Origin of the sequence: Janthinobacterium sp. CG3 (genome assembly GCF_000344615.1) — a bacterium.
Lineage (GTDB): Bacteria > Pseudomonadota > Gammaproteobacteria > Burkholderiales > Burkholderiaceae_D > Janthinobacterium.
Window position 1 is genome coordinate 1 of record NZ_KB467826.1, and the last position, 56,047, is coordinate 56,047.

The following is a 56,047-nucleotide window of genomic DNA, read 5'->3' on the forward strand; positions in this document are numbered from 1 at the left end:
AATCAGGTAAACTGCGGCGCCCGAACTCATGACGAATCGATATGATCAATTTCAAAGGGATGCGCTTTCCTATCGATGTGATCCTGGTCTGCATCCGTTGGTATGCAGCCTACCCGCTGAGTTACCGGCACCTCGAGGGGATGATGGAAGAGCGCGGCGTGTCGGTCGACCATTCGTCGATCAACCGGTGGGCGATCCGTTTTCTGCCGCTCATCGAGAGGATGGCCCGCAAACACAAGCGCTCGGTCGATCGCAGCTGGCGAATGGATGAGACCTACATCAAGGTCAAGGGCGTCTGGAAATACCTCTACCGCGCCGTCGACAAGCAGGGCAAGACCGTTGACTTCCTGCTGACGGCCAAGCGCGATATGGCAGCGGCGAAGCGCTTCTTCGATAAGGCAATGGGAAGTAACGGCGATCCCGACAAGGTCGCGATGGACAAGAGCGGCGCCAACAAAGCGGCGATCGACGCGATCAACGCCGGTCGCGACGTCCCGATCGTGGTGCGCCAGGTTAAATACCTCAACAACATCGTCGAGCAGGATCATCGCGCAATCAAGCAGGTGACCAGGCCCATGCTCAACTTTAAATCGTTCCGGTCTGCCGGCTCGGTACTCGCTGGAATCGAGTTGATGCACATGATCCGCAAGGGTCAATTCGAGATCGATGGCGCGGATGCGATGTCGTTGGCCGAACAGTTTTTTACGTTGGCAGGACTGGTCCGTCCAGCTTGAGCGGCACAGTGCCGTTTCAGGAAAATTCCGTCGTTCGATCAACAACGCGACAGAACCTTCGTCCTGGGTTCGGGCGCCGCAGTTTACCTGATTACCCCGCCGATGTTCGCTAATGCGACAGAACCCGCCGCAACTGCCCTGGCCAGCCTGCTTCTGATTGAGCATATGCAAAAACGACGTCAGTTGTCAGAGCGATACAAATAATTCCACGCGGAACTTTTTCTTTGGCATATAATTTACTTGGGACTATTTTACAGATTGAGCAGTCAGGAAACGAGTGGCAAAGAGACAATGACCATCGCAAGCGTCAAGCCCAACAAACGCCTGACGAGGCCGGTTTCGCCGGCCAGCAATCGACAACTCCGGCTCGATCGATGCAAGTCCTTTATTGCCGTTGACGACCACCCACATCTCCGACCATAAGCGGGCTTCAAAAAAAGGGGTGGCACTACAGCCAGACGCTCGTGAATTCCCCTCGATGACCAGCATGTCCAAGAGTTGCGCGGTGATGAAAGCGTCACGCGTATCTCCAACATCCCCGCACTGTTGAACCGCTTCGCGCGGCGGGGAACGACTGTGTGTATGCCCTAAATTCGTCTGGGGGAAAGAGGTTCTACGGTCTCAGTTTATTTGTGCAACATCCATTTCGTCCGTTTAGCCGCATAATAGTGAGGTGAGTCATTAACTTATGAGGTCCTGATGTGAAAATGTGTCGGACTACTGATTGCACAATAAGACTAGGAAGAGGTGAGTCATGACTAAGAAAAATCTCGCTTCCGCCGCAATCGATGAGGCCGCTGGCACGGTGGATGTCATTACCGAGGGAAGGCGATCAGAGGTCCTGCTTACATCGGGGGCTTTGCAGAGCGCGATTTTCAACAGCGCCAATTTTTCCAGTATCGCCACGGACGCGAAGGGTGTGATCCAGATTTTCAACGTCGGCGCCGAACGGATGCTGGGCTACACAGCGGCCGACGTGATGAACAAGATCACGCCGGCCGAGATTTCCGATCCCCAGGAAGTGATCGCGCGCGCCAAGGCGCTGAGCGTCGAGCTTGCAACCCCGATTGCGCCGGGCTTCGAGGCATTGGTATTCAAAGCCTCGCGCGGGATCGAAGACATTTACGAGTTGACCTATATCCGCAAGGACGGCAGCCGCTTCCCGGCGGTAGTGTCGGTCACGGCGTTGCGCGACGCTCAAGACGCCATCATCGGCTATCTGCTGATCGGCACCGACAACACCGCGCGCAAGCGTGCGGAAGAGGCGCTGCTCAAGGCGGGAGCCCTGCAGAGCGCGATTTTCAACAGCGCCAACTTCTCCAGCATCGCTACGGACGCGAATGGGGTGATTCAGATCTTCAACGTCGGCGCCGAGCGCATGCTGGGCTACATCGCCGCCGAGGTGATGAACAAGATTACGCCGGCCGATATTTCCGATCCGCAGGAAGTGATCGCGCGCGCCAAAGCGCTCAGCGTCGAACTCGGAACCCCGATTGAGCCCGGCTTTGAGGCGTTGGTGTTCAAAGCCTCGCGCGGGATCGAGGATATCTACGAGCTAACCTATATCCGCAAGGATGGCAGCCGGTTCCCGGCGGTGGTGTCCGTCACGGCGCTGCGCGACGCTCAAGACGCCATCATTGGCTATCTGCTGATTGGCACCGAGATCAAGGCGGGGGCCTTGCAGAGCGCGATTTTCAATAGCGCCAACTTTTCCAGTATCGCCACCGACGCGAAGGGCGTCATTCAGATTTTCAACGTCGGTGCCGAGCGCATGCTGGGCTACACGGCCGCCGAAGTGATGAACAAGATCACGCCGGCCGATATTTCCGATCCGCAGGAAGTGATCGCGCGCGCCAAGACACTGAGCCTTGAGCTTGCAACCCCGATTGCGCCGGGGTTTGAGGCCTTGGTGTTCAAAGCCTCGCGCGGGATCGAAGACATCTACGAGCTGACCTACATCCGCAAGGACGGCAGCCGCTTCCCGGCGGTAGTCTCGGTCACGGCGTTGCGCGACGCTCAAGACGCCATCATCGGCTATCTGTTGATTGGCACCGACAACACCGCGCGCAAGCAGGCTGAAGCAGACAAGGACAAACTTCAAGAAGACAGCCGGATGAAGAGTAAGTTCCTCGCAAACATGTCGCACGAACTGCGCACGCCGCTCAACGGCATCATCGGCTTCGCGGAGTTCCTCTCTGACGGCAAGCCGGGCGCGCTTAATGCTAAGCAAAAGGAATATCTGCTTGATATTCTGAACAGCGGCAAGCACCTCCTCCAGCTCATCAACGACGTGCTCGACCTCGCCAAGGTCGAGGCCGGCAAGATGGAGTTGAACCCGGAGAGCTTCACGCTCGCACACGCCATTGGCGAAGTTTGCGCCGTGGCCAGGCCGATGGCACAGAATAAACGCATTCAGGTCAACGTCAAGGTCGCGCCTGAACTCGGCAGCGTCACGCTCGACCAGCAGAAGTTCAAGCAGGTACTCTACAACCTGATCTCGAACGGCATCAAGTTCAATGACGACGGCGGTGGCGTGGAGATTTCCGCCACGCTGCTCGACGCGCGCCGTTTCAAACTCTCGGTCAGGGACACCGGCATCGGCATCAAGCCAGAGGACATGAAGCGGCTCTTCCGCGAGTTCGAGCAGCTCGAATCCGGCACGTCGCGCCGCTACGAAGGCACGGGCCTAGGGCTGACTCTGACGCGCAAGATCGTGGAGTTGCAGGGCGGCAGCATCGGTGTCGAGAGCAAATTCGGCCAAGGCAGCATGTTCAGCGTGGTCCTGCCGCTCATCACCCAGGAAGGGAAGCCATGAGCACCGCGCGCATTCTCGTGGTGGACGACAATCCTACCAATCTGAAGCTCGCCTCCGAATTGCTGGAGTTTGAGGGCTACCACATCCTCAGAGCGGTGGACGCCGAGGAAGCGCAGTTGGTCATTCAACGAGCGCCGCCCGACTTGATTCTCATGGACATCGCCCTGCCGGGCATGGATGGCCTGACGCTCACACGCAAGTTGAAGGCTGATGAGAAGACCCGCCACATCATCATCGTGGCGCTAACGGCGTTCGCGATGAAGGGCGACGACGTGAAAGCCCACGCGGCCGGATGTGACGGCTACGTCACCAAGCCGATTGACACGCGCAAGCTGCCCGAACTGGTCGCTGGTTTTTTGCTGCGCATCAGTGGCGCCATTGCGGATAACGAAAGGAAAATCCTGGTCATTGAAGACCATCCCCCCCAACTGAAACTGGCCAATCGCGTTCTGAGCGCCGCCGGCAATAATGTCATAGACGCTGAAACCGCCGAAGAGGCTTCCATGGCCATAAGGAAAGACCGACCCGAGGTTATCCTGCTGGATTTGGCCCTGCCCGGCATGGACGGCTTTGCGCTGGTGCGCAAGCTCAAGGCCAACGCCGAAACGCGCGACATACCGGTCATCGCCGTCACCGCGTTCCCGGAAATGTTTTCCAAGGCCGACGCGCTGGCCGCCGGGTGCGACGCCTACCTCTTGAAACCGCTCAACACGCGCACGCTACCGGATGAAATCAACGCGGTGGTGACTGGAAACGGGATGACCCACGGTAATATCGCACTGAACCAACCATGAACCTCCTCATCGTTGACGACAATCCGACCAATCTCAAGCTGCTCCGCGCGATCCAGGAGGCGGAGAGCATCACCGTCTTCGATGCCGCCGACGGCATGGAGGCGCTTCAGGTTCTGGAGCGGGAGAAGATTGACGCCGTCATCTCGGACATCCTCATGCCGCGCATGGACGGCTACCGGCTGTGCTTCGAGGTGCGTCAGCACGAACGGCTGCAAAACCTGCCGTTCATTATGTACACCTCCAGCTACATCTCGCCCGACGACGAGAAATTGGCCCTTGATCTCGGCGCGGACAAGTTCTTCCGCAAACCAGCTTCGGCACAGGTCCTCGTGGAAGCGGTGCGCGAGGTGACGACCGAGGCGCGTTACCGGCAGCCCCGCCGCATTCATGCAACGCAGGAAATTGAAGTCCTCAAGGAATACAGCGAGCTGCTGGTGAGCAAGCTGGAGGAGAAGAACACGGAACTGCACGCGCAAGCGGAGGCGTTGCACAAAAGTGAAGCCCACTTGCGCGCCATCATCCAAACTGGGCCGGACTGTGTGAAGATGGTTTCGCGCGAGGGACAGTTGCTGGAAATGAACCCGGCCGGGCTGGCCATGCTGCAAGCCGGTTCGCTGGAGGAGGCCCAAAAACAACCACTCTTGGAATTTTTCGCGTCGGAATACCGTAACGCTCACCGTGTACTCCATCAGCGAGTCATGCGTGGCGAGGATGGCATGCTTGAATTCGAGGCCATCGGCCTGAAGGGAGCGCGCCGCTGGCTGGAGACCCACGCCACACCGCTGCGCGACGCGTCGGGCCAAGTGAAATCGTTGCTCGGCATCACCCGCGACATCACCGAACGCAAGCTGGCAGAGCAGGCATTGCGTGCTAGCGAAGAGCGCTTCAAAACCATGTTTGTACAGGCACCGCTGGGCATCGCCTTGATCGATTCGCTCACGGGACATATCTACCAAGCCAACGCGCGCTATGCTGAGATTGCCCGCAGGCCAATGGAAGAGATGGCGAATATTGATTGGTTACAAACCATTCACCCCGATGATGTGCAGGCCTGCCTGGTGAATATGGCTCTTTTGAACGCTGGAAAGATCAACCGATTCCAGATGGAAAAACGTCTTGTTCGCCCCGATGGCACAGTCGTTTGGATCGACATGACGATTAGCCCATTGAAGGTCGAAGATACAGCTCATCCACGCCACCTCTGCATGATTCAGGACATCACCGAGCGCAAGGCATCGGAATGCACGATCGTACGACTCAACCGCGTATATGCCATGCTGAGCGGCATCAATTCGCTCATCGTGCGCGTGAGTAATCGCGAGGAGCTGTTCCAGGAGGCTTGTCGGATCGCTGTCGAGGAAGGCGGGTTCCGCATGTCCCTGCTATGTATCGTGGATCGGAGCGCGATGACGATTGTTCCGGTCGCCTCGATGGGCAAGAATGAGAAACTCCTGACCACCATCAAGGGCGTGTTGTCATCGACTGAGCGTGTGTCGACTACGATGATTGCGAGGGCGATCGCGGAGAAAAAAGCCGTCGTGTCAAACGATTCGCAAAAGGACCCCAGGATTGTGTTTGGCAAAAAATACGCTGCATCCGGAGTCCGCTCGATGGCAATTTTGCCGCTGATTGTGTCGGATGAAGCGGTAGGCGTGCTCACGCTGTACGCCAGCGAGAGTGAATTCTTCCATGAAGAAGAGATGGAGCTGTTGACGCAACTCGCCAGCGACATCGCGTTCGCGATTGATCACATCGACAAGCAGGAGCGGCTCAATTACCTCGCCTACTACGATGCGCTCACCGGACTCGCGAACCGCACCCTATTTCTCGAGCGGGTGGCGCAGTACATGCGCAGCGCGGTCAGCGGCGGGCACAAGCTTGTCGTGTTCATGGTCGATCTGGAGCGGTTCAAGAACATCAACGACAGTCTCGGCTGGCCGTGCGGCGACGCGCTGTTGAGGCAGGTGGCCGAATGGCTGAGGAGCAATGCGGGGGACGCCAACCTGTTGGCGCGAGTGGGTGCGGACCATTTTGCTCTGGTGCTGCCGGAAGTCAGGCAGGATGGCGACTTGGCGCGGCTTGTCGAGAAAATGAGGAAAGCTTTTGTGAACCATCCGTTCCTCCTGAACGACGCCGTGCTCCGGATCTCCGCCAAGGTCGGTGTAGCAGTATTTCCGGATGACGGCACCGACGCCGAAACGTTGTTCAAGAACGCCGAGGCCGCGCTCAAAAAGGCCAAGACGAGTGGCGCGCGATACCTGTTTTACACGCAGAAAATGACGGACACGCTGGTCGGCAAACTCACTCTGGAAAATCAGTTGCGCCAGGCGATTGACAACGGAGAATTCGTGCTCCATTACCAGCCCAAGGTAAACCTCGTGAGCGGCAAGGTCACCAGCGCAGAGGCGCTGATTCGCTGGAACGATCCGCACACCGGCCTGGTGCCGCCGGGCCGGTTCATCCCGATCCTGGAAGAAATCGGATTGATCCATGAAGTGGGGCGCTGGGCGCTGCACCAGGCCATCAAAGACTACCTGCGCTGGCGTAGCGCGGGCTTGCCTGTCGTGCGCATCGCAGTGAATGTGTCAGCGCTGCAACTGCACAATCGAGGCTTCATCAGCGAGATCGAACAGGCCATCGCTATCGACACGCATGCGGCGGAGGGGCTGGAACTGGAGATCACCGAAAGCCTGATCATGGAAGACGTCGAGTACAATATCGCCGTCCTGCAGGCGATCCGCGCCATGGGCGTGAGCATAGCCATCGACGACTTCGGCACCGGCTTCTCCTCGCTCAGCTACCTCGCCAAACTACCGGTGGACACCCTGAAGATCGACCGCTCGTTCGTGATTGACATGACTGCCCGGCAGGAGGGACTGGCGCTGGTGTCCACCATCATCAGCCTGGCGCATTCGCTGAAGCTCAAGGTAGTGGCGGAGGGCGTCGAAACCGAGGAGCAATCACACCTGCTCCGCTTGCTGAGCTGCGACGAAATGCAGGGCTTCTTGTTCAGCAAACCGGTGCCGGCGGAAATCTTCGAAACAAGATTCCTCTCATCGTCTCCCGCCGGGTAATGCATAAGGATGAGAGTGCCGATCGCGGTTCGCCCGCGCACCAACCGCGGTATGCTTACGATGGCGCGATCCGCGACACTATCGTGCGCTTCGAGGCAACCGGCTCGCCGGTGATCACCAACGGCGAGCAGCGCAAGTACCATAATTTTTGGACCTATTGCGTGCATGGCCTGGCCAACATGGACGCCGCGGGATTTCAGATTCCTTTCTTGGCTGGCCATGTGCGGCGCATGCCACGCCTGACCGCCGGTCCGTTCCGCTACATGCGCTACTCCGGCAGCTACCTCGATGTCGCCATGGCGTACGCGACCGTGCCGGTCAAGCGGGCTATTATCTCGCCGTCCGCGCTGAGCCTGATGTATCCGGCCGAGGGCATCGCCGGCTACCCGCGCGAGCAGTTCATCGCAGACCTGCTGCTCGAGCACGAAACGGAGATCCGGCGCAGTCTCGCGCGCGAACCCTACAAGGTGCAGATCGACTTCACGGAAGGGCGCTGGCGGTCAAGATCGACCCATCCGGCATCCTGTTCAACAGTTTTATCGACCTCAACAACATGGCCTTGTCGCGCTTTTCGGCGCAGGAGCGCGCGCGCATCGATGCCGACGGACCCGGCAGCCATAGTGTCACTTTCAGAAGGCGACTGCTCGAATGTCAGGAGTCGACTGCATCGACTGAAGTGTGCCTTGCACGTACTCGCATGATGGACTGGCGAGTCGTACCGTAATCACGGGCGACCTTGGCCACTGACTCGCCAGCCCCGAGTCGTACCATCGCATCGGCTTGCTGAGCTATTGTCAACGCTGGCCGACGTCCTAACGTCTTTCCCTCAGCACGCGCACGTGCGAGTCCTGCCTGGGTCCGCTCTACTAGCAGATCACGCTCAAACTCAGCCACCGCACCGAGCACGCTCATGGTCATCTTGCCTGCAGCACTAGTTAGATCGACGCCGCCGAGCGCCAAGCAATGGACACGAACGGAATCGGCTGCAAGCTGCTCGACTGTGGCCCGAACATCCATGGCGTTGCGACCAAGCCGGTCTAATTTGGTCACGATTAGCACGTCGCTAGGCTCGAGACGGTCAAGCAAGCGAGCAAACTGCGGGCGCTTAGCGGCTGCGACGCTACCGCTAATGCTTTCGCGAACGATCCGACGTTTGTCTACGGCGAATCCAGCGGACTCGATTTCGAGGATCTGGTTGTCGGTGTTCTGATCGACGGTGCTCACTCGTGCATAAATGAAAGTTCGAGACATTTTGCTGACAAAATTAGTACGAAATGGGAGTACTAATTATATGGCATGTCCGATATTAATAGTAGCTATATTTCGTACAGTGATTCCCCTTATGTACGAAAACGATCGTTTTCGTACATAGATAGGTTCCTACGGTGATGGTGGTACTGCGGATTTTTGAGCAGAAACGATGCACGTATATTTGCGAATTTTGTTGCGATTTGGCAACCTTTAAGAGTTGGCGTTGTGCTAAAATTATCGTCTATGGAACTTATCGAACTTTCCCCTGCTGTGCTTGACTGGGCTGCGTCTCAAGCAGGGTCGCATGTAGGTGAAGTTGCCCAGAAAGTGTCGAAGCGAGCAGCAGAAAAAATAATTAGTGGCCAATTAACTTACCCCCAAGTTATAAAATACGCGAAGCTGACTGGAGTGCCGCTAGGCTTCCTCTTCGTAGATGAGCCGCCGGTTCCTCGCGCACCGCCAATAGCGGATTTTCGGACCGTCCAAGACTCGCAGCCGCTGAGCCGTGATTTTTTTGAGGTGTTTGATGATATCGAGTTCAAGCACGCATGGCTCAGGGAGCGCCTAATCAGCGAGGATGCTGATCCGCTGCCATTCGTCGGTAAATACATTGAGAAACTTCCCGCGCCCGAGGATCTTGCGGTAGAAATGCGTCAGACGATCGGGTTTAACGACGAAACTAGATTGCGCCTCAGAACACCAGATGAACTGTTTTCATTTCTCGCTGAGGCATGCGAAAAAATCGGCATTTTCGTTTTCAAAAATGGCATAGTCGGAAACAATACCAGCCGACCATTATCTGTCGTTGAGTTCAGGGGATTCGCGATAGCGGACCCGTACTGTCCTCTAGTGTTTATAAACGGTGCGGATGCGCAGGCAGCATGGGTCTTCACCCTTGCACATGAACTCGCCCACATCTGGCTTGGACACTCGGGCATTTCGGACGCAGGAGTTGCGGCAAAGAATGTGGAAGAGCGATACTGTAATGCTGTAGCAGGGGAATTTTTGGTACCAACCAAGCGTTTCAGGGAAGTGTGGAATGAGATCGAGGGTGCTTCAGACGATGTAAGGATGGATTTTGCGCGCCGGACTTTCAAGGTAAGCAAGGTGGTAATTGCACGACGGGCTTATGACCTTAACCTGATTAGCAAGGAAGTTTATTTTGCAATCTATCGTTTGGCCCGGAATGCTTCGAAAGACAAGAAAAGCACAGGTGGCGATTTTTTCAGAACACTAGCAGTGCGTAACAGCAAGAACTTCTCAGCGCAAGTGTCGGACCTGGCCATTGCTGGATCGATCACCCTCAGTCACGCGGGCCGTCTGCTAAATACCACTCCAAATAATGTAGTAAAACTGTACGAGAAGCGGAATGCGATATCTATTTGATTCGGACGTACTCATCGCCTCGGCACGGTTTCATTATCATCCAAATTACTGCGGGGCATTTTGGAGTTGGCTCGCGGCTGGGCACCAAGCGGGAATTTTTTTCAGTATTGACAAGGTAAAGGGCGAGCTTCTTGATGGCCCGCAGGATCCCTTGCACCACTGGGCGGGGTCACCAACCCTTTCAGGTTTTTTTCAACCTAGCCTATCCTCACTGCCAGTGTGGAAAAAACTAAGCATGGAAGCTAATGACCCAGCCCGCAATTTTAAGATGGCAGCGAGAACAAAATTTTTAAATGCCGACAAGGCTGATGCATGGTTAATCGCCCACGCAGCGCACAATAAAAATTTTACGATCATCACAAACGAAGTTTCCGCACCAAACTCAACAAAAGATATCAAGCTCCCGGATGCATCGGGGTGGGTTGCAGTTCCGACGACGAAAATCCATACCGTGTTGCATAAGTTTGCAAAAGCGAACTTCGAGTTCAAGCCGTAACTGTAGCGGCTCGCGTTTGAAAACGGCCATGCTCGCATTCGACGCGTTTTCCGGCTCGAATTAACTGCGAGTGACGATATGGCCGTGCTCACGCTATCTGCAAACGTGCTTGCAATCGACCGCGCCAGCTCGCATTCGACGACGACGTGCTCGCGCTAACTGCAAGTGAAGCCGACGGGTTGAAAGGCTGCTTACGCCCCAGTGCGGACACTCAAGACCGAAACAGCGGTATGCCGATAGAGGTCGAAGCCTTGTCTGCGGTGACTTAACTGTCGTGAATACAGGTGACGTAGGCCATGTGGTCGTCGGAAAGGGAGGCCGTTGCCGCGCTGGCAAGGTTGACCGAGAAGTGCGCATTCACGGCTTTGTCTGCAGTTGCGGCCCAGGTATCAGCTAGAGCCCAGAACTGGCCAGCGCGCTGCACGTCGAGCCGGGTGTCGGCTGCTAGGTCAAGAAGTTCCGACTGGCTCGGCAGCTTCCATCCCGACAGATCATTGATCTTGACGCTGCTGCAGAATTTGTCGGCATCTGCCCAGTTCAGCTGAAACGCCGTCGGCATCCAGGTGATCTTGTTCCGCAACAAAAACGAAGGAAATTTTGGAACCGCAATGCAGACGCCATGAATTGCTACTGCGCCAGACGGACATACCAATGCCGCCACCGTCAGCAACGCGCTGGTTGATGTCGGGTAATAGCTTTGGAATTTCCCCTGCTGGGCTGAAATCGTACTGGTGCCTGCGGCATGGACCGTCACCATATTGTCTTTGATTGTGGCAACGATCGGGTTGCTGCTGGTATAGAAAAAAGAGGCCGGGCTTTTCGAGGTAGGTTGCGTGATCGCGAATGGCGCATCGCCTTCGGTCTTGTTCAACGCCGGAAATTCGCCCAACTGTACTCCTTGGCCGCCACACCCGGTCAACAGAACCGATGCGCTAAAAATGCTGCAGAAAAGATTGCGGGTCGAGGTCATGGATTAATGATGGGCAATAATTTCCAGATTATAACTTCGTCCGTGGTGGCTATGGGAAATTTCGCGAAGGGTATGACGAAAGACGACGGGACGTTGTGTGAACGTCTGCTGCTGGCCGAAAGCCGCCTGTCGTGTCGTTCAATTGTACCGTACAGGTACACCCATGTGAGGCTCTACCATCGAGACGGTTTTCGCGTCTCACATGGGTTGATCCAACATATTCGACACACCGTCGCCCGGTCGTCTAGACCTTAACGAGACGAATTCCTTGGCCTTCCGGTAATTGCAGTTAGCGCGAGCACGTCGCCATGAAACGCGAGCCAGCTCCGACAAATGCAAGCTCGTTTGCAGAAAGCGTGAGCACGGGCCCGTTTTCACTTGCAGTTAATTCGAGCCGAAAACTGTGTCAAATGCGAGCATGACCGGTTTCAAACGCGAGCCGCTACACGTAACTGTAGTGGCTCGGATACCAGTGCAACTGGGCTTGCCGCTCATCGGCCAATCCTTTTCCACGTCCAGACGTTCCAAGCTCGGCGTTTGTCACAGGCGTCGTGGGCCAGAAAAAGGCCAGCGGCGACGACGGACGGTGCTTCCAGCGTGACCACCATGCCTGGTCCAGTCCCAGGCGGCATCCGGCAGTGTCAAGACTCCTTGCTCGGCTATGCGCTGTATTTCTGTTGCCACGCCCGCACCTCAATTCTGTGCATAGGAGTATTCAGCATAGACGATGATGGTGAAGGCGGCTACTGACAAAAGGAAGTTAGGGCTCGTGTGCACAGTCGCCGTCTGGGCCAGCAAAATGGTGCAGTCGCCTTCTGAAAAGGACAAATCCGATCAACTGCCAGCACTCTCGAAAACGACCGTTTGTGAGAAGCGCGACGTATGGACATCGAGCCTGCACGGCCGGCGAACTGGTCCCGTGACCAGTTCACGGGAGTCAGCTATCGCCAGTAGTGGCGTCAACCCCGAATGGTAATTTCGATGTCCGAGGGCTTTACGCCAAACGTAAGTGCAAGTCCCGCTTTCGCCTCAGGGATCGTGAGTCCATTCTTCGTTGTAGGCCCCTGTTGTCCGGTTTCCCCAGCGGACGGCATCGGGTGGAATTCAAGGTCGGCGATATCGAGACCGAAATGTTCCTTGAAATTCGTGTAGAAGACGGGATTTCGATATCCCGGCCAAGCGTCGGTGACATCCAATTCTGCATACTCGCTAAAGCCCAGGAACCAACGTTTCTCGTTGCCGGGGTCCTGTGAGCGTACCACCCGGTCCAGCTTGGCAACCAGGAACGCCGTGTGGTGATCGGCAGTTGGCTTTCCTAGATTGGTCGCTGGCGTACGGTTCTGGATGCACACTACATATAGGCACTGACCTGCACGCTTGGCATCGAGCACCCAAGCCTGGGAGCCACCCTCTTCTAAAAGTGTTTCCAAGCCGTTCGCGGTCAACACACACACAGCATCTTCTTGATGTTCCATATAGTTCCATTATAGTTTGTCCCTTCGGAGAACAAACTATAACATAGTTTCTCAATAGTTCTGAGATACTTTGCAATAACTATACGCTGGGTATTTTGGGGGCGAGTGCGGTCCAATGCAGATAGGCGCTTACCTGTTTGTGGCTGAGCGATTCAAGCGGTCGTTCGATCTGCTTGAAGTACATCATCTCAGCAAAGACCGTCTCGAGCTGGCTTGCATCCTTTGAGAGCATGAAGTCAATGGTCGGCTCGGCGGTCATGCAGGTATTGAGAGCCAGCTTGATTTCATCGAACGTTGGCATAGCTTTGCCTCCTGTGGTCAATCGATTGCCGCCTACGACACCAGGTCGGCATGCTCATCCATGAAATCAATCTCGTTCCAGGCCGCGCACCAGGCGGCCGGTAGGCCAGACACCGCAACCATGAATTCCACGCAGCGGTCGTCGCTGAGGACCGGCATGCCGTCGTTGAATTTCAGAAGGTGCGGGAACGTGACTCGATCCGCAGCCAGCTCGCCGGCCAGCTCATCCATCGTGTAGATGCCCGAGAAGCGTTTGTAGCGCTCCAAGGCCGCATCGAGCGCGCCAACCTGGTCCCTGGGGACGCCCTCCATTATTCGCTTCGCTTCAACAATATTCATCGCCCTGCTCCCTGATTGATTGGCGCACGCCTACTTGCGGCCGTAGGCAAGGTAAATCGGCCAGAACCACGCATAGAACATGCGCAGCCACACCCGCTGATGGAATTTCAAGGTGGCCGGTGCCGGCGTGATCTGGATGCGCATCGTAGTAATGAGTGTATGGCCGATGCACTGATACCCTACTCCGCACCAGAACACCCAGGGAAAGCGCATGCTGAGGCCAGCCCAGGCACACACCAGGACGAGATTGACCAGGCCGACCACTTGGGTCTTGCGGATCGACCCGAAGGCCGTCGCCTCGCGCTCCATTTCTTCGCCCGGCGCCATGATCGCCCGCTCTACCATTTCGATAGCCGTCAAGTCCTTGCGCTGCTCGATGATCGGCCAGAGCCACTTGATCACCTTGTACGCGGCAAACAGGCAGGCCCCGAAAAGTAGCAGTCCACGGAGAATGTCCACGTTCCCTCCTTTAGCGGCTAAAGTCCACGACACGAGTGAGTCTGCACCACCCATCCGTATTTATTCGCGTCGGCGTTTTTCATGAGCGACAAGTCGCACTCACGCGCCGGCATCGTCGCTTTGACAGTGGCCGATTTTCCCTGCGACTGCACCACTTTGGCCGCTATCCTCTCCGCAGGCACGTCGTACAGCGTCTTGAGAAGTTCGGCCGACGCCAACGTTGCGGCGTATTCGGTTCCGCTGCCGAACGCCTTTTCATACATTGCCTGGGCCTGTTCGATGGTCTTGGCTAGATGGGTATCGCCAGTCACCGGTATTTGCGCATGAACGGCAGTGGCGACAAGCACGGCGCTGAGGGTTATCAATTTAATCGAAGTCGATTTCATGGGTCGGTTCCTTCGTGGTTATGGATTGGGAGGGACATGAACCAGGTCAATTTCGACGCGCTGGTTTTCCAGACGGCCGGCCGGCGTGTTGTTGTCGGCGATAAAGTCGGCCGCCGAAGCGTAGTTGACCATGATTTTCAAAGGCGACACACCCTGCCGGATCAGATAGGAGCGCGCGGCCGTAGCTCTGGCGAGCGCCAAGGCCTCATCCCGGCCGGTCGGTGTGTTTGTGCTGGTTCGGCCGCGAATCGTGACCATGGCCGCATCCCTGGCGCTCAACAAGGTTTCGACGCTGGCCGGCGTAGGGCGAAAGCTCGTGCTTCCGTTGGCGAAGGATACGAACACGGTCGTTGACACTGGCGTCCCCAGGTATTCGCCCGACTGAGCCGAGGCGACTTGGCCCGCTGCAAGCAGGAGGGATACGGCGGCCAAATGAATTGATTTGTGCATGAAATTTCCAGTCAAAAGAATAGGTATCCCGCCTTGCTCATTGGGATTCGGATCAGCCAGAGCACGACCAGGTGCGCCGGGTAGTAGGAGTAGAAGACCCAGCGCAGCCTGGGAATGTTCAGACGGGTTCCAGAAGCGCCCAGAACGATCGGCACGGCCGCCAAGGCCCACGCGTTGCCGTTGACGTACCAGAGGCCGGCAAGGGCCGCTGCAGCCAGTCCTATCGCCATCCAGGACGGGCGCCTGCAGTAGAGCCACACGGCCAGGCCCAGCGCCAATGCCGACCACCAGAATTCGACCATGGCGCCGGCAGCGAGGAACACGCCGGCAGCGCATATCTGGCCGGCCAGGGTGCGCCGTTCGATCAGCATGACCATGCCGGCGATGGCCGCCAGCGTGAACATGATGTTCAGCGGCCACCAGCCGGCCACCAGGCCGCCGAGCGCGACGAAGACCGGCATCGTCACGCAGCCGACGACCAGGAGGCGCCAAACGGTCCGATGGTATGCACCGCGGACTACCGCGCCAGGTCTTGCGAGGTTGTACGCCAGGACGAAAACGAAGAGTGGCATGGCGATACGGCCGCAATCGAACAACCAGTCCTTGGTCCCGTTGAACAGGTATTTGTTGACGTGATCGCCAGTCATCAGAATCAGGGCAAGCCACTTGATGGCCTCCAGCGCGCCATCGGTTGCAGCTAGCACTGGCAGCGCCCTTTGGGCGCCAGCCGAATGCGTAGAAGTGCCTGGTATGTGCGCGGTCATCGCATATCCCCGGCCGGCGCGGGGTTGGCGCTCACGACCAGACGGCGCGGGACGTATGTGGCGGAAGACCATGCCGGCGTGCTGGCCGGCCTGCTGGCCGGTGCCGAGCTGGCCACCGTCGCTTGCGCGCTTCCAGGCAAGGCCAGGTCGTGTGTCTGGTATCGCTTATCCAGCCAGTCCGCCCACCTGGCGGCGCGTACCATCAGGTCGGCCCTGTACACCTGGTTGAACTCTGGTGTGCGCGAATGGTAATTCGCCGCCCTTGTCCAAAGGTCGCCTTTGTCGTTCTTGATGTGCTTGCGCAGCCGCCAGGCGGCCAGGTCGAACGGATAGCAGCCGGCAGCGGCGACGTGACCAGGCGCGATGCCGTACTGCGCCAGCTCGCGCAGATAATTCGTGTTGAACTGCAACGGCCCCACGTCGTGGCTGCCGTTGCTGCTGTTGCGAACCCACTGCCCTACCTTGCCGTTCTCTTTCTCAGCAACAGCCAGTACGATGTTCGCGGGTATCTCGTATTTGGCCGCTGCCGCGATGGAGCAGGCAATACGTTCTTGCATATGCGGTGGTAGGTCGATGGGCATTTTTGCGGTCCGTCTGTGGATTAGCTGTTAGCGCTCTTGGCACCTGATGTTGGGATCACGCGGATTGCAGGGGACTGGTTCCGGTACTTCCGGAGGATCTGGCTCCGGAGGATTGTTATTTACGACCTGGTCGACCGTGTTCGGATCGACCCGAGGGCAAAGCGACAGAAAATTCTTCCGTGCCCTGAGCGTGCTGCTGAAGCGGCGCAGGGAAATGCTGAAGTATTTCGTTATCGCAGCCGTGCATTCAGCCGGCCTGGTGGGCGACATCAGGCACATGATCGCCTCGCAGGCCAGCTTCGTGTCACCGGTCAGCGCCTCCTGCGCGTTGGCAGTGAACGGCATCGAAGCGGTAGCGGCGAGTACAGATGCCGCGACGAGTGTTTTTAATTTCATATGTACTCCTTCAAGAGGTTTTTGATTTACCGTCGCGGAATGCCGCGATTTCTTCTTCCGCCTCGGCCGACCTGGCTCCGGCAAGACTATTTCCTTCGAATGTGGCCGGAGCGGTGCCGGCCGTTTCAGCGGCCTGTCGGCGCGCATCAATGGCCGCCGCGATCTTGCCGCCAGTCGTGCCGGCAATACGCTCTTTTGCGGACTCCTTTATTTCCAATGCTCTTTCCTTGGCAACGTCATACGACCCTTGCGCCAAATTGGTAGCGGTGCCGGCAGCGATTCTGCCGGCCTTGGCCGCCATCGCCCCGGCCGCAGCAGCCAGCCTGCTTGCCTTGCCGCCAGCGGCTTTGTCTCCGGAACCGCTCCCCGCGCCCGAGCTTGATTTGGAGGACTCGGAATTGGCCGAGCTGCCCGTGTCGCTGCCACCCGATGCGGAACCGCCTTCCGAGCTGGCCAGGCTGGCCGCCCCGCCGTTTGCGCCCGCCGAACCACCATCAGTACCGATATCGGCGCCGCCCGAGCTGGACGCCTGACTGCTCGCCCCGCCATCCGCGCTCGCCGAACCACCGCCAGTACCGCTATCGGCGCCGCCCGAGCTGGCCGCCTGACTGTCCGCACCGGCCGCGCTGGTTGATTCTCCGCCGCCCGATCCGCTCCCGGAGCTGCCACTGCTCGATCCGCTCTCGCTGCTGCCCGAGTCGCCAGAGCCGGTCGAACCACCACCGCCCCCCGTCGAATCGCCCATGGCGGCACCGAGGGCGCTACCCCCACCGCTTCCGCTGCCACCTGAGTCACCCCCGGTACCACCAGCAGCAGCCATGAGTGCGCTCGAACCGCCCCCGCCTCCCGCAGCTTCGGCGGCACTGGCTTTGGAAAACGCCGACATCAACGCCGAGGCACCGCCAGCGCCACTTGCTGCGCCAGCAGCGACTGCCGCGCCGGCCGAGGCGACTGCTGCTGCCCCCATCGCGGCCGCAGCCACCGCTGCGCCGGCACCGAAGTTGGAACCGAGACTGCCAGTCGAGCCGCCTGCAAGTGCGCCGAGCTGAGGGGGAATTTTCGCAACCAAGAACAACATGCAGGCTGCGACAACTACCATCACACCCATTTCCTTCAACGACACACCTGAACTCATGGCTGTGTAGTATTCGTCTATGAATGACCGGCCAATGCCGATGATGAGCACCATTGCCATCAGTTGAATTGCAATGTTGAGAATCGACTTGTAGTAGCCGATTGCCATTTCCGAGGTCCATTTCGAGCCGCCAAAGCCGAGGATGAATACACCGGCATAGGCAAACAGATACCCGCTCACAAGCAGCAAAAGCATGTTGACGCCTATCAGCGCGAACATAAGCAAGATAGCGGCACCTAAGAGCATGCCGAACAAGCTGTCCATCGGCTTCCAGACAGTCGATTGATCTAGCACCTTGAAGAAGATGTCGAACCCCATATCGACAATGCCTGATGGCCCCAAATCGTTCGGCAATCCCGATGCCTGAGCGCCGATCATCCGTAACGATTTGATGATGGAAATCGCAAAGTCCGGACCATTCAACAGCAGCCACCAGAAGAAACCTGTGAAAATCGTGAACCGGATGAACTCGGCGAAAAGCTCGCCTATGTCCGCTTTGCGCAAGGCCATGAACCCGAATGTCCAAACCATACTGATCACGACCAGGAGCCAGAACAGCCAGGTCGCCCTGGTTATCATGATCGTTTTCCAAGTGGCCGCTGCCGTCTCGAACTTGATGAGAACGTTGTTTAAAACCCCCGTGCTATCAACTGCTGCGAAGGCTTGAACTGAAAAAAACGCCAGCCATATGAACAACAACCACGGAAGGGGTTTTATCGCGATGACTGGCTTATTCATGTCAGCTCCTTAAAACTCTCTGGTTTTTGGCGTTGGTTTGAACTCCGGGCCACCATGTCCGCACTTTTCCTTTAACTCGGCTTCAAGTTTTGGATCGTTGGTTTTTCCCATTTGCTCGCACGAGGTGCTTGGAGTAGGTGCAACCTCCACGCGCTGATTGCAGCCGCTAACGAGAGCCGCTGTCGTCACCACGACAAGTAGCGCTTTGCTTTTCAGATTCATAAGTGACAGCCCTTAAAATGTGCGGGAAACGGGGGTGGGCGTAAAAGTGCCCTTGCGGATGGATTCGGAAGCCGCCGCTTCCTTGGCCTCACGATCAGCCAGAACCTGGTCGCGGGTGGCGACTGCGTTCTGCTGCGCGATCAGCAAGGCCCTGATCTGCAGGAGCTGGTTAGCCTGGTTGCTCGCGAGCTGGTTGGCGTAACCGATGGCCTCTACCTGGCCCTCGGCGCCGCGAGCGGCCGACTGCAGGCGCTGCAATTGCGACGCATCGTCTTCCATCGCGTCCTGCTGCTTTTCGAGTCCCTTGAACAGCGCGTCAGTGGACTTCTTCTGCGCTTCGGACCCGAGGCGTTCCTGCGCCTTCATCGCGTCCCACTGCGCGGGCGTGCAACCACTTGGCGAAAAACACGGATTGGACCGGTAGCCGGCCGTGTCCTTGAACTTGCCGAGGTAGGCGTCGATGCTGCCCAGGTTCTGCTTGTAGTAGCTCAGCGTATCGATTGAGCCGCGCAATTGCCGCATCGTTGACTGCGCCGCGTCCCAAATCTCCGTCGATGGCTGCAGCGTGTTTTGCAGCATGTTCTGGTACTGCTGCAGTTGGGTCTGGTACTGCTGGATTTGCTTGGCGGTGTGACCGACGCTCTCGATCACATTCATGATGTTTTGACCCAGGTTGGCGCCGTCGATGACGGGCACGCCGGCATAGGCCGGTGTGATGACACCAGGGATCGAGGACACGGCCATCATCAAGGCGACTTTAGCGGCTAAAACTTTGCGGGTGAACGGTTTCATAGTTTCTCCTTGGAGTTAATAATCAAAAGCCTTGTAAGGCTTCGAGAAAGTCATGTCCTTCGTGACGATGACGTTAAAACGATACCCCGGCCGAATTTCCAGGGTTGGCGCTACATTGAGATTCTTCGATATAAGCTGGGCTGTCACATTGCCCAACTGCTGCCCCAGGGCCTCGCTCACGGCGCTGCTCGCGGTCGGGCGGTTGTTGGTCGGTGCCTGGTCAGGCTGACTCATCGCCACGCCGGCCGTAACTGCGGACATGAGGAAGGCCGAGCCGAACAGTCGGAAGTAGTGATTGTTCACCTTGTCCTTGAGGCCGGCATAACCGGCGCTGTCGCTACCCGGCATCGAGCCGATATCCATAGCTTTGCCGTCCGGGAACACGATCCGCTGCCATCCGATTAGAATGCGCGATTGGCCGAAAGCTACGTCGCTGGTGTAGCTGCCCACCAGGCGGGAGCCTTGCGGGATCAGCTTGTACTTACCAAGCGGCGTGTCGTACACATCCTGGCTAACCTGCGCCATGATCTGGCCTGGCAGCTCCGAGTTGATGCCGGAAATAAGCAGTCCGGGAATCACGAAGCCGGCCCGCAGCTCGTACGGCGAGCGCGGCGCTTCCGGCTCCGACTCCAGGCGCCAGCGGTCGCCCTGGCCCGATCCGGCGAACTGGCCCACGTCGTTGCGGCCTGCAGAGGTCTGGACAAGCTTTGGCGGCCCGCCGCCGAGGCCGCCGCCGCCCTGCCCTGCGCTTGCGCCAGCCGGCACGATCCCGGCCGCCTGCAATTGCTGCAGGCGAGCCTTGTACGCCGCTGTAGGGTCGTCGCGGGCGGCGGCGTCAAGCTGCTGGCGCACGGCTGCGATCCGCTGCAGGGCTTCCTCGCGGGTGGCGGGAGCGCTGCCGAGGGAGCCGAGCGCGGACGATCCCACCGATCCGAGGCTTGATCCCGCGCTGCGCGGCGGCGCGTACGCGACACCCGATTTCGCCCGGATCGCTTCCAGCAGCAATTGCTCTTTCATCTGGCGGATGCGCTCGGCTTGTTCATCGACCGGACTGCGCTGTTGCTGGGTCATCTGCTGCTGCGACGACGGCGGCTGCATCGACGCTGCGCCTGGCGGCGGCGTCGGCGGCAGATCGAGGTTGGCCGGGCGAGCGACGGCCACCGATCCAGGAGGCGCGTTCAGATCGGATACGACCAACGGCTTTGCCTTGGCTTGCACGATCCCGTCCTTCTGGTTGCCGGCAATCTCTTTGGCAAAATTGTTCGTGTCGCCCGCCTTCTTATGCTCGACGGCCTGCATCGGCTCATTCTGCTTCGCAGCCCGGTCCGAGGCGACGAGAATCATAATCAGCAGGAACACGCCCAGGCCGGCGCCCAGGAGATAAAGCGGCACATTGTTGACGCGTCGAACACCGCTGCGCTTGTTCGAGTGCTCGCCCGGCGAAGCATCCGGGGACATTTCATCTTCGGTGGTGGTGGTCATTGATTACTCCTTCCGTACCCAGGCGCCGGCAGGCGTCACCGCGCCGCCGGCCGACTGGTAGACCCTTGACAGGGTTTGGCTGTTGATCCGTACCGTGACGCGGTACAGGCCGGGATCGAGCGGCTGGTCGATGACGTAGGCAAGCGCCTGCTCCCCGGCCGCCAGCGCCGGGGCCTGCGCCCCTGGCTTGACCTCGGCCAGTGCATAGCCTTTGGCCCGCATGGTCTCCACCATGGCGATGCCGAAGGTGTCAGGCGTGGCATGCTGCAGGTTGAACCTGGTCTTCGCTGGCGGGTACAGCGCCGCAAGCTTCTTCACCACATCGTCGGCCATGGCCTTGTCGTCGGTCGCCACGGGCGCCTGGACGAAGTTGCCGTAAGGGGCCGGTGCCGGGGTGGATGCGCAGCCGGCCAGGCCGGCGATGAGCAGAACGAGTAGAGCGGACTTTTGCATGTCATTTCCCCTTCGTGATCGTCACGCGGTCCTGGCCGCGCCCGACGCCTGCAATCAGGATCGCCTTGTCGAACACGGTGTCCACGATGTAGCGGTCGCCATGCACGCGGTAGTTGATCTGTACTGTTTCGTCGTCGGTGAACAGGCCACCCTCCTTGCGCACCACCAGCAAGGTCGGCGCTTCGGTTTGGCTCATCGCGGCCGGCATCTGGATCACGGTCCGCACGCCGTCGTTGTAGACCCGAACCGGCTTCCAGGCCACCGCGCCGTCGATGACGTATTTGAAGCTCAATTCGCTCAGAACTTCCTTCGTTTGCGGAATGGTCTGTTCGGCCTTTTCACGGACCTCGCGGGTGCGGATCGCGTCCCACTTGGCCGCCGAATCCTCCGGATAGGTGAAGCCGACACGCGGCATGTACTGCGTCCGGTGCGAACGCAGTTTCATGTGGTAGGTGCGCCGATTGGTGGTGACGATCAGCGTCGTGTCCAGGGCCACGTCGAGCGGCTTGATGATGAGGTGCTGCACCTCGCCGGCACCGACGCCGCTGATGGCCGGTTCCACCGTGAAGCGCGGATCGCCCTGGTTCAGGTTGTTGACCTGTTCGCCCGGCTGCAGCTCCACATCGCACACCTGCAGGACAGCGCACACGATGTTGATCTGCTGGACGCCGAATACGAAGCGCACCACCCCGCCAGGGCCGGCAACCGGCTTCATGCCGGCAGCGTCGGCACCATTGGCCTGCCATTTTTGGGCGATGGCGATGGCGTTTTTTTCTTGGGCGGTCAGCGCCGGATTCTTCTTCGAGAAAAAGGCCTCGGCCGAGGTGTCGCCGGCCGGCTTGTCAGCGGCCAGCGCGAGAAGGGGCAGCGCGCCCAAGATCATTGCTACGAACTGTTTTTTCATGGAAGTGCCCCTTTAACGTTGTTTGGACCAGGAGAAGTCGCGGATATGGACCCCCAGCGGGTTGTCACGAATCTGCTGCTCCGTTGTTTCGGCTGTCGGTACGATGGTGTAGACCGTCACGAGCGCTCGCCAGCGCTGCGGCGTGCCCTTCATCCCGCCCTGACGGTCGCGGGTCGTTTCGACCCAATCAACCTGCCAGGTCTCGCCGGCCTGGAACAGCACCGTGTCGATTTCAACGCTGACGGTCTCGGTCTCGGCGCGCTTGAACGGGTTGCTCGCCTCGTTGCCATTGAGGTATTCATTCGCTTTCGCGGTCGCCGCGTCGTTCGCCGACAACATCGAATACACATGGAAGACGCCCTTGCGCTGCAGCGCGATATCGGGCGTGACCATACGGATGTTGGAAATCCAGGCGGCCACCGACGAGTGGACGACGGCCGGATCGGCCGGCGCTGCGCGCTGCGCTGGCGCCACCGCCGCCTGCTGGCCCAGCTTGTCCACCTGGACGACGTACGGGACGAACTTGGACTGGCTGCCGATGTACACATTGCCCCCTACCGCAGCGAGAGCCACCAGGAGGGCAAGCACGCCCAGGATTTGGGCCATCTGGCGGCTCGCCATGTTGGCGGCGCCGATGTGATTCCAGGTTCGTCGCGCATTCAGGTAAGGATTCGGATTTTCCCCCTGGCGTCGTCCTCCTTCAATGTCTTCGTCGCCCCGGCGCTCATCGCCGCCGCTTGGCTTCTTGTAGATCAGCCCCTTAATCATGTTCCCGATATTCATGCTGTACCCCCGTAGTTATTGAGTTTGAGGCCCTTTACGGCGAGCCATTCATGTATCCAGTTATCGCCGTGGACCGCTTCCAGCTCCTTGATCTTGGCAATCGACTTCTTGTCGGTCGAGCCGGCGAACGCCAGGGCCAGCGGTCCAAGGGCGGCCTCGTAGAGCCGGCGCCCTGCCTCGGAAACGACGTAGTATTGGCGCTTCGGCAGCGCCGTTGCGATGATGTCGATTTGCTTGGTATTGAGGCCGGTCTGCTTGTAGAGTGCGGTGGCGGCTTCGGCTTTGGCGTCTTTGTTTGGCAGGTAAATCCGTGTCGCGGTGGATTCGACAATGATGTCCATAATCCCGCTCTTGGCAGCTTCCGCCAGGCTTTGCGTGGACAGCAACACGACGCAGTTCAACTTTGCGAACGAGCGCAGCCATTCCTCAATCTTGTCCTTGAACGCGGGATGCGCGAGCATCAGCCAGGCTTCGTCAATGAGGATCATCGCCGGCTGGCCGACCAGGCTAACTTCGATGCGGCGGAACAGGTACAGCAGGACCGGCAAGGCGAATTTTTCGCCGAGCTTCATCAGCTTCTCAATCTCGAAGGTCGTGAACTTCGACAGGCTTAGGCCGTCTTCCTCGGCATCGAGAAGGTGGCCCATCAAGCCGGCCACCGTGTATTGCTCCAGCGCCGCACGAATCGACTTGTCCTGAATCGTGAGGACAAAATCGGTCAAGGTCTTGCCGCCGCTCTCCTTCATGTTGAAGATGGCCTCGCCGATTCCATTGCGCTGCTCAGGCGTGGTGATGAGGCCATTGAGGGCGCAGCAAGTGTCGATCCACCCCATCGCCCAGGCACGGTCGCTCTTGGTCTCCAGGTACTGCAGCGGGCAGAATGCAAGCGTGCTGTCGTCGGACCCGACCTCGTAGTGATCGCCGCCGACACCCTTGGTTGTCGGGTACGCGGACATGCCCTTGTCGAACCAGTAGATCGACATGCCCTCGTAGCGCAGCGCCTGCAAGGCGATCAGCGCCAGTTTGGTGGACTTGCCCATGCGGGTCGGCCCAAGCATCAGGGTATGGCCAAGGTCGAGCCAATGCAGATTGAGCCGGAACGGGGTGGCGCCGTGGGTGACGCAGCTCATCAAGGGCGGCGAGTTCGGCGGGTACATCGGGCATGGCGCGTAATTGAGCCCGGTCCAGATCGTGCTGGTTGGCAGGAGGTCGGCCAGGTTCATCGTGTGCAGAAGTGGCCGACGAACGTTTTCCACACCGTGACCTGGCAGGCTGCCCAGGTAGGCGTCCAGCGTGTTGATCGTTTCAACCCTCGCGCTGAATCCAATCCTGTTGATGGACTTCTCGATCATCGAGGCCGATGCCGCCAGTTTGTCGCGGTCCTCGTCCATGAGGACGACGACGCTGGTGTAGTAGCCTTGCGTAATCAGGCCGCTATTGGTCTCGGCGATGGCCGAGCCGGCGTCAGCCACCATCGACACGGCATCCTCATCGACCGCCCCGGAATTGGTATTGAAAACCTGGTCGAAGAAGCCCCGGATTTTCTGCTTCCACTTCTTGCGGTATTTCTCCAAATGGGCGACGGCCTCATGGTGGTCCATGAAGATGAAGCGGGACGACCAGCGGTACTCGCATGGCTGCTCGCCGAGCGCCGTCAGGATGCCGGGCGTCGATTCCAGCGGGAAGCCGTCGATGGCCACCACCTGGACGAACTTGCGGCCGATCTTCGGCACGACCCCGGACCACATTTCCTGCGCTCCTATGAGCGTGTCGAGGTACATCGGGTTGTTGGGCAGCTGGATCGGATGGTTCAGGCCGGTGACGCAGAACTGCAGCCAGCGCAGGAAGTCGTCATGCGTGACGGTCGTGCCGTCCTCCTGGACGATCTTCTGGCCGCGCAAGCGGGTGGTCTTGACGGCCTCCGACAAGCGCGCCTCGATGTTGGCGCAATCGCGCTTGAAGGCGTCGATCAGGCCCTGGGTGCGCGAGCGGTGGTTCTGCACGTCCGTTTCGTCATCGAACATCATTTCGATGAACTTCTTCTCGGCCAGCAGCGGCGGGAAGTACGTTACGGTCAGGACGAAAAAGCCCTCGTACATAGTGCCAAGCCCCTCGAACAGCCGGCGCCGCTCTTCGTCAATCGCCTTCGAGAGCGGATCGGGAAAGCTCGACGCCGATGCCGGCGAGTAGTTCGGTGCCGGCCGGCGCACGGCGTCAACATGGATCATCCAGCCGTTGCCCAACCCGGCCAGCGCCTTGTTGAGGCGAAACGAGATCATTTCGCGCTGGTCGTCGGTGCTGCTGGCGTTGTCCTCGCCCATGTACAGCCAGGAGGCCATGAACGAGCCATTTTTTCCGACGATAATGCCGTCATCGACCATGGCGGCGTAGTTCAGGAGGTCGGCAAAGCCGGCCTCCTTGGAGCGGTGCTTTTTCAGCTCCAACTGGTTGTTCGCGGCCTGGATGCGCTGGAAGAGCAGCAGCAGCATCACGGCCCCGAGGACCGCGATGGTGATGGTTATGGTGGTAATCATTTGTATTGTTTCCCTTGACTGGTGGGATTGATACGGAAGGGCGTGCTGCGGGCCGGGTAATACGACTTGTACTTGCGATGCCGTATGTAAACCTGGCGCATACGCGGGTCGGACTTGGCCATTTTCCGGAACATGTACAACGCCCCAAACCACAGCCCAAGTCCGACTACCGTCGCCCTGACCTCTTGTGCGCTAAATATCAGCGCAAATGCCATCAGCCCGGTAAACATCACCAGTTCACGATCCCCACCCATGAACAGGTTGTGTCGATTGCCGGCCCGACGAATGGGAATCGTGCGGAGTGCCATAACTATGCAACCCGGCCCGTTGCGGCCATTGCCAGGAACTGCACTTGTGTAGCCGCCGCATCGCCCAAGGCTGCAATTTCAGCGCCACGACCGAAGAAGGTGCTCATCATGTTTTGCGCGCCAACCAGGAAGGCCATGACCAGCACCAGGAACATCAAGGTACGGAAGAAGCCGTTCAGGTCGCCACCGAAGATCAGGACGCCGCCCGCGATCACGATGCCGATAATCGACAGCGAGAAAGCCACGGGGCCTGTCACCGAGTTACGCAGACTGGTGAGCCAGTCCTCGTACGGCAGCGCGCCGCCCGTGCCGGTAGAAGCCATGGCCTGCGGGAGCAGGAAGATGTAAGCGACGACAAGCGCGAAGGCGATGTAGAACATCGTGGAGCGGTTGAGGGTGCCTGGTTGCGGGTAGAGAGTAGCGGTCATGTGAAAAGCTCCTAGATGGTTTTGGTGATGTATTTGCCGTCGGCGTAGCCGGAAATCTCAAGGACTTCCTGTATTACGCGATGGCCGTCAGGGGTGCGGGCGATATGAACAACAACATGAACCGCATCGCCTATCAGCGGTTCAATCTTCGACGGCGCCGCTTCGTTACGACTGATAAGCGACGCCAAGCGATCAAGGCCAGAGCTGGCCGTATTGGAGTGCAGCGTTGCTGCGCCACCCTCGTGCCCGGTGTTCCAGGCATCGAGCAGGTCCAGGGCTTCGGCCCCGCGCACTTCGCCGACCAGGATGCGGTCCGGGCGCATGCGCAGAACGAGTTTCAGCAGTGCCGACATGGGCACGTCAATGGTGGTGTGGTACTGCAGATAGTTTTCGGCGGCGCACTGGATCTCGCCCGTGTCCTCGATGATGCAAATGCGCTCCATCGGATCGCACAGCACCATTTGATTGATGATCGAATTGACGAGAGTGGTCTTGCCCGAGCCGGTGCCACCGATGACCAGGATATTGCGGTGGTTCTTGACGGCCGCCTTGATGGCTTCATAGTGGCGCTGCGTCATGATGCCCGCCTCGACGTACTGCTCTAATGTGAAGATGAAGAGCGCCTTCTTACGAATCGCGAAAGTCGGCGCCGTCACAATCGGAGGAAGCTGGCCAGCGAAGCGGGAACCGTCGAGCGGCAATTCGCCTTCAATCTTGGGATCGTTCGCATTGATGGTCTTGTTGAGGCAACTCGCCACGGTCTTGATGATGGCGGCGCCCCTTGCTGGTGGAAGCGTGCCGATGCACTTCATCTTTTCGCCAAGCTTCTCCTGCCACAGCTTGCCATCGGCATTGAGCATCAGTTCGACCGTTTTGGGATCGTGCAGGGCCGCCAGCAGGAGTGGCCCCATGTCACGCTCAAGCTTGCGCTTGGCTCGATCCAGGCTGATATCTGACCCGTCTTCTGATTCGTTCATGGTGTTCCTCCGGTCAATGTCGTCAATTCTACACGACGAAGGATATACCGAAACCATGTTTCGAACAATATTATTAAAAATTTATCGTATTTTCCGAAGGAGAGTTGTTGTGTATCAAATCACAATTTCGCTGTACTTCATAGGGGAATTTGCTTACCATAGCCGCCTCGACGGCGGACTGCAGACACGTTGCGTGCCTGCTACTTGCATGAACTAATTTAGCTGCTAAAGATTTCCTGCCGTCACTCGAAATTACCTATCGAACTCTTCGGTTTAGCAGCTTCTTGCGGTTCTGCTCATCCCATTGCCTTACGGAAAACGCCTGGAACTCGGTAAGGATGGCCGTATATCGGACATATCCCTCGGGAAGACTGTGGATCACCTGGCCGCCAGCCAATGCTGCAAGCGTTTCCCGGTCCAAGTCGGTCATTTCCAGCAGCTCGGGCAGCGAGGTTTGCAACGCCTCCGCGATCTGCTCCATAACTTTCAAGGAGGGATTCGCCTTTCCATTGGTCAGGTCCGAGAGAAACGAGACCGAAATGCCGGCCCTGTCTGCAAGCTCGCTTTTTGTCATGTGCCGTTCATCGAGCAGGCGCAAGATATTGGTGAATAGAATCTGGTTGTACACGGGAGGCCATTTAGTTTTTATAGTCAGCCGGAATTTTAGCCGCTAAAGTTCCGGTCAAGGAAATTGTTTAGCTAGATTAGATGCACGAAGCCAATATATCCGCGTAGCAACCGTTCTCTAGCTTCAATTTCTTGACAATATTACCTGTGATACCACGATTCGGGATACCCCTGTCTGTCGAGTAAATAGGGGGGGCATGATTGCTCAATGTCAAACGGGGAGCGTTTGGTGATGCAGTAGCGCAAGCTGGGGAATTTTCTGGGGTTTGGGCTTACACCCCCAAAACCGGCTATGGTGTGCTGCGCATCGAGCCTCCAAGAGCGGAGTCTCGCCCCTTCGGGCTGTCAGCGCCTTTCCAACGGCAAAGGCCACTTCTCACCCACCGGGCATAAAACAGCCCGAAGAATGTCCGAATACCCCGGCCGCGTCAGCGGCCAGGGAACCCGAAAAATGTCCGAATACCCTGGAAACACGTTCTCCTATGAAGGCATGCGGCTTTTTGGAGCTAAAAAAGGTAGCAAATAAACAATGTTTGCCCGAAAAATGTCCGAATGCACGCGTTTCGACGACCATAGCTCCAACCCGAAAAATGTCCGAATAGCCCCCCCGTCAGAGCAAACTCTGCTGTGGATTGACGCCGAACTTGAAATCGAGGCCGATCACCTTCCGGCCGGCCCGCTGAGCTTCCCACTCGATGAACATGTTGTTTTTCCCAACCAGCTCAATGACTGCAGGTTCGATCACCCGCGTCCGGATCGACTTGAAGTCCTTCTTGTAGCTATCGGGTACATCCATCGCGACACAGAAATCCTCTATCGAGGGCTGGTAGCGCCCGGTGTCCTGCCAGGACTGCAGGACCTCGAACAGGCGCCACGAATATGCCGACCGGAGGGCCGAGGCCTGGGTGAGCTTGTAGCTTGTGAACTCCTTGCGCAACCCGATCAGGTGCGGGACCACTTCATGCCACCAGTCCAGCTCGACCCAACCTTCGCCCTTGTGGTAGCGGACGGCGCCGCACCAGCGGAATTTGTACTCTTCCACACCCTTGCGCGTTTTGCGAAGCGTCCGTATGTAGCGGCCGAACAGAGTCTCGGAGGCCGACTGTAGCTGATCGTAAGCCGTGTTCATGTCAACGTTGAACGTCTCCGCATAATCGGCGGCCGACAACCGTACCTGCCAGGCCCCCCGCTGCTGCACTTGCGTCATGTTCGGGAGCTGGTCGGTCTTGGCGATGCACGCAGCAATGATGCGCTTCTCGGCCAGGGACAGCCCGTGAGCGCTGCGCGTCAGGGCATTGCTCATGTTGACCTGTAAAACGCCTAACGGCTGTTCGGCATCGAGCTTGTGGACGTGTTGAAGTTTCATGGTTCTCACTGGCAAGGGTTACTGGATTTCGGACACACACCGTGGTATTCGCACTTGAAACTATGACTGCCCTGATTGTAGGCATCAGGACTTTTAAAAGTCAAGTGTCCGATTAGCCACAACCCGAAAAATGTCCGAATAGCGCCGATGCATACAACCCGAAAAATGTCCGAATGCCGGCGTCTTGCCAGCCCGAAAAATGTCCGAGTGGAACACCCGAAAAATGTCCGACTCGCCCGAGAAAAGTCCGATGAAACCCGAAAAATGTCCGATTCTCTCTAAATAGAGAAACAGTTGAAACAAAAAACAGGAAACACAAATCTCCTACCCCGCAGAAACACTCATAGCGCTACGCGCGTGATTCGACTCCAGGCCCCCAAGGGGGCAATGAACTAACCCCCCCGACGAATGCGACGGCCAACAAGAGAATTGCGCAATGGGATTGCCAGCACCAAGGCCGCCTACCCTTCGGGCTTCGCCCTACGCCCCGCCGCTGCGCGACGGCCTGCGGGGCAAGCCCCGCGATCCTGCGGCCTGGAGCGGCCCGCTATGCCTTTGCAGAATAACAGGCCAAAAGTATGACTCGATTATCGTACAGAAAAGCAATCGACGCTGCGGGCGGACGACGCCCGTTTGAAAGCCGGCGGCGTGCACTGGTCAGTAGGGTTTACGCCAAGGGAGGGCCTGGTTTTGACGCCGGCCCTGTAAGCGTCGATACCAGGGCATTCCAGCAGGTGCTGGCGCCATCGGGAGGGGTTTAGGGGTCGGATTTATCCGGCATCAACCTTAACGCAGCCGGATCGACCCCTGCGCAAGCAGGGGCTTGATTTTGCGAAGCAAAATTCGACCGGAGACAAGCGGGGACGCCCGCGCTGTCAAGGCAACCAGTTGGCCTCTTTTTGGTGTTGACTGGTCAGAAAATTTAGCTAAACATTAACGAATTCTCTTTCCGATTAGGGCAATTTGCCCTATACTGTTGTTGAAGGCCGGGCAATTGCCCAGGTCAATAACCGGAGAACTCCGAAGGTCAATACGCAACAAAACCTTACCGTAACCGCTTCCCGTGTGCTGGATAATCAGCGCGAAAATTTCCTTCCCATGTACTTCGGCAGGTCGTTCATGTTGGGTGAGCCGTTCGTGTACGCCTGGCTTGATCGCCTTTCGGTGGACTACGACGGCGGCATGTGGGATTTCTTTGAACTGAGCAACGGCGGCTTCTACATGGCCCCGGTCGTGCCTGGCCCGTTGCGCATCGAGGTCCACGGCAATTACTACAGCGGTAGTGTGTCCGCCGACGCGGCCGGCATCATCGCCACGCTGTTCGCCATCAGCCAGCTTGCGGCCCAGGTAACGGACCCGGACGAATGCGGCCCTTTGATCGACCGCTACCATCACCTACTTGAGTTTGCTGATTCACATGTCGAGGGCGGCGCCATCCTCCAGGCCATCGACTGATGAGGTTGGCCCTGGCCGCTAGGCCGGGGCCAATTACGACGATGACAGACAACGAAAAAATCAATCTGCGAAACGAGGCGACCTACTCGCGGCGCTTGATGGGCACCAGCGTGACAGACCCGGCAACCGAAAAGTGCCACCAGTGCGGGGAGCTGCTGCACCCTTACCCCAAGCCCGAATACTGGATGCAGTACCCACTGCCCGAGTGTTGCATCATCGACGGCTTGAAGATGTGCGAACCTTTTCGAAAGCCTGAGTGCGCCGACACCTACCTGGCCGGGCATCCGGCGCCGGCCGGCGAGCAGAAAATGGCGAAAATGCCGGCCAAGAAGGCGAAGACGGCCGTTGAACGGGATACGGAGCGCGGCGCGAAGCGGGACGCGGAGGCGGCAGCCGTGGCCGCCTCGATGCCGGTCGACCAGGACGGATTGCTTGCTGTGGCGAAGGAGTGTGTCGAGCTGTACAACAATGCTGGGGTAGGGTAAGGATTCGTGCGTAAATGAGTAACATCTTGGAAAACCCTGTGGTTGAAGGCTCCGCCGTAAGTGCAAGAAAAACGAGCGTTTATCTTGTGGTCAAAAATCCGGCTACTTTGCCTGGGAAAAGTGCAAGAAAACTCATTGAGGAAATCAAAGCAATGTTCAAGACCTCGATTTCGCTTTTCTGGCACTGCCTCTTACTCATTTGCGAAGGAATCCTTACCGTCCCCCATGCTGTGTTGTCCCGAGCCGACTTTGCCGCCCTGGTCATCAGCGAGCGCTACGATGCCGCGATCTGGAAGCTCAACGGCGGATCGTTCTTCGGCTCCAATGCCGGCGATGAATCGGCCGGCACGATTGTCAGCCGGCACTGCCAGGCTGTACCTGGTGCGGTGCCGATGTGGGGGCAACAGGGGCAATTCATCATCGATGTGAAGGGTATCCGGTGTTGGGTGAAGTATGGCGGCAGTCTCGGTTCGGTCTTGAACTGTCATTTCGAGTTCAAAGCCCTGGACCTGGACGGGCCGTTCATTTCCGAAACCGGCTACCGTTCGCATTTTTGCGGCGTGGTGCGTGGCCAGGCGGTGGATGCGGCGGCGGCGGCGATCTTCACCGGCTTCCTGGGCAAGCACAGGCGATATTTGGAGCCTTCTTACCAGGACAGCCTGGCGACCGACCAGCTGCCGGGCTGGATCAAGGCGCTCCCGGTCCAGCCAAGGCGCTCGCTGGCCGTCAGAGAGGCCCCGTGCGACGCACAGGCGCTGCCGGATGGCTTCGTCCTGGTGGACGTGGTGTTGACTGCCCGCCAGGCCTTCATCGTCCGCAAATGGGCCGAGGCGGCCCGTCCCAGGGTCATAGCGGCAATGCGTGAGGCGCAGAAGTCGCCGGCATCGGCGCCCGTGGAGCCAGCTCTTGCCGCCGCTGCGGCAGACGAAGGCGGCGGCGACTAAGCCGGGGCCGACGACCCCGAGCCTGGCCAGCGGTACAGGATCGTCAAAGTTCACCATCCCTGCTTTGATAAATCGCTTGGGAAAATTGTCGTTATAGCGAAAGTTTTCCCCGGAAAATGTAGCGTTTTCGCGCATGACGATAGGCCTCTTACCTACCGGAAGAATCGAAACGGGCGTATGGTTATTGACTATGATCCGAGGTGCGATCAAACCGTGTACAGCATGGATTCCCTCGAACGTATTTGACCATTGGAGACTGGAATGGATGAACAGACAGCGGTTGCGTTGTTGACGGAAAAGGTGCGTGAGTATGCCCAGGGACGGCAGCAGGACGTGGCACGAGGGGCCGAAAGGCCCCGCCTGGCCGCCTTGCTGGTGCAAAAGTATGGTTTGGGCATTGTGGATACCGTCGCGCTCCTATTCGACTCGCCCAGGGCGGCCGACCCCATCAGCAAGGTTGTTGACGAGGAAACAGCTATCATTGATCCTGACTGGCAAGAGAACGACCGCCAGCGCTGGGCGGCCAGGCCGGCCGACCTGGCGCTGTGACGAATACGAACAGGATCACCGAAAAGGACAGGGAATGACTGAGGCATTTATCAGGGAAGGCTGCTTGCAGCCGGCCGCATCGTGGGAACAGCCGACCGGCGAAGAAGTGCGCGAGGTGTTACGCCTGGCGAGCTTTAAGGGCGGCCAGGCGGCAAAAGCGCTGGGCCTCGGCGCTAAAGGGGATCGCACCGTGCGGCGCTGGATCGGGGGCGATTCCTCGATCCCCTATGCCGCGTGGGCGCTGCTTTGCGACTTCGCCGGATTGGGTTCCATCTGGAAGCGCAAAGACGGCTAAAGCGAGAGCGGTTTTACTCCATAGGGAAATTTTAGCAGCTAAATTTATATCAATGTTTAGCTATATTCCGGTTGCATACTAGGGTAATTTGCCCTAGTATGCAAGTGAGGCCGGGCATATTGCCCAGGTCAATTACCGGAGTTCCCGATGAAAAAAATCATGCCATGGCTTGACCTGTTGAATGACGTCACCGCCACCGATTTCCCAGCTCGACGTGATCGTATCGCGGCCTTGATGGAGCAGGCGACAGAACCAACGAACAACGCAGCTCACCTGTTGGCCGAGGCCTACGTGGAGGGTTGCAAACTGGAAGGCGATGCGAATGCGCATTGGTCAATCAAGGAAATAGAGCAGGCACAACTGTGTTCTGGATGAGTGGGAAGCTCCCCGGATCACTCCGGGGAACCTGGCCTAAGTACTGACATACTCAAGCCCAGGCGCGGACACCTGCAGCCAGTATTTGAACTGGAATGCGACAAGGGGTCAAGCTATGACGAACATTGTGAAGTTCCCAGGTGCGAAACAAGAGCCACCGGAACAGCCGACTGAGGCACCACGCGAGGCTCCAGCGCCTACGAGCGACCCTGCCCTGCTCAAGGGGATATGGGTCGTCACGGTGCTGCTGTGGCCCTTCCTGAAATGGATAGTAGCGCTTGATTGCGTCTACCAGATGGTGCGGATGATGTACCACTGGAACACGCCTGGGAGTTTTGCCGGTTTCAGATTCCTGCTGCACTTTGGTGGCTTCGTCGCACTGACCTACTTCGTGTCGCTGTACAAACCGAAGGGTCTCTGACCCTGCAGGACCAAAATAGTTTAGCTAAATTATTTTCGTTTAGCTACCGAAAACGCTTGACCGCTTCGCAAAGTTTAGCTAAACTTTTACTTGTCGCTGGCTGACACCGGCATTTCAAAAACTAGGCGCGGAGCAAATGACTATGGGTGAGATTGATGAAAAAGAGGCTAACCGAGGCACAGTTTCAAGCGTGCATCAAAGACTTGGAAGTCGGGAAGCAAACCATCGAGATAGCACGGGCCGTGCTGGTGGACGGCAAGCCGCAAGCGGGATTCGTCAGCGCACTCGGCTTGACCAGGGGCGCAGTGTCCCAGGCAGTGCAGCGCGTGTGGACGGCATTCGAGAATTCAAATCTGCCTCAAGGGTACGAACGGGTAACGGCAATTCTGCCGGAACACCAGGCGTTCACGGTCAAGAAGTGGGCAGAGGAAGCAGCCAAAAAAAGGGGTTTCAAGGCATGAGTCATACCATGGCAGTCGCGCAGCAAAAGGGCGGGGATGGGAAAACGGCGAGCGTTGTGCATTTCGCGTTCGACTTCTTCGAGCGTGGCCATCGTGTCGCGGTCGTTGACCTGGACACCCAAGGTAACGCCTCCCATACGCTCGAACAGTTTGCAAGCGGCTACGCGGCTAGCGCCATGTTCAGTGAGAGCGCCGACAAGTTGAGCGCCCACTTCGGTGAATTGTCGGAAGGCCCTTTGCTTAGCCTGATCGCGGCCGACAAGGACCTGGCCAACATGGAAGAGCTGGATTTCGATGAGGCCAAGGAATGCTTTAAGTCGAACATCGAGGCGCTGGCCAAGAGCGGCTACGACATTATTCTGATCGACAATGCCCCTTCCCTCGGCACCACCCTTGCGGCATCGCTCTATGCGGCCGACAGCGTGATTTCACCGATCAAGCCCGAGTATTACAGCATCATGGGCATCAAGAAGATGCTTACCGTGATCGCGAACGTACGCAAGACAAACACCAAGCTGCAATTCATGGGCATGGTGCCAAGCATGGTGGATATGCGAAACCCCAGCCACGTCCAGAACCTGGCCGAGCTGCAGGAGGCGTATCCCAAGCTGATGATTCCCTTGACGATAGGGCTGCGCAGCAGCATCGCGGATGCGCTGGCCGACCAGATGCCGGTATGGCAGATCAAGAAAACTTCCGCCCGCAAGGCCGCCCAAGAGATGCGCGCCCTGGCCGCCTACGCAATCGAGAAAATGGAGATCAAATAATGAACGCACCACAAACCATCGTGAAAAAGAAGAGCCGCCTGTCCGGTCTGTTGAACGACGACGCGGCCGATGGCGCAATATCTTCGCCCGCCGAATCGAACCAGCCGGCGGCGCCAGTGCAGACAGGCGAAATAATGCTGTTCGATATGGACCGGATTCATCCTGACCCGGACCAGCCGAGGTCCAAGGAAAACCCAGGGTTTTCGCCAGAGAGCATCGCCGAACTGGCGGCCTCGTTCGGCCCGACCGGCCCCAAGTCGCCTATCTCGCTGCGGGACCATCCGGAGATTCCCGGCGAGTTCATGATTAACCATGGTGAACGCCGTTACCTGGCAGCGAAGTTCAAGGGCCTGTCGAAGGTCGGGGGCTTCCTCGACAACAACCATAACGAGGACGACCAGGTTATCGAGAACGTCCAGCGCGAAGACATGACGCCGCGTGAAATCGCCGCCTACATCGACCGCAAGATGAAGAAGGGTTTCAAAAAGAAGCAGATCGCGGACCTGATCGGCAAGTCGCCATCCTTCATCACCCAGCACGCCGCGTTGCTGGACTTGCCAGAGCCAATCGCCAAGGTGTTCAACTCCGGCCGCGCCAACGATGTGACGGTCGTTAGCGAGCTGGTGACGGCCTACAAGAAGAACCCGAAGGAAGTCGGGGCATGGCTTGAAGATGAGAACCAGGAAGTGACGCGGGGCGAGGTTAAGCTGCTGCGCGAGTTCCTGGACGACAAGCGGGCAAGCGAACAGGGCGACCGTGACGGCGATACCGTTGACCTGGTGAGCGGCAAGACCGAAAACGAAGTCAGCAACGAAGAACAGGGCAAAGAGGCGAAGAAGGAAAAGGAAGCTGATCCCGAGAAGCTGAAAAAGGCGATCATTCAGGTCGAACACGACGGCCGCCCTGCCCGCCTGATTCTCACCCGCCGCCCACCGGCCGAGGGCTACGCTTGGATGAAGTATGACGATGATGGCGCAGAGTTCGAGGCAAGCTTGAGCGACGTAACGCTTGTCGCACTGCTCGAAGGCTAAAGCGCCGCCGACCTTCCCGCCCTACCAGCTCAGAAGCCCGCAATAGCGGGCTTTTTTTCCGCCTGAAATTTAGCCGCTAAATTTAATGCTGCACGAATTCGATAATAATAATATTATTCTTACTAATATTCTTACTATTTTTATTCTTATTCTGTTACCATATCTTCTTACTATTGGAGGTTCATCATGGGAATTGCCAAAGAAGCCCGCGACCGCATTTTTGCTGCAGCAAATTCGCTCTATGAGCAGGCCGGCTGTGCCGGCAATTTCCCGACCGTGGACGCGGTGCGCAAGCTCGCCAAGGTCAACATGAACGATGCGAGCGTTGGCATGAAGGAGTGGCGCCGAACTCAGGCGACGCAGGCAGCGCCCGTGGCCGTGCAGGTGCCGGAGGCCGTACAGCACGCTAATGCCGTCGCATTGGCGAACCTGTGGCACGAGGCCCAGGAGCTGGCGAACGAGTCGCTGAGGGCCGTGCAGGCCGGCTGGGACGCCGAGCGCATCGAGGCCGAGACCCTGAACAAGCAGATCGGCGATGCCTACGAGGCCCTTTCCCTCACCTTCGATGCGGCCCAGCAGGATGCCGCGCTGGTCAAGATGAGTATTGACCAGTCCGAAGCGATGGTCCAGGACCTGCAGGCCGAACTCGAAGCGGCCACCGTCGCGCTGACGGCCGCCAAGGCGGCCACCGTCACGGCCGACGCCCGCACCGTGGAAATCAAGCGCCGCGCCGACGAGCTGCGTTCAGAACTCGATCACGCCCATCAGGAAGCCTCCCAGGTGCGCGAAGAGCTGGCCGCCTTGCGCCAGGCCCGTCACGCCGAGGTCGAGGCACTGAGGGCTGCTACGGCGGCCCAGCAGGCACGTTCAGATGAAGCGGTTGCGAAGGCAGATGCGTTGCGCACTGACTTGGCGACGGCCCGCGCCAAGGCCGACGCCGCCCAGGACGCACTGCAGCAGGAGCGCGCCCAGGCCGCAGCCGAGCTGCAGCGCCTCGTCCAGCAGCTCGACCAGGCGAAGACCGACCGCGACCAGGCTGTACAGACCGCGACCCAGGCCCGCGAGGAAGCGGCCAACCTGCGCGGCAAAATGGATGCGATCACCGATCAAAACTCGCAACTCCTGCAAACGCTCAAATCGGCGCAGGCAAAAGGCGCGTCCAATAGCAAAAAGGAATGATTCCATAACAATAGTTTGTGCCGCACCATGGCAATGTTGTAGAAAACTCACCAATTCTCACGGCATATGCACAGTTAGATCGAAATCAGAGTAATTAAACTGATAAATCGAAAATGAATCGGCTAAAATGAGTGTTGTTTTCATGCCACTGCCCCTATGGCAGCCATGTTTACGGCAATGCGATTTTGACCATCTACCAACAGGAGTATTCTATGAAGCAGCGCCTTCTTGTCATGAACGGTCAGCGGTTAGTTCAGAGCGAAAAAGGCGGCGACTGGAATACCGACAAGGTAGAGAAAGCCGGCGCGGTGAAGCCGGGAATCTATAACATTCACCTGTCGTCCCAAGCGGACAAATCCAAGGCGCATGATGGTCCCGTCATCCATGCCGACAAGGAACATGTGTACCAGCAAGTTGGCAAGAGCTTTGTCAAGCATGACCGCGCCGATTTCGATAAACTCCCTGAAATCGGTAGCAATTCCACCATAAAGTACGATAATGGGAAGGCGACCGTAGCCTCATCTTCAATGAAATTGGGGCGCGGAATTTCCTAAAGAACTTTAGCGGCTAAAATTTGGAGTCATGTGATGAACCAACAGCGCGAGCAGCTACAACAGCAGGCCCGAGCAGCCCAGCAATCCATCAGCACCTCTTTCGACGCCGAATCCCAGGCCGACAGCCTGGTCGAGCGGGCCAACGCCGAACAGGCCGAGCAAGCTACCTTGCTCGACACCCCATCCATTGAAAGCCAATACGCGACCGCCCTCGCCGCCCAGGTCGAAAGCAAGCACGACCAGGTAGAGCGCATCGAGGACCGGCTCGAAAGCCTCATCGAGCAGCAGTCGTCCCGCCTGCAGCAAGCGCGTTCGCAGCAGCCAGGCCTGATCGCGTTGCCGAGTACGAAATCTAAATGGCAGCAGCAGATTCATCAGCAGCAGAGCACAATGCAGCGCCTGCAGGGCCGCCTGGAGATTGTCCGAGAAATCAAGGATGGCATGGGTGTCCACGGGCCGCGCATCGAGGAAATGGCGGCGCGGCGGCTGCGCCACCAGGAGCCGGGCCTAACAAGCGAATGGGACGAACACCAGGAAGAGCTGCGCCGTACCGTGGCCCTGCAGCGCAAAAAAGAAATGGAGCAGCGACAGTCGGCCACGAATGGCAAGACACTCGGGACATCACAAACCCTCGTTCTCGCCATCGGCACCAGGTCGTAAAAAAAACCCGGCTCTGCCGGGCTTGTCCTATCTGGCGCCAGTGTCATCGACGGGCGCCTTGGTTTCAGTGCAGGACTGCCCACAGCGCGACGGCCGCCGCTGCCATCGTCACGCAAGCGGCAAACACATTCAGCCTGGCGATCCTATGGGCATCGCGAACAGGGCCGGAAAACTTCGCTACGGCCGCTTCAATCTCCGTTGCAACGCCCGCAGCAGTAGAGCGTGCGCCCTCCTGCATGAGCTGGTCGATGGCATCCTTGGCGGCCGACAGGGATGCGTTGAGGATGCGTTCGGCTTTTTCCCTGGCGTCATTCCCCCATCTGAGTGCCAGCGCCTCCAATTCCTCCTTGTACTGGTCGAGCTGGGCCTGCTGCGCCTTCGAGCTGTCCTGCAGCAGCCGATTGTTGATCGTCTGCAAAACAAGGATCGGATCGTCGCGAGACACGGCGATCCCGTGCTTGCTCGCGATTTCCTTGATGAGTTCTTCCAATTGATCGCTCATCACAGCACCGTCGCGTTATCCATCTGAGTGTAGACCTGGCCCTTGATGATTTTGAGGCGCTGGCGGGTCATGATCGTCAGCGATTCCTGCGCAATGGCCTGGTCGAAGGTCAGCCGGTCCTGGAGCATTTCCCCCAAGTCCCGGCCGTACGTTTCCTTTTTGAGCGACGGAAGCTGGATGATCGCGGATACACGGGCCTTGTTGGTCGTGTAGGCCTTCATCTGCTCGAATCCCTTGCCCTCATGTTCGATCGGTCCCCAAAATGGATTGAGCCACACCACGAACAGCGCCTCGGCCGGAAACTGGCTCACGAGCTGGTTGAAGCCGCTGATCGTGTCCAGTAGAGCCTGGCCACCCGTGACAACCGTATGGACCACCAGTTCGTGCCCCATTTCGGCCAGCAGTGCCGGCACCTGGTTGCTGATGAGGAAATGGGACAGCGGGACGAAGGAGCTTGCCCCATTGTCGATGATGACATCGCCATTGGCCGCCGCGATCATTTCAACCAGGGTGTCGAAGCTGCGCGGATTGATTTCCTCGTTTTCCATTATTTCAAGGCGTTTTACGTTCAGCGACTTGTAGCCGCAGAACGTGGAGTTGACGGGATCGGTGTCGATATTGGTCGGTGGAGCGCCCTTATCGCTGATGAATTGGGCAAGAAACGCGGCGACAACCGACTTCCCAACGCCGCCCTTCCCTTGCAGAATAAAGTGTATTTTTGCCATTATATTAAGTCCTTAACGTTAGGTTCGGGGTTGTATGAAAAGCCGGTCGTACGGTCCGGCGCCTTTACCTTCGGTGCCGGACTTTTGGGAGCGATCTTCTGATCTTGCCGGCCTCGCTCGATGGCCGGTTGCGGATCGGTTTTGGCCGGCACTGAATCGGCCGGCCTGGATGACTTCAAGCGGATATAGCGGTTCACGTAGTTGAGAAACGTGTCATATCCGAAAGCCACGCGTTTCTCTTCATGCATGTTGGCCCATATCGTTTTGACCGCATATCCCGCGTCCACGGCCAGCTTTATGTCATCGCGCACGGCCAGAAACGCGACCAGGTTCTTGTCGCGTTTTGTCGATTCACGCCGCTTCACCCACTCGGCAAGCTGCTCGGGATAAGACTTCGCCATATCAATTTTTCATCTGCTGGAAGTTCCATTTCTTGTCAATTTTTAGCCGTTTTTTACCCGGCTACGCACGATTATATGGCGTATACGGTGGCTTTCGTCATATCCGTTGCAAAAAAGACGGGTTTTATTGATATAAAAGAGGATAAATCGAAAATGGAGTGGTATCATTTCTTGGCGTAATCGACTCGTTGAGTCGGGCAGGATAGGTGAAGATAGCTATCCGGCAGGCCGGATATCTCTCTTCACGCTCCCTTATTCGCGCCTGCGGCGCTCAACGGGACTCCTGCTCTGCGAGGCCAGGCGGCTACCGCCGCCAACCCCATCGCCTGCCGGCGAACAAGGACAACAGCATGACGGACAAGGCAACAAAAGTGACTCGGAAGCACAAGCACCTTCGGGTGCCGGTGCTTCCAGATGAGGAAGTCTTAATCGCGCAGAACGCACGGGCCGCCAACCTCCCGGTGGCGGTCTTCCTGCGCAAAATCGGACAAGGCTACGAAGCACGCAGCATCCTGGACAATCGCCGCGTGGAGGAACTGGCGCGCATCAATGGCGACCTCGGGCGCTTGGGCGGTCTGTTGAAACTCTGGCTGACGAACGATGCCCGTACGGCCGAGTTTGGCGAGGCGACCATACGCGCCCTACTCTCCAAGATCGAAGCCACCCAGGACCAAATGCACGGGGTCATGCGCGAAGTGCTGATTCCGAGGGCGCAGCGGTGAAAACTTTAGCCGCTAAAGTTTTTGGGCGGGCGGCATGATCGTCAAGCACATCCCCATGGAGACCGTTCAGAAGAGCGACTTCGGGGAGCTGGTCGAGTACATGACCGATCCGCAGAACAAGAACGAGCGCGTCGGCACCGTCACCGTGACGAACTGCAAATCCGAGCAGGCCGAAATCGCCATGCTCGAAGTGCTGAACACCCAAATCCAAAACAAGCGCTCGGAAGCGGACAAGACCTACCACCTGATGGTCAGCTTTCGCCACGGCGAGCTGCCCGACGATGCCACGCTGAAAGCTATCGAGGAACGCATTTGCGCGACGCTGGGATTCGCCGAGCATCAACGCATCAGCGCGGTCCACCACGACACAGACAATGTGCATATCCACATTGCCATCAACAAGATTCACCCTACCCGCTACACCATCAATGAGCCGTACAACGCCTATCACACGCTCGCGAAGCTTTGCGAAAAACTGGAGAGCGACTGCGGCCTGGAAAAAGACAATCACACGCCGACGAAAGGACGCGGCGAGAATCGCGCCGCCGACATGGAGAGGCATTCGGACGTGGAGAGCCTGCTTGGCTGGATCAAACGTGAATGCCAGGACCAGATACGCAGCGCGCAGTCCTGGTCGTCGCTGCATGAGGTCATGCGCGACCACGGACTCGAAATCCGGGAGCATGCCAACGGGCTGATTATCAGCGCCGAAAACGGCATCAGCGTGAAGGCCAGCTCGGTGCATCGCGAGTTTTCCAAGAAAGGCCTGGAAGGGCGCTTGGGCAGCTTCACGAAGTCGCAGGCGGCGGCCATGGGCACCCCCAAGAAGCGCTACGAGAAGAAGCCGATGCGCTCGAAGGCCAATACCGTCGAACTGCACGCCAGGTACAAACAGGCACAACAAACGGCCACGGCCAGCAGGGCGACCGAGTGGTCCAAGGCCATCGCACGCAAGAACCGGCTGATCGAGGATGCGAAGCGGACCGGCCGATTGAAGCGGGCGGCAATCAAGATCAGCGGATCGCCGGGGATCGGCAAGAAGGTCATGTACGCGGCCACCAGAAAGACATTGCGCGACGACATTGCCGCCATCAACAAGGAGTACATGAAGGAGCGGCAGGCGATATACGAGAAATACCAGCGTCTGGCCTGGGCCGACTGGCTGCGTAAAGAGGCCACGGTGGGCGACCAGGAAGCCCTGGAAGCGCTGCGTTCCCGCGAAGCGTCAACGGGACTGCGAGGCAATACCGTGGCAGGGAAGGGCGCTCAAAAAGCCGGAGCGGCCCCTTCCCAGCATGACAGCATCACCAAGCGCGGCACGATCATCTACAAGGTCGGCGCCAGTGCCGTGCGCGACGACGGCGACAAGCTCAACGTGTCGCGGGGCGCCGACGACGCGGCCCTGCTTGCGGCACTGCGCATGGCGGCCGAGCGGTACGGCAACACCATCACCGTCAACGGCGCCGCCGCGTTCAAGGAACAAATCGCACGGGTGGCAGCCGCCGCCAACCTTCCCATCAACTTTGCCGACGCTGCCCTTGAAGCGCGCCGCCAGCAGTTGACCCAACCCCACACCACGAAGGAGAACACCCATGGAAGCTATAGCAGAAACGACAAGCGGCAAGTCCGAGGACGAGCTGATCGCGGACGCGATGGACGCGCTGGACAGGCCGCCGTCCGCGCAGCCGCCAGCCGCGCCGCAAGCGGCGCAGCGGGAGCCGCAGCCGCCCCAAGCCCAGGACGACGCGGATATGCCGACAGCGTTAAGCCCGACACTGGAAAAGCTGGACAGTCTCCGTCGCCCCAAGCCCGGAACGCTGTGCGAGGTTTGCCCGAACTCGGTGTGGTTCACGTCGCCGAAAGAGGTGAAATGCTATTGCCGCGTCATGTACCTGGTGGTGTGGAGCAGCAAGGAGCAAAACCAAATAACTGGGTGCGACGGGATATACGTGGGCCAGGAAGAGTAAAGCCGGTCGGTGCCTTCCAGCCGGTCCCGGCCGCAAAGGCGCACGTTGGCAAACCCAAGATCGGCAAGCTCGGCACCGCGCCACCGCCAGCGAGCAAGGACCGCCTTCGGCCCTTGTCGCAGCTCGGCGCCATCAGCATCGGCGACCACGGCGGCGCGGCAACGCCGATCCCGGCACCGGCACTGCTGCCGGCGCAACCGCAAGCGCCACGCCCCGAGGCGGGAATTCGCCGCGACATATTCGAATTGGATAAAAAATCGCCTGGCGATACCGCCGCTGACAAATATATCGCTGAGCGAGAACAAAAGCGGGCGAAAGTATTCGATATACCGAAGCATATAAGATACAATTTTACTAATGATGCAACCGTGCTATTTGGCGGATTGCGTCAAATCGACGGGCAGGCCCTGGCCCTGCTCAAGCAGGGCGAAGAGGTCATTGTCTTGCCGGTAGACGACGCGACCGCCCGCCGTCTCAAGCGGGTGACAGTCGGGGAGCAGATCGGCGTGACGGCCAAGGGTGCCATCAAAACGAAAGGACGAAGCAGATGAACGACCGGTTCAACAATGCGGTAGGACCGCAGGTACGCGCCAAGAAGCAAGGACCGGGGAAAGTCATCCCGGCCCTGGCCGCCTTGTCGCTGGGGGGAGGGCTGCAGGCAGCAACGCAGTTCTTCGCAAACGACATGCGCTATCAGGAAGCACTCGGCGCGAACGTCAACCACTTCTACGCACCGTGGGGAATCATCCAGTGGGCGGCCAAGTGGTACGGGCAGTACCCGGACGCATTCATGCGCGCCGGCAGCGTCGGTGTATCCGTGGCCGGCGTCGGCCTCATCAGCCTGGTCGTCGTCAAGATGGTCATGGCGAACACCTCGAAGGTCAATGAATACCTGCACGGTTCGGCCCGCTGGGCGAACAAGAAGGACATTCAGGATGCGGGGCTGCTGCCGCGTCCGCGCAAATGGCACGAGATACTGCGCGGCGCCCAACCGGCCGCCAGCAACGGCGTCTACGTGGGAGCCTGGGTGGACAGCAAGGGCAAGCTGCAATACCTGCGCCACAACGGCCCGGAGCACGTCCTGACATACGCGCCGACCCGTTCGGGCAAAGGCGTCGGCCTGGTGGTGCCGACACTGCTGTCCTGGCCCGACAGTTGCGTGATCACCGATCTCAAGGGCGAGCTGTGGGCCATGACGGCGGGCTGGCGGCAGAAGTACGCGAAAAACAAGGTGCTGCGCTTCGAACCGGCCGATCCGAATTGCGAGGTGTTCCACAATGCGATGGATGAAATCCGCATCGGTACCGGCAACGAAGTCGGCGACGTGCAAAGCCTGGCCACCCTGATTGTCGATCCGGACGGCAAGGGCCTGGAATCGCACTGGCAGAAGACCAGCCAGGCGCTCCTGGTCGGCGTCATTCTGCACGCGCTTTACAAGAAGAAGAACGAAGGCACGCCGGCATCGCTGCCTTACGTTGACCATATGCTGGCCGATCCGAACCGCAGCACGGCCGAACTGTGGATGGAAATGGCAACCTACAGCCACGTCAACGGCAAGAACCACCCAGCGGTCGGCGCCGCCGCCCGCGACATGATGGACCGCCCGGAGGAAGAAGCCGGTTCCGTCCTGTCAACCGCCAAGTCCTACCTGGCCCTGTACCGCGATCCCATCGTGGCGCGCAATGTGAGTTCGTCCAGCTTCCGCATCAAGGACCTGATGAACCATGACAGCCCGGTAAGCCTGTACATCGTGACGCAGCCGAACGACAAGGCCCGCCTGCGCCCGCTGGTGCGGATCATGATGAACCAGATCGTGCGCCTGCTGGCCGACAAAATGGAATTCGAGCGCATCCAGGCAAGCATGCCCTGGTGGCGCCGGCTGCTCGCTAAGGCGGGCATCGCCCAGGCCGCCGAAACCTACATCCGTTCCAAGAAGGGCTACAAGCATCGGCTGCTGGGCATGATCGACGAGTTCCCGAGCCTCGGCAAGCTGGAAATCCTGCAGGAGTCGCTGGCATTCGTTGCCGGTTACGGTATCAAGTTCTACCTGATCTGCCAGGACATCAACCAGCTCAAGAGCCGGGAGACCGGGTACGGCCCCGACGAGACCATCACATCGAACTGCCACGTCCAGAACGCGTATCCGCCCAACAGGGTCGAGACCGCCGACCACCTGTCGAAACTGACGGGAACGACGACGGTGGCGAAGGAGCAGATCACGACCAGCGGCCGGCGCACCAGCGGCATGCTGGGCCAGGTCTCGCGGACCATTCAGGAAGTCCAGCGCCCGCTGCTGACGACCGACGAATGTCTGCGGATGCCAGGCCCGAAGAAGGACGGCGAACTGATCGTGGAAGCCGGCGACATGGTGGTCTACGTCGCAGGGTTCCCGGCCATCTACGGCCGCCAGCCGCTGTACTTCCAGGACAAGACCTTTACGGCGCGCGCCGCCGTCGAGGAACCCAAACACAGCGACAAGGTACGCAACGTCCCGGCCGCGACAGAAGAAAAGGCGATCACGATATGAAACTGAAACCCATCCTGCGCAGGATCACCGTCGTGACCGCCATTACGGGCCTGTCCATCACCGCGCTCGGCCTGCTGTTCTACGTAGCAGGCGGCCGGGTCAACACCACCAGGAGCATTCCGGTCGGGCTGTACTGGACCAGCAGCCAGCCGGTGGAGAAGGGCGCCTACGTGCTGCTTTGCCCGCCACCGGGCGAAGTGATCGCGGAAGCCAAGCGGCGCGGCTACCTCGCCACCGGTTTTTGCCCCGGCAAGCTCGGTTACATGATGAAGAAAATTTTAGCGGCTAAAGACGACGCCGTTGCGATCACCGATGCCGGCGTGACGGTCAATGGCGCGATGCTGCCGCTCAGCGCGCCCATGGTGATGGACAAATTCGACCGGCCGCTGCCGCGCTACCAGCACGCCAAATTCACCATCAGCGACAACGAAGTCCTGGTCATGTCCGACGTTAACGGCAAGTCTTTCGACGGCCGCTACTTCGGCCCGATCCTGCGTTCCCAAATCCAGACCGTCATCGTGCCGGTCTTCACCTGGTAGGAGGCGATATGAAACTGTTCATTGCGGAGAAGCCGGAGCTGGCGAAAGCCATCGTTGAAGGCTTGGGAGGTGGGAGTCGGAAGGACGGCTACTACGAGTGCGGCGACAGCAAGGTGGCCTGGTGCTTCGGCCACATGCTGCAACTGCTCGATCCGGAGGACTACGACGAGCGGTACAAGGTCTGGTCGATGGACGACCTGCCCATGTCGCATATCCCCTGGCGCAAGAAGCCGAGCGGCGACGCCAGCAGCCAGAAGCAGCTCCAGGTCATCACCGGCCTGCTCAAGCAGGCCAGCAGCGTCGTCAATGCAGGCGACCCGGACGAAGAAGGACAGCTCCTGGTCGATGAAATCCTGGAATACGCGAATTGCCGCCTGCCAGTGCAGCGCGTCCTCATCAACAGCAACACGCCTATCGCCGTAAAAAAGGCGCTCGGCGCGATGCGGGACAACAAGGAGTTCGCCGGCATGTCGGCCGCCGCCGAAGCCCGCAGCGTGGGCGACCAGCTCTACGGCTACAACCTGACCAGGGCGTACACCCTGGCCGCCCGCGCCAAGGGCTACCAGGGCGTCATGAGTGTCGGCCGCGTGCAGACCCCCATCGTCGGCATGGTGGTGCGCCGCACCCGTGCCTTCAAGGCCCATGCGAAAGCCTTCTACTACAACGTCACGGGGCAGTTCGACGTGGCCGGCGTGGCCTTCCCGGCCCGGTACCAGGTCGTTGACGGCGACCCCGTGGACGAGAAGCGCCGCCTCACCAATGAGGCCCACGCCCAGGGCATCGCCGCCGCTGTCAAGGGACAGCCGGCCCGAATTGTCAGTGCCAAGACCACGAGCGAGGAAAAACACCCGCCGCTGCCCTACAACCTGCTCAAGCTGCAGACGGACGCATCGCGCAAGTACGGGTACAAACCGGATCAGACCAAAGACATTACCCAAGCGCTGCGCGAGAAGCACAAGCTGATTACGTACAACCGCAGCGACTGCGAATACCTTCCGGACGAAATGCACGCCGAAGGACCGACTGTATTGGCAGCCATCGCGAAAACCGCGCCGATCCTGGCCGCCGCCGCGCAGCGCGGCGACCCGACCATCAAGAGCCGGGCATTCAATTCGGCCAAGGTATCAGCCCACCACGGGATCATCCCGACCGAGACTGTCGCCGACCTGGCCAACCTGAGCGAAAGCGAGCAGAAAATCTACCTGCTGATCGCTCGCGCCTACATCGCCCAATTCTGGCCGAAACAGCAGTTCGACCGCACCGATGTGCTGGTCGAGGTGGCCGGCCACCGTTTCGGGGTCCGTGCCGACGTGACAACGCGGGCCGGCTGGCTCGCCCTGTACAAGAACGACGCCGGCAATGAGGACCTGGAGGGCGACGAGAGCGCCGTCGCGGTTGACATTCGGGCGCTGCGCGACGGCCAGGCCGGCACCTGCACCGACACCGAGGCGGCCCAGCAGGAAACGAAGCCGCTGCCGCTGTACACGATGGCGACCCTGCTGACGGACCTGACCCGCGTAGCGAAGTACATACGCGACGACCGGCTGCGCAAGCTGCTGCTCGACAAGGACAAGGGCAAGGAAGGCGAACATGGCGGCATCGGCACGCCAGCGACCAGGGACAGCATCATCAAGACGCTGTTCGACCGATCGTACCTGGTCGAGCAAGGCAAGAACATTGTCCCGACCAAAACGGCGGAAGAGTTCTACGACGCCTTGCCCGACCAGGCCAAGTTCCCGGACATGACCGCCCTATGGCACGAGCAGCAAAAATCCATCAAGGCCGGCGAGCGCGACACGGTGTCGTTCGTCACCGAACTGATGGAGTACATCGCCGGCGAAGTGGCCGGCGTCAAGGATCACGGGCTGGACATCAAGGTCGATATCCACCCGTGCCCGACATGCGCGAAGCCACTGGCGCGCATCAAGAAGAAGGACAAGAACGAATTCTTTTGGGGCTGCAGCGGCTACAGCGATGGCTGCAAATACTCGTGCGAAGACAAGGCGGGCAAGCCGGTACCGAAGGAAGTGCCGAAGGTCTCGGAGCTGCACAAGTGCATGTCGTGCGGAAAAGGCCTGTCCCGTCGCCCGAGTCCCAAGAAGAAGGGCGCGTTCTGGTGGAGCTGCAGCGATTACCCTACCTGCAAGCAGTCGTACAACGATGTCAAGGGCAAACCCGACTACAGCAAGCCGAAGTCTGCAGCCGCCGCGTAATCAACTTTCAAGGAGTACATCATGACCGTTCATATCGGAACCATCACTTTCCCCCTCGGGACCGACGCCACCCAAAACAAGGCGCTGCTTGAGCCGCCAGCGCCCGACGGCGCCGGCAGCGGCCCCGTCATCGAGAAGCTGCAGGATGCCCTCACGCCTGGCTACCAGGCCGAATTCGACCCGACCGAGGCCGAGGCGGCTGGCGCGTTCCAGGAGGACGCGCTGAGCGAGGCCGACGCGCTCGCCAGCACCCACGACACGGCGCACTTCGCCAGCGAGCCGGAAATCATCCCCCTGTTTGCACCGGCCCGCACCGGCAAGGGCGTCGGCCTGGTCATTCCTGGCGCGCTCGACACGCCAGTGAAGGAGTAAGCGGGTGGCCTTGTCAATCGAGCAGTGCAAGGAAATGGTCCTTGAATTCTGCTCGATCTACCCCGTCGCGGCACATGTCGCATTCAAGATTCGTAATACCCAAGAGGAATTGTATGGACCAGAAGCCACCAAAGAAAAAGCCGGCACCATCCTCGGTGCGTTTTGTCCCGAACGACGACAAGCGGACTTCGCCGCTTCCAACTTTCGTGACGCGGACGAGTTTAAAGGAACTCTTAGACACGAAGTCCTCGGGCACTTCGGAATCAACACCTTTACCGCCGACGAAAAAGCCGGAGTCTTAACGGCCATTGTCGAGGCCCGCGACCAGCCTGTCTTGCGTGGTCTCTGGCGAAAGATTGACAAGCTGTACGAGGATCGGCCCGAGCGCATCCGGGCCGAAGAGGTCTTTGCCTTCACATGCGAGGCGATCCGACCGGACAGACCAGTCGATCCGATTCAAGCAGAAAAGTCGTACAGGGAGGTCTGCGTGGAACGCACCAGGCCAATGACCGAACGGGACCTGACCAATATCACGTCCATGGTTGCCCAGGGAATGCGCGAACAGACGCGAGAGCCGCAGGAACACCCTTGGGCCGATTACGAAATGCGAAGAGGTGACAACATGGAAAACGAAAAAAAGCCGTTCCACGAGACCGTCGCGGAAAAGCTGATCGAGCAATTGAAACAAGGCACCGCCCCGTGGCAGAAGCCGTGGGAACCCGGCGAGGCCGGCGCCAACATGCCCGTCAACCCCACGACGGGCAAGCGCTACAAAGGCATCAATGCCCTGCAGCTCATGAGCGAGGGCCGCGAGGACCAGCGCTGGATGACGTACAAGCAGGCGGCGGCGGTCGATGCCCAGGTCCGCAAGGGCGAGAAAGGCACGCCGATCCAATACTGGAAATTCAGCGAAGACCAGAACAAGACGGACGCGGCCGGCAAGCCGATCCTCGACAACAAGGGCGATCCGGTCAAAGAGACCGTCCAACTTGAGCGGCCAAGGGTGTTCTTCGCCACCGTATTTAACGCCGAGCAGATCGACGGACTGCCGCCGCAGCAGCCACGCCCGCAGCAGGCCTGGAACGCCGTCGAGCGGGCCGAGCAAATACTGCAGGCCTCGGGCGCGACGATCCGCCATGGCGAACACGACCGCGCTTTCTACCGTCCATCGAGCGACAGCATCCACTTGCCGGAAAAGGACCAGTTCCCGACAGCGGACAATTACTACGCGACGGCCCTGCACGAGCTGGGCCATTGGACCGGCCACGGCACCCGGCTCGACCGCGACCTGGTGCATCCCTTCGGCAGCGAAGGCTATGCAAAGGAAGAGCTGCGCGCTGAAATTGCCAGTATGATCCTGGGCGACGAGCTGGGCATCGGCCACGATCCCGAGCAGCATGCCGCGTATGTCGGGTCTTGGATCAAGGCCCTCGAAGATGATCCGCTCGAGATTTTCCGCGCAGCGGCCGACGCCGAAAAAATTCAGGAGTACGTCATGGGCCTGGAACAGAAGCACGAACAGGAGCTGGCCACCTCGGAGGCCCTTAACGTCGCAGTCGAACAGGTGCTGCGCTACACCGACACGTCCAACATCGAGGACGAACAGCTTGCCATGGTCGAAGCCCGGATTTATCAGGTGAAGAGCTTGGGTTTCGCCACGCTGCAGGATGTCACTGGCAGCGATCCGACGCTGTTCCACGAAACCGCCCTTACGCGCCTCGCCCCGGCATTTGACCTCGACAACCCGGCACCAGCCACCGCCTATTTTGAAGGCCTCGACCACCAGGCACTGGCCCGCGAGTTCGCCGACAAGGCCCAGGAGCTTGTACAGACCGAGCGCCATCAGGAAACCGTTGCGCGGACAGCAGTTCCAGACCAAACGGCCGCGCAGCAAGCCAGCGAGGATCGGGCCGAGGCCTGGACGCTGACCCGCATCGAGAAGGACAGCCTGGCGCGCGCCCTGGACGGCGCCAGCGAGGCGCAGCTCAAGCGCGTCGATAAAGTCCTGGCCGACATGGAACCGCTGTCGGCCGACAATCCGTTCTGGCAGCGCAACGAGCTGCCGCAGGACGTAGCTGCGCTGGCCGACAAGATCGAGAGCGCGAAGGAGCTGGTGACGGTGCGCCAGGCCGACGCCATCGTTGCCGCCGCACGGCTTGACCTGGTGACCGGCCAGGCCTTCGGCCGGGAGCGTGCCGGCGACGGCGAAGCCATGGACCGCGATGCCGAGCAAAACCTTGGCTTCACGCTCCCGCACGACTGGACCGGCGGGGTCCAGGTGCAAGGCAATATCAAGCGGTACATTGACGACTCCGAATGGGTTGTCATGCCGGCAGCGAACAGGGGCGAGAAGCCGGAATTTTGGGGCGTCTACGCCCAGCTCGGCGACGGCACCCATCAGCACCTGGCCGACAGGCCGACCGAGCTGCAGGCCGACGAGCTGGCCGAGCGCCTGGCCGTGATCGACGCCCGGTCCACCGTCAGCGAACACGAAAAGGCGGCCAAACTCGCCCGCGTCAACGAGGAACGGGTTCGCCGCAACCCCGACAGCACCGACGAGGACATTTCAGCGGCTAAAGACGCTCGCAAGAATGCCGAGTTCGCCGCGACCACCAACGACGCCGACCTGCAGCGCAGGATCGAATTTGAAGAGCGTCAGCGCGCCCAGCCGGCAGCGCCGGCCGAAGCGCGCCAGGATGCCCCTAAAAACCTGATCGCCGTTCCGTACAAGGAAAAGGAGGAAGCCAAGGCGCTCGGGGCGAAATGGGACCGCAAGGAACAGTCCTGGTACGTTCCGCAAAACGTCGACCCGGCCCCATTCGCAAAATGGACGCAGCAACCGGCCCAAACGGCCGCAGGCGAGGCGCAAGCGCGTGTGACGGCCGCTGACACGCCGGCAGTCCCCAAGGCCGCAGAAGGCCGCGTGTACCTCGCCGTGCCCTATAGCGAACGCACCGCGGCCAAGGCGGCCGGCGCCGAATGGGACAAGATGGCCAAGTCCTGGTACGCGGGTCCAAAGGCCGACCTTGCAAAGCTGGACAAGTGGAAGCCGGAAAATGTGCCGGCCGAGCAGGGACCGGCGATGACGCCAAGGGAAGAATTTGCCGATGCGCTGCGCTCGATTGGGTGCGTGGTCCCTGCCGGCAGCGAGCATCCCATCATGGACGGCACGAAGCGCCGCATCACTGTCGAGGGCGAGAAGTTCAGCGAAAAATCCGGGTCAGGCTTCTACGTCGGCCACATGGACGGCCATCCGGCCGGCTATATGAAGAACAACCGGACGGGCAACGACCTCACCTGGAAGGCCAAGGGCTACACGCTCGATCCGGAACAAAAGGCTTTGCTGGCCGCCCAGGCGGCCGAGAAGCTGCAGCAGCGCGAAGCCGAGCTGTCCAAGCAGCAGGAGCAGGCCGCCAAGCGGGTCGGCAAGGAGCTGGGCAAGCTGGTGCCGGTGACGGTGGCCACGCCGTACATGCAGGCCAAGGGCATCGAGCCGCATGCCGGCGCCCTGACCGACAAGGACGGCAAGAAGACGTACCTGCCGGCCACCGATGTCGATGGCAAACAATGGACGACGCAGTACATCAAGGAGGACGGCACCAAGCGCTTCGCCAAGGACAGCAAGAAGGAAGGATGCTTCCACGTCGTCGGCGGCATGGACGAGCTGGCGAAGGCGCCGGCCATCGTCATCGGCGAAGGCTACGCCACCGCCGCCAGCCTGAAACAATCGCTCGGCTTTGCCACTGTATCGGCGTTCGACTCGGGCAACCTGGCCGCCGTGGCCCAGGCGTTGCACCAGAAGTTTCCGGACAAGCCGGTCGTGATTGCCGGCGACGACGACCGGCACCTGGAAGTGACCCAGGGCGCCAATCCCGGCCGCAGCAAGGCCGAGGAAGCGGCCAAGCTGGTCGGCGGCAAGCTGATGATGCCGATCTTTGCGCCTGGCGAGAACAGCTATCCGGTCAACCTGGAACCAGTGACCCCAGACAAATACCGAGAACACCAGCGCACCGGCAAAGCCCTGAGCGACGAGCAGACGGCGGCGCTGGCGCAGATGAAGCAGTTCACGGATTTCAACGACCTGGCGAACAAGAGCGCGCTCGGCATCGAAGGGATCGACCGCCAGGTGCGGTCTCTGGTCGATTCCGTCATCGAGAAGCACCAGGCGGCGCAGGCGCAGTCCGAGCAGCAGGAGCAGGATCACGGCGCCACCGTCGAGCCAGAGAAGGAGAAAAAGGCGCAGCAGGTCGAGGCGCCGAAGCGCCGCAGGGCCGCGAAGGTCGCGTAATCAATCGCCGGGCGGCCGCTACGACCCGCCCGGCTCACCCACATGGAGAACATCATGGCATCCGTCAACAAAGTCGTCATCGTCGGCAACCTCAGCCGCGACCACGAAATCCGCTATCATTTGCAGATAGCGTGAGCACACCTATCGTCATTTGCAGTTATCGTGAGCCGGAATTGGCGTCGAATGCGAGCACGGCCACTTTCAAACGCGAGCCCGGCGAGACCGGGCGATTTTTATAACCAAGAAAAACCGAACACATGCCATTTTTAGACTGGGTGAACAAGAATCAAGCGAAGGAGACCACTCGGGAGGTTCCCTATCACTTGCTCAAACAGGAGTCCGTCCACGGGGACGTATCTGGTGCCAGTGCCGACAACCGGTTCTGTCGCGTTGTTGATCAAACGGCGGAAATTGGCCGAAAACGGAGCTGCTCCCCTCAAACTGGACGGACCACTCCTGCCATCGCAGAAAATTGGTCGGCGAACGACATCGCCTCAGCGCCGTCGATCTCGAACTGACCTTTGCGGATCATGTGCATCAGCTCTATTCCAGCCAGCACCGAACTGGCGGACCGGAACGATTTGAAGTTGAGCATGGGCCTGGTCATCCGCTTGATGGCGCGATGGTCCTGCTCGACGATGTTGTTGAGGTATTTGACTTGGCGCACCATAATCTGGACGTCGCGACCAGCGTTGACCTCGTCGATCGCCGCCTTGTTGGCACCGCTCTTGTCCATCGCGATCTTGTCGGGATCGCCGTTCGCCCCCATCGCCTTTTCGAAGAAGCGCTTCGCTGCAGCCATGTCGCGCTTGGCTGTCAACAGGAAGTCGACGGTCTTACCCTGCTTGTCGACAGCGCGGTAGAGGTATTTCCAGACCCCTTTGACCTTGATATAGGTCTCATCCATTCGCCAGCTGCCACCGACCGGGCGCTTGTGTTTCCGGGCCATCTTTTCGATGAGCGGCAGGAAACGAACCGCCCACCGGTTGATCGACGAATGGTCGACCGACACGCCGCGCTCTTCCATCATCTCCTCGAGGTGCCGGTAACTCAGCGGGTAGGCTGCATACCAACGGATGCAGACCAGGATCACATCGATAGGAAAGCGTATCCCTTTGAAATTGATCATATCGATTCGTCATGAGTTCGGGCGCCGCAGTTTACCTGATTGGTCAGTTGACGTTCGCTAATGCGACAGAACCCTTGAAGGCCTCCTCGATGCGCCAGCGTTGGTGGTACAGGTCGCCGAACACGCTGGCCGGAAAGCGTATGACGTCGAACAGATTGGTCATCAGCACGCGCACCTTGCCGGTCGAGGCGACGTGGCGGACCAGGCGCACAGTTTGCCGCGCTGGTGGGCACTCGTAGTCGGTGCAGTCGCGTCGGTCTGGCGCTTTTAGCGTGACCACGGCTTCGGCCAAGCCACTGCGCAGGAACTCGCGCACGCAGGCGAAGCCGGCGTTGCCGGCGCGCTCGACACGCATGCAGAAACCGACGCCGCGCTGGCTCAGCGCGGCAGGCAACCAGCGGCACGGGTAGCCGCGGTCCATGAGCAGCAGGTCGCCGGGACCGAGCCGGTCGAGATGCTGGAAGAGCATCTGGCGCTCATTCTCGTGGACGCTATGAAGCGAAGCGGCCAGCATCATTTCGGCGCCGGGCAGAAACAGGCCGAAGGCGATTTGGTCGGCGCTGGCCGGGTTGGCCACGGTGCTGGCGCGCAGTCCGAAGCGTAAGGTCGAGGCGTCGGCCGCGACCAGGCGCAGGCCATGCCAGCGCGGCACGAAGCCGGCGCCGTCGGCGCGCGCGACCAGCCAGTCGTTGAGAGACGGAATGGCGGTGGCGGCGAGCTTGGCGCGGGCGCGCGAGAACGCGCGTTCGGAAACGTGGTGCACCAGTTGCGCCTGCTGTTCGAGGTGGCCGAAGAACTCGCCAAGCTCAGCGCGCACACTCTTACGCATACCGCCGAGCATGGCGGCCAGCAGGCAGGGCAAAGGTAGCTTGCGTTCTCGGCAAAATGCGTTTGGATGGTCGGCATGGCGGGCCTGGGCATGGAATTGGGGCGATTGCAGGTGTTGCGCAAATGCGGCATACAGGGAAGACAAAGACATGGCGGCCAATGAGGTCAAAAAGACCCTATTGGCCGCCGCCCTGCCGCCGCGAAAAGACCCGCATCCGCAGGGCGGCGGCCGCGCGAAGCGGCTCATTTGTCAACAATTATTTGAAGGTGGCGCTTTGTTTTGAGTTCGGGTTGCGCTTAAGTCCGGTAGATTGGGCCGCTTGGGGGTGTAAGCCGGAACCGCCGAAAATTCCGCCAGAGCAGGCTGTATGAGCACATAAGGAAGGCGAGGGAAACGGAAAAAATAGTACGCTAAGCTTTCAACACTCGTTTTCTGTGGGCTCCAAGGTTAGAACTGCTCCCATTCCTCGTTCGTACCTGACGGCGCGTTCCCGATCTTTCTGAGGGGCGCACTACTGTCTGCTGCGATTCTGACCGGACTCGGTTTCTTGCGGAGCGGCTTGATAATGCCGTGCGCGGCTGCTGCACGTTGCGGTTTGGCGGTCGGCGCCGCTGCTGTCATCTGCAAGCCATCCAACTTGAATACGCTAACCACTTCCGCTAGATTGCAGGCCTGTTCCTGCAACGATTCGGCCGCTGCTGCTGCTTCCTCCACCAGTGCCGCATTCTGTTGCGTCACGGTGTCCATCTCGGTAATGGCTTGATTGATCTGATTGATGCCCGCTTCCTGCTCGCGGCTGGCAGCAGTGATCTCACCCATTATGTCGGTCACCCGCTTGACGCTGGCGACGATCTCGTCCATCGTCGTGCCAGCCTGACTGACCAATTTGCTGCCGGCATCGACTTTTTCGACCGAATCGCCGATCAGCGTCTTGATTTCCTTGGCGGCGGCGGCCGAGCGTTGCGCCAAGTTGCGCACTTCGGATGCCACCACCGCAAAGCCGCGTCCCTGTTCGCCGGCGCGCGCCGCTTCGACCGCCGCGTTCAGCGCCAGAATATTGGTCTGGAACGCGATGCCGTCGATCACGCCGATGATGTCGACGATCTTCTTGGACGATTCGTTGATCGAGCTCATGGTGTCGACCACTTGCGATACGACTGTACCGCCTTTGACCGCCACGTCCGACGCGGAGATGGCCAACTGATTGGCCTGGCGCGCGTTGTCGCTGTTTTGCTTGA

58 protein-coding genes (1 of these 58 cut by a window edge) are annotated in these 56,047 nt (G+C 59.2%); 28 read left to right on the forward strand and 30 right to left on the reverse strand.

All coding sequences use genetic code 11. The features are described 5' to 3' along the window. The first annotated feature begins 41 nt into the window (after positions 1-41). The 5 genes from JANGC3_RS30325 (at position 42) to JANGC3_RS30345 (ending at position 8,118) form a co-directional block, all read left to right on the forward strand. On the forward strand, positions 42-734 hold the full coding sequence (locus JANGC3_RS30325) for an IS6 family transposase (protein WP_017879646.1): 693 nt from the start codon (positions 42-44) through the stop codon (positions 732-734). A 754-nt stretch (positions 735-1,488) separates the two neighbouring features. Continuing rightward, complete coding sequence (locus tag JANGC3_RS31940; protein WP_081612052.1) at positions 1,489-3,549, forward strand: PAS domain-containing hybrid sensor histidine kinase/response regulator; 2,061 nt, start codon at positions 1,489-1,491, stop codon at positions 3,547-3,549. Continuing rightward, positions 3,546-4,343: a response regulator gene (locus tag JANGC3_RS31945; RefSeq protein WP_017879648.1), complete on the forward strand. Its 798-nt coding sequence runs from the start codon at positions 3,546-3,548 to the stop codon at positions 4,341-4,343. The genes JANGC3_RS31940 and JANGC3_RS31945 overlap by 4 nt, the downstream gene beginning before the upstream one ends. Further along, positions 4,340-7,417: an EAL domain-containing protein gene (locus JANGC3_RS30340; protein ID WP_017879649.1), complete on the forward strand. Its 3,078-nt coding sequence runs from the start codon at positions 4,340-4,342 to the stop codon at positions 7,415-7,417. The genes JANGC3_RS31945 and JANGC3_RS30340 overlap by 4 nt, the downstream gene beginning before the upstream one ends. Then, the gene (locus tag JANGC3_RS30345; RefSeq protein WP_051068436.1) at positions 7,417-8,118 is read left to right on the forward strand and encodes a hypothetical protein; all 702 of its coding nucleotides are present in this window, start codon (positions 7,417-7,419) and stop codon (positions 8,116-8,118) included. Before JANGC3_RS30340 ends, JANGC3_RS30345 begins: the two co-directional genes overlap by 1 nt. On the opposite strand, the gene JANGC3_RS31950 is transcribed toward JANGC3_RS30345, so the two are convergent. Continuing rightward, entirely contained in the window at positions 8,069-8,668 is a 600-nt protein-coding gene (locus JANGC3_RS31950) for a recombinase family protein (RefSeq protein WP_081612053.1), read from the reverse strand. The genes JANGC3_RS30345 and JANGC3_RS31950 overlap by 50 nt on opposite strands. 243 nt (positions 8,669-8,911) lie before the next feature. Between JANGC3_RS31950 and JANGC3_RS31955 the strand changes: the two genes are divergently transcribed. Next, a complete protein-coding gene (locus JANGC3_RS31955) occupies positions 8,912-10,054 on the forward strand; it encodes an ImmA/IrrE family metallo-endopeptidase (RefSeq protein ID WP_081612054.1) in 1,143 nt (380 codons plus the stop codon). Then, complete coding sequence (locus tag JANGC3_RS31960) at positions 10,038-10,550, forward strand: DUF4411 family protein (RefSeq protein WP_081612055.1); 513 nt, start codon at positions 10,038-10,040, stop codon at positions 10,548-10,550. Before JANGC3_RS31955 ends, JANGC3_RS31960 begins: the two co-directional genes overlap by 17 nt. A gap of 265 nt (positions 10,551-10,815) precedes the next feature. Here JANGC3_RS31960 and JANGC3_RS33090 read toward each other — a convergent pair whose 3' ends face one another. From JANGC3_RS33090 to JANGC3_RS0127285, 23 genes are all read right to left on the reverse strand, one after another. Further along, complete coding sequence (locus tag JANGC3_RS33090; RefSeq protein WP_017879650.1) at positions 10,816-11,520, reverse strand: hypothetical protein; 705 nt, start codon at positions 11,518-11,520, stop codon at positions 10,816-10,818. Positions 11,521-12,479: 959 nt separating this feature from the next. Then, a complete protein-coding gene (locus JANGC3_RS30350) occupies positions 12,480-12,995 on the reverse strand; it encodes a hypothetical protein (protein ID WP_035789217.1) in 516 nt (171 codons plus the stop codon). A 79-nt stretch (positions 12,996-13,074) separates the two neighbouring features. Continuing rightward, a complete protein-coding gene (locus JANGC3_RS0127195) occupies positions 13,075-13,296 on the reverse strand; it encodes a DUF3717 domain-containing protein (RefSeq protein WP_017879652.1) in 222 nt (73 codons plus the stop codon). Between the two features lie 32 nt (positions 13,297-13,328). Continuing rightward, positions 13,329-13,634, reverse strand: a complete 306-nt coding sequence (locus JANGC3_RS30355; protein ID WP_157407073.1) for a hypothetical protein — start codon at positions 13,632-13,634, stop codon at positions 13,329-13,331. A 30-nt stretch (positions 13,635-13,664) separates the two neighbouring features. Next, entirely contained in the window at positions 13,665-14,093 is a 429-nt protein-coding gene (locus JANGC3_RS0127205) for a hypothetical protein (protein WP_017879654.1), read from the reverse strand. Positions 14,094-14,110: 17 nt separating this feature from the next. Next, positions 14,111-14,479, reverse strand: a complete 369-nt coding sequence (locus JANGC3_RS0127210; protein WP_157407074.1) for a hypothetical protein — start codon at positions 14,477-14,479, stop codon at positions 14,111-14,113. Positions 14,480-14,497: 18 nt separating this feature from the next. Continuing rightward, the gene (locus JANGC3_RS0127215; RefSeq protein WP_026133589.1) at positions 14,498-14,929 is read right to left on the reverse strand and encodes an OmpA family protein; all 432 of its coding nucleotides are present in this window, start codon (positions 14,927-14,929) and stop codon (positions 14,498-14,500) included. A gap of 11 nt (positions 14,930-14,940) precedes the next feature. Continuing rightward, positions 14,941-15,633, reverse strand: a complete 693-nt coding sequence (locus JANGC3_RS0127220) for a TraX family protein (protein ID WP_017879657.1) — start codon at positions 15,631-15,633, stop codon at positions 14,941-14,943. Positions 15,634-15,689: 56 nt separating this feature from the next. Continuing rightward, entirely contained in the window at positions 15,690-16,274 is a 585-nt protein-coding gene (locus JANGC3_RS0127225) for a hypothetical protein (RefSeq protein WP_035789219.1), read from the reverse strand. 27 nt (positions 16,275-16,301) lie between these two features. Beyond that, a complete protein-coding gene (locus tag JANGC3_RS31965; RefSeq protein ID WP_081612057.1) occupies positions 16,302-16,670 on the reverse strand; it encodes a TrbM/KikA/MpfK family conjugal transfer protein in 369 nt (122 codons plus the stop codon). A 10-nt stretch (positions 16,671-16,680) separates the two neighbouring features. Further along, positions 16,681-18,543: a P-type conjugative transfer protein TrbL gene (gene trbL, locus JANGC3_RS0127230; protein WP_017879659.1), complete on the reverse strand. Its 1,863-nt coding sequence runs from the start codon at positions 18,541-18,543 to the stop codon at positions 16,681-16,683. A 9-nt stretch (positions 18,544-18,552) separates the two neighbouring features. Next, positions 18,553-18,765: an entry exclusion lipoprotein TrbK gene (gene trbK / locus JANGC3_RS31970; protein ID WP_081612058.1), complete on the reverse strand. Its 213-nt coding sequence runs from the start codon at positions 18,763-18,765 to the stop codon at positions 18,553-18,555. A 12-nt stretch (positions 18,766-18,777) separates the two neighbouring features. Further along, positions 18,778-19,557 (reverse strand): P-type conjugative transfer protein TrbJ, encoded by a 780-nt coding sequence (gene trbJ / locus JANGC3_RS0127235; RefSeq protein ID WP_017879660.1) that lies wholly within the window; start codon positions 19,555-19,557, stop codon positions 18,778-18,780. A gap of 15 nt (positions 19,558-19,572) precedes the next feature. Continuing rightward, positions 19,573-21,039: a TrbI/VirB10 family protein gene (locus tag JANGC3_RS0127240; protein WP_026133591.1), complete on the reverse strand. Its 1,467-nt coding sequence runs from the start codon at positions 21,037-21,039 to the stop codon at positions 19,573-19,575. A gap of 3 nt (positions 21,040-21,042) precedes the next feature. Beyond that, positions 21,043-21,492 carry a hypothetical protein gene (locus JANGC3_RS0127245; protein WP_017879662.1) on the reverse strand — a complete coding sequence of 150 codons (450 nt, stop codon included), beginning with the start codon at positions 21,490-21,492 and terminating at the stop codon, positions 21,043-21,045. Position 21,493: 1 nt separating this feature from the next. Further along, positions 21,494-22,396: a P-type conjugative transfer protein TrbG gene (gene trbG, locus JANGC3_RS0127250; protein ID WP_026133592.1), complete on the reverse strand. Its 903-nt coding sequence runs from the start codon at positions 22,394-22,396 to the stop codon at positions 21,494-21,496. Positions 22,397-22,408: 12 nt separating this feature from the next. Further along, entirely contained in the window at positions 22,409-23,179 is a 771-nt protein-coding gene (locus JANGC3_RS0127255; protein ID WP_026133593.1) for a VirB8/TrbF family protein, read from the reverse strand. Further along, entirely contained in the window at positions 23,176-25,713 is a 2,538-nt protein-coding gene (locus JANGC3_RS0127260; RefSeq protein WP_017879665.1) for a VirB4 family type IV secretion/conjugal transfer ATPase, read from the reverse strand. The genes JANGC3_RS0127255 and JANGC3_RS0127260 overlap by 4 nt, the downstream gene beginning before the upstream one ends. Next, positions 25,710-26,021, reverse strand: coding sequence for a conjugal transfer protein TrbD (locus JANGC3_RS0127265; RefSeq protein WP_026133594.1), 312 nt, complete (start codon positions 26,019-26,021; stop codon positions 25,710-25,712). The genes JANGC3_RS0127260 and JANGC3_RS0127265 overlap by 4 nt, the downstream gene beginning before the upstream one ends. Positions 26,022-26,023: 2 nt before the next feature. Continuing rightward, on the reverse strand, positions 26,024-26,449 hold the full coding sequence (trbC, locus tag JANGC3_RS0127270; protein WP_017879667.1) for a conjugal transfer system pilin TrbC: 426 nt from the start codon (positions 26,447-26,449) through the stop codon (positions 26,024-26,026). An 11-nt stretch (positions 26,450-26,460) separates the two neighbouring features. After that, positions 26,461-27,426: a P-type conjugative transfer ATPase TrbB gene (gene trbB / locus JANGC3_RS0127275; protein WP_017879668.1), complete on the reverse strand. Its 966-nt coding sequence runs from the start codon at positions 27,424-27,426 to the stop codon at positions 26,461-26,463. Positions 27,427-27,682: 256 nt separating this feature from the next. Next, positions 27,683-28,054 (reverse strand): transcriptional regulator, encoded by a 372-nt coding sequence (locus tag JANGC3_RS0127280; RefSeq protein WP_017879669.1) that lies wholly within the window; start codon positions 28,052-28,054, stop codon positions 27,683-27,685. A gap of 609 nt (positions 28,055-28,663) precedes the next feature. Continuing rightward, positions 28,664-29,419: a replication initiation protein gene (locus JANGC3_RS0127285; protein WP_017879670.1), complete on the reverse strand. Its 756-nt coding sequence runs from the start codon at positions 29,417-29,419 to the stop codon at positions 28,664-28,666. A gap of 963 nt (positions 29,420-30,382) precedes the next feature. On the opposite strand from JANGC3_RS0127285, the gene JANGC3_RS0127290 reads away from it, so the two are divergent. From JANGC3_RS0127290 to JANGC3_RS0127350, 13 genes are all read left to right on the forward strand, one after another. Then, positions 30,383-30,874, forward strand: a complete 492-nt coding sequence (locus JANGC3_RS0127290) for an antirestriction protein (RefSeq protein ID WP_017879671.1) — start codon at positions 30,383-30,385, stop codon at positions 30,872-30,874. Between the two features lie 41 nt (positions 30,875-30,915). Next, a complete protein-coding gene (locus tag JANGC3_RS0127295; protein ID WP_157407075.1) occupies positions 30,916-31,359 on the forward strand; it encodes a hypothetical protein in 444 nt (147 codons plus the stop codon). 14 nt (positions 31,360-31,373) lie between these two features. Continuing rightward, complete coding sequence (locus tag JANGC3_RS30360; protein WP_157407076.1) at positions 31,374-32,303, forward strand: hypothetical protein; 930 nt, start codon at positions 31,374-31,376, stop codon at positions 32,301-32,303. A 261-nt stretch (positions 32,304-32,564) separates the two neighbouring features. Beyond that, positions 32,565-32,852, forward strand: coding sequence for a hypothetical protein (locus JANGC3_RS0127305; protein ID WP_017879674.1), 288 nt, complete (start codon positions 32,565-32,567; stop codon positions 32,850-32,852). Positions 32,853-32,886: 34 nt separating this feature from the next. Then, positions 32,887-33,147, forward strand: coding sequence for a hypothetical protein (locus tag JANGC3_RS0127310; RefSeq protein ID WP_026133596.1), 261 nt, complete (start codon positions 32,887-32,889; stop codon positions 33,145-33,147). Between the two features lie 147 nt (positions 33,148-33,294). Continuing rightward, positions 33,295-33,522 (forward strand): stable inheritance protein KleA, encoded by a 228-nt coding sequence (gene kleA / locus JANGC3_RS31980; protein WP_081612059.1) that lies wholly within the window; start codon positions 33,295-33,297, stop codon positions 33,520-33,522. Between the two features lie 115 nt (positions 33,523-33,637). Then, complete coding sequence (gene kleE / locus JANGC3_RS0127320; protein WP_017879677.1) at positions 33,638-33,943, forward strand: KleE stable inheritance protein; 306 nt, start codon at positions 33,638-33,640, stop codon at positions 33,941-33,943. A gap of 155 nt (positions 33,944-34,098) precedes the next feature. After that, positions 34,099-34,404 carry a transcriptional regulator KorA gene (locus tag JANGC3_RS34005; protein ID WP_017879678.1) on the forward strand — a complete coding sequence of 102 codons (306 nt, stop codon included), beginning with the start codon at positions 34,099-34,101 and terminating at the stop codon, positions 34,402-34,404. A gap of 8 nt (positions 34,405-34,412) precedes the next feature. Then, positions 34,413-35,171 (forward strand): ParA family protein, encoded by a 759-nt coding sequence (locus tag JANGC3_RS0127330; protein ID WP_026133597.1) that lies wholly within the window; start codon positions 34,413-34,415, stop codon positions 35,169-35,171. Beyond that, the gene (locus tag JANGC3_RS0127335; RefSeq protein ID WP_017879680.1) at positions 35,171-36,202 is read left to right on the forward strand and encodes a ParB/RepB/Spo0J family partition protein; all 1,032 of its coding nucleotides are present in this window, start codon (positions 35,171-35,173) and stop codon (positions 36,200-36,202) included. Before JANGC3_RS0127330 ends, JANGC3_RS0127335 begins: the two co-directional genes overlap by 1 nt. A gap of 186 nt (positions 36,203-36,388) precedes the next feature. Next, a complete protein-coding gene (locus JANGC3_RS0127340; protein ID WP_017879681.1) occupies positions 36,389-37,381 on the forward strand; it encodes a DNA-binding protein in 993 nt (330 codons plus the stop codon). Positions 37,382-37,593: 212 nt separating this feature from the next. Next, entirely contained in the window at positions 37,594-37,935 is a 342-nt protein-coding gene (locus JANGC3_RS0127345; RefSeq protein ID WP_026133599.1) for a KfrB domain-containing protein, read from the forward strand. Positions 37,936-37,968: 33 nt separating this feature from the next. After that, the gene (locus JANGC3_RS0127350) at positions 37,969-38,595 is read left to right on the forward strand and encodes an IncP plasmid survival protein KfrC family protein (RefSeq protein WP_035789250.1); all 627 of its coding nucleotides are present in this window, start codon (positions 37,969-37,971) and stop codon (positions 38,593-38,595) included. Positions 38,596-38,659: 64 nt separating this feature from the next. Here the strand turns inward: JANGC3_RS0127350 and JANGC3_RS0127355 are convergent, their stop codons facing one another. The 3 genes from JANGC3_RS0127355 to JANGC3_RS0127365 are packed head-to-tail and all read right to left on the reverse strand — an operon-like array spanning position 38,660 to position 40,223. Then, on the reverse strand, positions 38,660-39,097 hold the full coding sequence (locus tag JANGC3_RS0127355; RefSeq protein WP_017879684.1) for a hypothetical protein: 438 nt from the start codon (positions 39,095-39,097) through the stop codon (positions 38,660-38,662). Further along, positions 39,097-39,822 carry a nucleotide-binding protein gene (locus JANGC3_RS0127360; protein ID WP_017879685.1) on the reverse strand — a complete coding sequence of 242 codons (726 nt, stop codon included), beginning with the start codon at positions 39,820-39,822 and terminating at the stop codon, positions 39,097-39,099. Before JANGC3_RS0127360 ends, JANGC3_RS0127355 begins: the two co-directional genes overlap by 1 nt. Next, a complete protein-coding gene (locus tag JANGC3_RS0127365) occupies positions 39,822-40,223 on the reverse strand; it encodes a TraK family protein (RefSeq protein ID WP_017879686.1) in 402 nt (133 codons plus the stop codon). Before JANGC3_RS0127365 ends, JANGC3_RS0127360 begins: the two co-directional genes overlap by 1 nt. A 350-nt stretch (positions 40,224-40,573) precedes the next feature. Between JANGC3_RS0127365 and traJ the strand changes: the two genes are divergently transcribed. Genes traJ through JANGC3_RS0127405 form a run of 7 tightly spaced genes read left to right on the forward strand, consistent with a single transcriptional unit; the run spans position 40,574 to position 52,851 of the window. Continuing rightward, entirely contained in the window at positions 40,574-40,945 is a 372-nt protein-coding gene (traJ, locus tag JANGC3_RS0127375; protein WP_017879688.1) for a conjugal transfer transcriptional regulator TraJ, read from the forward strand. A gap of 34 nt (positions 40,946-40,979) precedes the next feature. Then, complete coding sequence (gene traI / locus JANGC3_RS0127380; RefSeq protein WP_017879689.1) at positions 40,980-43,463, forward strand: TraI/MobA(P) family conjugative relaxase; 2,484 nt, start codon at positions 40,980-40,982, stop codon at positions 43,461-43,463. Further along, positions 43,460-45,439: a type IV secretory system conjugative DNA transfer family protein gene (locus JANGC3_RS0127385; protein WP_017879690.1), complete on the forward strand. Its 1,980-nt coding sequence runs from the start codon at positions 43,460-43,462 to the stop codon at positions 45,437-45,439. The genes traI and JANGC3_RS0127385 overlap by 4 nt, the downstream gene beginning before the upstream one ends. Beyond that, positions 45,436-45,978, forward strand: a complete 543-nt coding sequence (gene traF, locus JANGC3_RS0127390) for a conjugative transfer signal peptidase TraF (RefSeq protein WP_017879691.1) — start codon at positions 45,436-45,438, stop codon at positions 45,976-45,978. The genes JANGC3_RS0127385 and traF overlap by 4 nt, the downstream gene beginning before the upstream one ends. An 8-nt stretch (positions 45,979-45,986) precedes the next feature. Then, complete coding sequence (locus tag JANGC3_RS0127395) at positions 45,987-48,191, forward strand: DNA topoisomerase 3 (RefSeq protein WP_017879692.1); 2,205 nt, start codon at positions 45,987-45,989, stop codon at positions 48,189-48,191. 21 nt (positions 48,192-48,212) lie between these two features. Then, positions 48,213-48,563, forward strand: a complete 351-nt coding sequence (locus tag JANGC3_RS34255) for a hypothetical protein (RefSeq protein WP_017879693.1) — start codon at positions 48,213-48,215, stop codon at positions 48,561-48,563. Positions 48,564-48,567: 4 nt separating this feature from the next. Next, on the forward strand, positions 48,568-52,851 hold the full coding sequence (locus JANGC3_RS0127405; protein ID WP_442905271.1) for a zincin-like metallopeptidase domain-containing protein: 4,284 nt from the start codon (positions 48,568-48,570) through the stop codon (positions 52,849-52,851). 436 nt (positions 52,852-53,287) lie between these two features. Here JANGC3_RS0127405 and JANGC3_RS0127415 read toward each other — a convergent pair whose 3' ends face one another. Together JANGC3_RS0127415 and JANGC3_RS30370 are read right to left on the reverse strand one after the other, a co-directional pair. Beyond that, positions 53,288-53,980: an IS6 family transposase gene (locus JANGC3_RS0127415; protein ID WP_017879698.1), complete on the reverse strand. Its 693-nt coding sequence runs from the start codon at positions 53,978-53,980 to the stop codon at positions 53,288-53,290. 43 nt (positions 53,981-54,023) lie between these two features. After that, complete coding sequence (locus JANGC3_RS30370; RefSeq protein WP_232429834.1) at positions 54,024-54,797, reverse strand: transposase; 774 nt, start codon at positions 54,795-54,797, stop codon at positions 54,024-54,026. Positions 54,798-54,957: 160 nt separating this feature from the next. Between JANGC3_RS30370 and JANGC3_RS34185 the strand changes: the two genes are divergently transcribed. Continuing rightward, positions 54,958-55,092, forward strand: coding sequence for a hypothetical protein (locus JANGC3_RS34185; protein WP_269746287.1), 135 nt, complete (start codon positions 54,958-54,960; stop codon positions 55,090-55,092). A gap of 164 nt (positions 55,093-55,256) precedes the next feature. On the opposite strand, the gene JANGC3_RS0127425 is transcribed toward JANGC3_RS34185, so the two are convergent. After that, positions 55,257-56,047, reverse strand: the 3' portion of a protein-coding gene (locus JANGC3_RS0127425; protein ID WP_157407077.1) for a methyl-accepting chemotaxis protein. Its footprint extends 955 nt past the window's final position; only the last 791 of its 1,746 coding nucleotides appear in the window; its start codon lies beyond the right edge, outside the window; the stop codon is at positions 55,257-55,259.

Excerpts from the sequence above, each read along its gene's own strand:
- JANGC3_RS30325 (WP_017879646.1), top strand. The coding sequence starts at position 42 with ATGATCAATTTCAAAGGGATGCGCTTTCCTATCGATGTGATCCTGGTC.
- JANGC3_RS31940 (WP_081612052.1), top strand. The coding sequence starts at position 1,489 with ATGACTAAGAAAAATCTCGCTTCCGCCGCAATCGATGAGGCCGCTGGC.
- JANGC3_RS31945 (WP_017879648.1), top strand. The coding sequence starts at position 3,546 with ATGAGCACCGCGCGCATTCTCGTGGTGGACGACAATCCTACCAATCTG.
- JANGC3_RS30340 (WP_017879649.1), top strand. The coding sequence starts at position 4,340 with ATGAACCTCCTCATCGTTGACGACAATCCGACCAATCTCAAGCTGCTC.
- JANGC3_RS30345 (WP_051068436.1), top strand. The coding sequence starts at position 7,417 with ATGCATAAGGATGAGAGTGCCGATCGCGGTTCGCCCGCGCACCAACCG.
- JANGC3_RS31950 (WP_081612053.1), bottom strand. The coding sequence starts at position 8,668 with ATGTCTCGAACTTTCATTTATGCACGAGTGAGCACCGTCGATCAGAAC.
- JANGC3_RS31955 (WP_081612054.1), top strand. The coding sequence starts at position 8,912 with ATGGAACTTATCGAACTTTCCCCTGCTGTGCTTGACTGGGCTGCGTCT.
- JANGC3_RS31960 (WP_081612055.1), top strand. The coding sequence starts at position 10,038 with ATGCGATATCTATTTGATTCGGACGTACTCATCGCCTCGGCACGGTTT.
- JANGC3_RS33090 (WP_017879650.1), bottom strand. The coding sequence starts at position 11,520 with ATGACCTCGACCCGCAATCTTTTCTGCAGCATTTTTAGCGCATCGGTT.
- JANGC3_RS30350 (WP_035789217.1), bottom strand. The coding sequence starts at position 12,995 with ATGGAACATCAAGAAGATGCTGTGTGTGTGTTGACCGCGAACGGCTTG.
- JANGC3_RS0127195 (WP_017879652.1), bottom strand. The coding sequence starts at position 13,296 with ATGCCAACGTTCGATGAAATCAAGCTGGCTCTCAATACCTGCATGACC.
- JANGC3_RS30355 (WP_157407073.1), bottom strand. The coding sequence starts at position 13,634 with ATGAATATTGTTGAAGCGAAGCGAATAATGGAGGGCGTCCCCAGGGAC.
- JANGC3_RS0127210 (WP_157407074.1), bottom strand. The coding sequence starts at position 14,479 with ATGAAATCGACTTCGATTAAATTGATAACCCTCAGCGCCGTGCTTGTC.
- JANGC3_RS0127215 (WP_026133589.1), bottom strand. The coding sequence starts at position 14,929 with ATGCACAAATCAATTCATTTGGCCGCCGTATCCCTCCTGCTTGCAGCG.
- JANGC3_RS0127225 (WP_035789219.1), bottom strand. The coding sequence starts at position 16,274 with ATGCCCATCGACCTACCACCGCATATGCAAGAACGTATTGCCTGCTCC.
- JANGC3_RS31965 (WP_081612057.1), bottom strand. The coding sequence starts at position 16,670 with ATGAAATTAAAAACACTCGTCGCGGCATCTGTACTCGCCGCTACCGCT.
- trbL (WP_017879659.1), bottom strand. The coding sequence starts at position 18,543 with ATGAATAAGCCAGTCATCGCGATAAAACCCCTTCCGTGGTTGTTGTTC.
- trbK (WP_081612058.1), bottom strand. The coding sequence starts at position 18,765 with ATGAATCTGAAAAGCAAAGCGCTACTTGTCGTGGTGACGACAGCGGCT.
- trbJ (WP_017879660.1), bottom strand. The coding sequence starts at position 19,557 with ATGAAACCGTTCACCCGCAAAGTTTTAGCCGCTAAAGTCGCCTTGATG.
- JANGC3_RS0127240 (WP_026133591.1), bottom strand. The coding sequence starts at position 21,039 with ATGACCACCACCACCGAAGATGAAATGTCCCCGGATGCTTCGCCGGGC.
- JANGC3_RS0127245 (WP_017879662.1), bottom strand. The coding sequence starts at position 21,492 with ATGCAAAAGTCCGCTCTACTCGTTCTGCTCATCGCCGGCCTGGCCGGC.
- trbG (WP_026133592.1), bottom strand. The coding sequence starts at position 22,396 with ATGAAAAAACAGTTCGTAGCAATGATCTTGGGCGCGCTGCCCCTTCTC.
- JANGC3_RS0127255 (WP_026133593.1), bottom strand. The coding sequence starts at position 23,179 with ATGAATATCGGGAACATGATTAAGGGGCTGATCTACAAGAAGCCAAGC.
- JANGC3_RS0127260 (WP_017879665.1), bottom strand. The coding sequence starts at position 25,713 with ATGATTACCACCATAACCATCACCATCGCGGTCCTCGGGGCCGTGATG.
- JANGC3_RS0127265 (WP_026133594.1), bottom strand. The coding sequence starts at position 26,021 with ATGGCACTCCGCACGATTCCCATTCGTCGGGCCGGCAATCGACACAAC.
- trbC (WP_017879667.1), bottom strand. The coding sequence starts at position 26,449 with ATGACCGCTACTCTCTACCCGCAACCAGGCACCCTCAACCGCTCCACG.
- trbB (WP_017879668.1), bottom strand. The coding sequence starts at position 27,426 with ATGAACGAATCAGAAGACGGGTCAGATATCAGCCTGGATCGAGCCAAG.
- JANGC3_RS0127285 (WP_017879670.1), bottom strand. The coding sequence starts at position 29,419 with ATGAAACTTCAACACGTCCACAAGCTCGATGCCGAACAGCCGTTAGGC.
- JANGC3_RS0127295 (WP_157407075.1), top strand. The coding sequence starts at position 30,916 with ATGACAGACAACGAAAAAATCAATCTGCGAAACGAGGCGACCTACTCG.
- JANGC3_RS30360 (WP_157407076.1), top strand. The coding sequence starts at position 31,374 with ATGAGTAACATCTTGGAAAACCCTGTGGTTGAAGGCTCCGCCGTAAGT.
- JANGC3_RS0127305 (WP_017879674.1), top strand. The coding sequence starts at position 32,565 with ATGGATGAACAGACAGCGGTTGCGTTGTTGACGGAAAAGGTGCGTGAG.
- JANGC3_RS0127310 (WP_026133596.1), top strand. The coding sequence starts at position 32,887 with ATGACTGAGGCATTTATCAGGGAAGGCTGCTTGCAGCCGGCCGCATCG.
- kleA (WP_081612059.1), top strand. The coding sequence starts at position 33,295 with ATGAAAAAAATCATGCCATGGCTTGACCTGTTGAATGACGTCACCGCC.
- kleE (WP_017879677.1), top strand. The coding sequence starts at position 33,638 with ATGACGAACATTGTGAAGTTCCCAGGTGCGAAACAAGAGCCACCGGAA.
- JANGC3_RS34005 (WP_017879678.1), top strand. The coding sequence starts at position 34,099 with ATGAAAAAGAGGCTAACCGAGGCACAGTTTCAAGCGTGCATCAAAGAC.
- JANGC3_RS0127330 (WP_026133597.1), top strand. The coding sequence starts at position 34,413 with ATGGCAGTCGCGCAGCAAAAGGGCGGGGATGGGAAAACGGCGAGCGTT.
- JANGC3_RS0127335 (WP_017879680.1), top strand. The coding sequence starts at position 35,171 with ATGAACGCACCACAAACCATCGTGAAAAAGAAGAGCCGCCTGTCCGGT.
- JANGC3_RS0127340 (WP_017879681.1), top strand. The coding sequence starts at position 36,389 with ATGGGAATTGCCAAAGAAGCCCGCGACCGCATTTTTGCTGCAGCAAAT.
- JANGC3_RS0127345 (WP_026133599.1), top strand. The coding sequence starts at position 37,594 with ATGAAGCAGCGCCTTCTTGTCATGAACGGTCAGCGGTTAGTTCAGAGC.
- JANGC3_RS0127350 (WP_035789250.1), top strand. The coding sequence starts at position 37,969 with ATGAACCAACAGCGCGAGCAGCTACAACAGCAGGCCCGAGCAGCCCAG.
- JANGC3_RS0127355 (WP_017879684.1), bottom strand. The coding sequence starts at position 39,097 with ATGAGCGATCAATTGGAAGAACTCATCAAGGAAATCGCGAGCAAGCAC.
- JANGC3_RS0127360 (WP_017879685.1), bottom strand. The coding sequence starts at position 39,822 with ATGGCAAAAATACACTTTATTCTGCAAGGGAAGGGCGGCGTTGGGAAG.
- JANGC3_RS0127365 (WP_017879686.1), bottom strand. The coding sequence starts at position 40,223 with ATGGCGAAGTCTTATCCCGAGCAGCTTGCCGAGTGGGTGAAGCGGCGT.
- traJ (WP_017879688.1), top strand. The coding sequence starts at position 40,574 with ATGACGGACAAGGCAACAAAAGTGACTCGGAAGCACAAGCACCTTCGG.
- traI (WP_017879689.1), top strand. The coding sequence starts at position 40,980 with ATGATCGTCAAGCACATCCCCATGGAGACCGTTCAGAAGAGCGACTTC.
- JANGC3_RS0127385 (WP_017879690.1), top strand. The coding sequence starts at position 43,460 with ATGAACGACCGGTTCAACAATGCGGTAGGACCGCAGGTACGCGCCAAG.
- traF (WP_017879691.1), top strand. The coding sequence starts at position 45,436 with ATGAAACTGAAACCCATCCTGCGCAGGATCACCGTCGTGACCGCCATT.
- JANGC3_RS0127395 (WP_017879692.1), top strand. The coding sequence starts at position 45,987 with ATGAAACTGTTCATTGCGGAGAAGCCGGAGCTGGCGAAAGCCATCGTT.
- JANGC3_RS34255 (WP_017879693.1), top strand. The coding sequence starts at position 48,213 with ATGACCGTTCATATCGGAACCATCACTTTCCCCCTCGGGACCGACGCC.
- JANGC3_RS0127415 (WP_017879698.1), bottom strand. The coding sequence starts at position 53,980 with ATGATCAATTTCAAAGGGATACGCTTTCCTATCGATGTGATCCTGGTC.
- JANGC3_RS34185 (WP_269746287.1), top strand. The coding sequence starts at position 54,958 with ATGGCGGCCAATGAGGTCAAAAAGACCCTATTGGCCGCCGCCCTGCCG.